Origin of the sequence: Runella salmonicolor (genome assembly GCF_024158025.1) — a bacterium.
Classification (GTDB): Bacteria; Bacteroidota; Bacteroidia; order Cytophagales; family Spirosomataceae; genus Runella; species Runella salmonicolor.
Window position 1 is genome coordinate 1 of the sequence record NZ_JAMZEL010000013.1, and the last position, 57,671, is coordinate 57,671.

Annotated in this window: 55 protein-coding genes (1 of these 55 running past the window's edge); 29 read left to right on the forward strand and 26 right to left on the reverse strand. The window is 44.9% G+C overall.

Annotated elements, in window-relative coordinates; translation table 11 throughout:
* Positions 1-641 precede the first annotated feature (641 nt).
* Positions 642-1,751 carry an LpxL/LpxP family acyltransferase gene (locus NCI00_RS23445; RefSeq protein ID WP_253531840.1) on the reverse strand — a complete coding sequence of 370 codons (1,110 nt, stop codon included), beginning with the start codon at positions 1,749-1,751 and terminating at the stop codon, positions 642-644.
* 10 nt (positions 1,752-1,761) lie between these two features.
* Positions 1,762-1,938 (reverse strand): hypothetical protein, encoded by a 177-nt coding sequence (locus NCI00_RS23450; RefSeq protein ID WP_158549974.1) that lies wholly within the window; start codon positions 1,936-1,938, stop codon positions 1,762-1,764.
* A gap of 544 nt (positions 1,939-2,482) precedes the next feature.
* Here NCI00_RS23450 and NCI00_RS23455 point away from each other — a divergent pair.
* Positions 2,483-3,190, forward strand: a complete 708-nt coding sequence (locus NCI00_RS23455) for a LytTR family DNA-binding domain-containing protein (protein ID WP_253531842.1) — start codon at positions 2,483-2,485, stop codon at positions 3,188-3,190.
* An 11-nt stretch (positions 3,191-3,201) separates the two neighbouring features.
* Here the strand turns inward: NCI00_RS23455 and NCI00_RS23460 are convergent, their stop codons facing one another.
* Together NCI00_RS23460 and NCI00_RS23465 are read right to left on the reverse strand one after the other, a co-directional pair.
* Positions 3,202-3,867: a response regulator transcription factor gene (locus tag NCI00_RS23460; protein WP_158549976.1), complete on the reverse strand. Its 666-nt coding sequence runs from the start codon at positions 3,865-3,867 to the stop codon at positions 3,202-3,204.
* A gap of 208 nt (positions 3,868-4,075) precedes the next feature.
* Positions 4,076-4,495 (reverse strand): nucleoside-diphosphate kinase, encoded by a 420-nt coding sequence (locus NCI00_RS23465; RefSeq protein ID WP_114070388.1) that lies wholly within the window; start codon positions 4,493-4,495, stop codon positions 4,076-4,078.
* Positions 4,496-4,688: 193 nt separating this feature from the next.
* Here NCI00_RS23465 and NCI00_RS23470 point away from each other — a divergent pair, with 193 nt between their 5' ends.
* From NCI00_RS23470 to folB, 7 genes are all read left to right on the forward strand, one after another.
* Entirely contained in the window at positions 4,689-5,717 is a 1,029-nt protein-coding gene (locus NCI00_RS23470) for a DHH family phosphoesterase (protein ID WP_253531844.1), read from the forward strand.
* Positions 5,718-5,814: 97 nt separating this feature from the next.
* Positions 5,815-6,696 (forward strand): FKBP-type peptidyl-prolyl cis-trans isomerase, encoded by an 882-nt coding sequence (locus NCI00_RS23475; protein ID WP_253531846.1) that lies wholly within the window; start codon positions 5,815-5,817, stop codon positions 6,694-6,696.
* 117 nt (positions 6,697-6,813) lie between these two features.
* Positions 6,814-7,749: an FKBP-type peptidyl-prolyl cis-trans isomerase gene (locus NCI00_RS23480; protein WP_253531848.1), complete on the forward strand. Its 936-nt coding sequence runs from the start codon at positions 6,814-6,816 to the stop codon at positions 7,747-7,749.
* Between the two features lie 49 nt (positions 7,750-7,798).
* Positions 7,799-8,380: an RdgB/HAM1 family non-canonical purine NTP pyrophosphatase gene (gene rdgB, locus NCI00_RS23485; RefSeq protein ID WP_253531850.1), complete on the forward strand. Its 582-nt coding sequence runs from the start codon at positions 7,799-7,801 to the stop codon at positions 8,378-8,380.
* A 193-nt stretch (positions 8,381-8,573) separates the two neighbouring features.
* Positions 8,574-10,040, forward strand: coding sequence for a M61 family metallopeptidase (locus tag NCI00_RS23490; protein WP_253531852.1), 1,467 nt, complete (start codon positions 8,574-8,576; stop codon positions 10,038-10,040).
* Between the two features lie 75 nt (positions 10,041-10,115).
* Positions 10,116-10,970 carry a DivIVA domain-containing protein gene (locus tag NCI00_RS23495; protein WP_253531854.1) on the forward strand — a complete coding sequence of 285 codons (855 nt, stop codon included), beginning with the start codon at positions 10,116-10,118 and terminating at the stop codon, positions 10,968-10,970.
* 56 nt (positions 10,971-11,026) lie between these two features.
* On the forward strand, positions 11,027-11,377 hold the full coding sequence (gene folB / locus NCI00_RS23500) for a dihydroneopterin aldolase (RefSeq protein WP_114460069.1): 351 nt from the start codon (positions 11,027-11,029) through the stop codon (positions 11,375-11,377).
* 26 nt (positions 11,378-11,403) lie between these two features.
* Here the strand turns inward: folB and moaC are convergent, their stop codons facing one another.
* Positions 11,404-11,877 carry a cyclic pyranopterin monophosphate synthase MoaC gene (gene moaC, locus NCI00_RS23505; protein WP_253531856.1) on the reverse strand — a complete coding sequence of 158 codons (474 nt, stop codon included), beginning with the start codon at positions 11,875-11,877 and terminating at the stop codon, positions 11,404-11,406.
* Between the two features lie 157 nt (positions 11,878-12,034).
* Between moaC and NCI00_RS23510 the strand changes: the two genes are divergently transcribed.
* The 8 genes from NCI00_RS23510 to NCI00_RS23545 all read left to right on the forward strand — a co-directional run bounded on the left by NCI00_RS23510 (position 12,035) and on the right by NCI00_RS23545 (position 20,569).
* The gene (locus NCI00_RS23510; RefSeq protein ID WP_253531858.1) at positions 12,035-12,913 is read left to right on the forward strand and encodes an EboA domain-containing protein; all 879 of its coding nucleotides are present in this window, start codon (positions 12,035-12,037) and stop codon (positions 12,911-12,913) included.
* A complete protein-coding gene (locus NCI00_RS23515; RefSeq protein WP_253531860.1) occupies positions 12,897-13,916 on the forward strand; it encodes a TatD family hydrolase in 1,020 nt (339 codons plus the stop codon). Before NCI00_RS23510 ends, NCI00_RS23515 begins: the two co-directional genes overlap by 17 nt.
* A 1-nt stretch (position 13,917) precedes the next feature.
* Positions 13,918-14,787: a UbiA-like protein EboC gene (gene eboC, locus NCI00_RS23520; protein ID WP_253531862.1), complete on the forward strand. Its 870-nt coding sequence runs from the start codon at positions 13,918-13,920 to the stop codon at positions 14,785-14,787.
* A gap of 14 nt (positions 14,788-14,801) precedes the next feature.
* Entirely contained in the window at positions 14,802-15,968 is a 1,167-nt protein-coding gene (locus NCI00_RS23525; RefSeq protein WP_253531864.1) for a 3-dehydroquinate synthase, read from the forward strand.
* A gap of 188 nt (positions 15,969-16,156) precedes the next feature.
* A complete protein-coding gene (eboE, locus tag NCI00_RS23530; RefSeq protein WP_253531866.1) occupies positions 16,157-17,350 on the forward strand; it encodes a metabolite traffic protein EboE in 1,194 nt (397 codons plus the stop codon).
* A 19-nt stretch (positions 17,351-17,369) separates the two neighbouring features.
* Positions 17,370-18,737: an alkaline phosphatase family protein gene (locus tag NCI00_RS23535; protein ID WP_253531869.1), complete on the forward strand. Its 1,368-nt coding sequence runs from the start codon at positions 17,370-17,372 to the stop codon at positions 18,735-18,737.
* 33 nt (positions 18,738-18,770) lie between these two features.
* Positions 18,771-19,292, forward strand: coding sequence for a Riean_0653 family protein (locus NCI00_RS23540; RefSeq protein WP_253531870.1), 522 nt, complete (start codon positions 18,771-18,773; stop codon positions 19,290-19,292).
* Between the two features lie 140 nt (positions 19,293-19,432).
* Positions 19,433-20,569, forward strand: coding sequence for an aspartate aminotransferase family protein (locus NCI00_RS23545; RefSeq protein ID WP_253532028.1), 1,137 nt, complete (start codon positions 19,433-19,435; stop codon positions 20,567-20,569).
* Between the two features lie 70 nt (positions 20,570-20,639).
* Here the strand turns inward: NCI00_RS23545 and NCI00_RS23550 are convergent, their stop codons facing one another.
* The gene (locus tag NCI00_RS23550; RefSeq protein ID WP_253531871.1) at positions 20,640-21,986 is read right to left on the reverse strand and encodes an NAD(P)/FAD-dependent oxidoreductase; all 1,347 of its coding nucleotides are present in this window, start codon (positions 21,984-21,986) and stop codon (positions 20,640-20,642) included.
* 47 nt (positions 21,987-22,033) lie between these two features.
* Positions 22,034-22,633, reverse strand: coding sequence for a hypothetical protein (locus NCI00_RS23555; protein ID WP_253531872.1), 600 nt, complete (start codon positions 22,631-22,633; stop codon positions 22,034-22,036).
* A gap of 150 nt (positions 22,634-22,783) precedes the next feature.
* Between NCI00_RS23555 and NCI00_RS23560 the strand changes: the two genes are divergently transcribed.
* The 3 genes from NCI00_RS23560 to NCI00_RS23570 all read left to right on the forward strand — a co-directional run bounded on the left by NCI00_RS23560 (position 22,784) and on the right by NCI00_RS23570 (position 27,554).
* Positions 22,784-25,135, forward strand: a complete 2,352-nt coding sequence (locus tag NCI00_RS23560; protein ID WP_253531873.1) for a TonB-dependent receptor — start codon at positions 22,784-22,786, stop codon at positions 25,133-25,135.
* Between the two features lie 66 nt (positions 25,136-25,201).
* Positions 25,202-26,251, forward strand: coding sequence for a DUF4249 domain-containing protein (locus NCI00_RS23565; protein WP_253531874.1), 1,050 nt, complete (start codon positions 25,202-25,204; stop codon positions 26,249-26,251).
* Positions 26,252-26,264: 13 nt separating this feature from the next.
* Positions 26,265-27,554 carry a Kelch repeat-containing protein gene (locus tag NCI00_RS23570; RefSeq protein WP_253531875.1) on the forward strand — a complete coding sequence of 430 codons (1,290 nt, stop codon included), beginning with the start codon at positions 26,265-26,267 and terminating at the stop codon, positions 27,552-27,554.
* A gap of 16 nt (positions 27,555-27,570) precedes the next feature.
* On the opposite strand, the gene NCI00_RS23575 is transcribed toward NCI00_RS23570, so the two are convergent.
* The 3 genes from NCI00_RS23575 to NCI00_RS23585 form a co-directional block, all read right to left on the reverse strand.
* A complete protein-coding gene (locus tag NCI00_RS23575; RefSeq protein ID WP_253531876.1) occupies positions 27,571-29,013 on the reverse strand; it encodes a BamA/TamA family outer membrane protein in 1,443 nt (480 codons plus the stop codon).
* A complete protein-coding gene (locus NCI00_RS23580; RefSeq protein WP_253531877.1) occupies positions 29,014-29,385 on the reverse strand; it encodes a type II toxin-antitoxin system VapC family toxin in 372 nt (123 codons plus the stop codon).
* Positions 29,386-29,578: 193 nt separating this feature from the next.
* Positions 29,579-30,376: a M15 family metallopeptidase gene (locus tag NCI00_RS23585; RefSeq protein ID WP_253531879.1), complete on the reverse strand. Its 798-nt coding sequence runs from the start codon at positions 30,374-30,376 to the stop codon at positions 29,579-29,581.
* 107 nt (positions 30,377-30,483) lie between these two features.
* Between NCI00_RS23585 and NCI00_RS23590 the strand changes: the two genes are divergently transcribed.
* Positions 30,484-31,950, forward strand: a complete 1,467-nt coding sequence (locus NCI00_RS23590) for a Gfo/Idh/MocA family protein (protein WP_253531880.1) — start codon at positions 30,484-30,486, stop codon at positions 31,948-31,950.
* 79 nt (positions 31,951-32,029) lie between these two features.
* On the opposite strand, the gene NCI00_RS23595 is transcribed toward NCI00_RS23590, so the two are convergent.
* The 8 genes from NCI00_RS23595 to NCI00_RS23630 all read right to left on the reverse strand — a co-directional run bounded on the left by NCI00_RS23595 (position 32,030) and on the right by NCI00_RS23630 (position 38,065).
* A complete protein-coding gene (locus NCI00_RS23595; RefSeq protein WP_253531881.1) occupies positions 32,030-33,094 on the reverse strand; it encodes a DUF4097 family beta strand repeat-containing protein in 1,065 nt (354 codons plus the stop codon).
* A gap of 72 nt (positions 33,095-33,166) precedes the next feature.
* Positions 33,167-34,075, reverse strand: coding sequence for a HEAT repeat domain-containing protein (locus NCI00_RS23600; protein ID WP_253531882.1), 909 nt, complete (start codon positions 34,073-34,075; stop codon positions 33,167-33,169).
* A gap of 69 nt (positions 34,076-34,144) precedes the next feature.
* Complete coding sequence (locus NCI00_RS23605) at positions 34,145-34,663, reverse strand: RNA polymerase sigma factor (protein WP_253531883.1); 519 nt, start codon at positions 34,661-34,663, stop codon at positions 34,145-34,147.
* Between the two features lie 253 nt (positions 34,664-34,916).
* Positions 34,917-35,180, reverse strand: a complete 264-nt coding sequence (locus NCI00_RS23610; protein ID WP_253531884.1) for a Txe/YoeB family addiction module toxin — start codon at positions 35,178-35,180, stop codon at positions 34,917-34,919.
* On the reverse strand, positions 35,177-35,386 hold the full coding sequence (locus NCI00_RS23615) for a hypothetical protein (RefSeq protein WP_253531885.1): 210 nt from the start codon (positions 35,384-35,386) through the stop codon (positions 35,177-35,179). The genes NCI00_RS23610 and NCI00_RS23615 overlap by 4 nt, the downstream gene beginning before the upstream one ends.
* Before the next feature lie 37 nt (positions 35,387-35,423).
* A complete protein-coding gene (locus NCI00_RS23620) occupies positions 35,424-36,374 on the reverse strand; it encodes an N-acetylornithine carbamoyltransferase (RefSeq protein WP_253531886.1) in 951 nt (316 codons plus the stop codon).
* 167 nt (positions 36,375-36,541) lie between these two features.
* On the reverse strand, positions 36,542-37,123 hold the full coding sequence (locus NCI00_RS23625; RefSeq protein WP_253531887.1) for a glutathione peroxidase: 582 nt from the start codon (positions 37,121-37,123) through the stop codon (positions 36,542-36,544).
* A 90-nt stretch (positions 37,124-37,213) separates the two neighbouring features.
* Positions 37,214-38,065: an EamA family transporter gene (locus NCI00_RS23630; protein ID WP_253531888.1), complete on the reverse strand. Its 852-nt coding sequence runs from the start codon at positions 38,063-38,065 to the stop codon at positions 37,214-37,216.
* 107 nt (positions 38,066-38,172) lie between these two features.
* Here NCI00_RS23630 and NCI00_RS23635 point away from each other — a divergent pair, with 107 nt between their 5' ends.
* Together NCI00_RS23635 and NCI00_RS23640 are read left to right on the forward strand one after the other, a co-directional pair.
* A complete protein-coding gene (locus NCI00_RS23635; RefSeq protein ID WP_310586790.1) occupies positions 38,173-39,513 on the forward strand; it encodes a M16 family metallopeptidase in 1,341 nt (446 codons plus the stop codon).
* A 57-nt stretch (positions 39,514-39,570) separates the two neighbouring features.
* Positions 39,571-40,422: an FKBP-type peptidyl-prolyl cis-trans isomerase gene (locus NCI00_RS23640; RefSeq protein ID WP_253531889.1), complete on the forward strand. Its 852-nt coding sequence runs from the start codon at positions 39,571-39,573 to the stop codon at positions 40,420-40,422.
* 61 nt (positions 40,423-40,483) lie between these two features.
* Here NCI00_RS23640 and lhgD read toward each other — a convergent pair whose 3' ends face one another.
* Positions 40,484-41,680: an L-2-hydroxyglutarate dehydrogenase gene (gene lhgD / locus NCI00_RS23645; RefSeq protein ID WP_253532032.1), complete on the reverse strand. Its 1,197-nt coding sequence runs from the start codon at positions 41,678-41,680 to the stop codon at positions 40,484-40,486.
* Between the two features lie 65 nt (positions 41,681-41,745).
* Between lhgD and NCI00_RS23650 the strand changes: the two genes are divergently transcribed.
* Complete coding sequence (locus NCI00_RS23650) at positions 41,746-42,300, forward strand: acyltransferase (RefSeq protein WP_253531890.1); 555 nt, start codon at positions 41,746-41,748, stop codon at positions 42,298-42,300.
* Between the two features lie 38 nt (positions 42,301-42,338).
* On the opposite strand, the gene lepB is transcribed toward NCI00_RS23650, so the two are convergent.
* The 3 genes from lepB to NCI00_RS23665 form a co-directional block, all read right to left on the reverse strand.
* The gene (lepB, locus tag NCI00_RS23655; RefSeq protein WP_253531891.1) at positions 42,339-43,502 is read right to left on the reverse strand and encodes a signal peptidase I; all 1,164 of its coding nucleotides are present in this window, start codon (positions 43,500-43,502) and stop codon (positions 42,339-42,341) included.
* 73 nt (positions 43,503-43,575) lie between these two features.
* On the reverse strand, positions 43,576-44,919 hold the full coding sequence (locus NCI00_RS23660; RefSeq protein ID WP_253531892.1) for an ABC transporter permease: 1,344 nt from the start codon (positions 44,917-44,919) through the stop codon (positions 43,576-43,578).
* 108 nt (positions 44,920-45,027) lie between these two features.
* Positions 45,028-45,963: an ABC transporter ATP-binding protein gene (locus tag NCI00_RS23665; protein WP_253531894.1), complete on the reverse strand. Its 936-nt coding sequence runs from the start codon at positions 45,961-45,963 to the stop codon at positions 45,028-45,030.
* A 764-nt stretch (positions 45,964-46,727) separates the two neighbouring features.
* Between NCI00_RS23665 and NCI00_RS23670 the strand changes: the two genes are divergently transcribed.
* Both NCI00_RS23670 and NCI00_RS23675 read left to right on the forward strand, forming a co-directional pair.
* The gene (locus tag NCI00_RS23670) at positions 46,728-47,327 is read left to right on the forward strand and encodes an FMN-dependent NADH-azoreductase (protein WP_253531895.1); all 600 of its coding nucleotides are present in this window, start codon (positions 46,728-46,730) and stop codon (positions 47,325-47,327) included.
* Between the two features lie 206 nt (positions 47,328-47,533).
* Complete coding sequence (locus tag NCI00_RS23675; protein WP_253531896.1) at positions 47,534-48,403, forward strand: SdiA-regulated domain-containing protein; 870 nt, start codon at positions 47,534-47,536, stop codon at positions 48,401-48,403.
* 96 nt (positions 48,404-48,499) lie between these two features.
* Here NCI00_RS23675 and NCI00_RS23680 read toward each other — a convergent pair whose 3' ends face one another.
* A complete protein-coding gene (locus NCI00_RS23680) occupies positions 48,500-50,605 on the reverse strand; it encodes a S9 family peptidase (protein WP_374758856.1) in 2,106 nt (701 codons plus the stop codon).
* A gap of 415 nt (positions 50,606-51,020) precedes the next feature.
* On the opposite strand from NCI00_RS23680, the gene NCI00_RS23685 reads away from it, so the two are divergent.
* The 4 genes from NCI00_RS23685 to NCI00_RS23700 all read left to right on the forward strand — a co-directional run bounded on the left by NCI00_RS23685 (position 51,021) and on the right by NCI00_RS23700 (position 54,747).
* A complete protein-coding gene (locus NCI00_RS23685; RefSeq protein WP_253531898.1) occupies positions 51,021-52,415 on the forward strand; it encodes an aldehyde dehydrogenase family protein in 1,395 nt (464 codons plus the stop codon).
* 130 nt (positions 52,416-52,545) lie between these two features.
* Complete coding sequence (locus tag NCI00_RS23690) at positions 52,546-53,268, forward strand: glutamine amidotransferase-related protein (protein ID WP_253531899.1); 723 nt, start codon at positions 52,546-52,548, stop codon at positions 53,266-53,268.
* Between the two features lie 19 nt (positions 53,269-53,287).
* Complete coding sequence (locus NCI00_RS23695) at positions 53,288-53,878, forward strand: hypothetical protein (protein WP_253531900.1); 591 nt, start codon at positions 53,288-53,290, stop codon at positions 53,876-53,878.
* A 92-nt stretch (positions 53,879-53,970) separates the two neighbouring features.
* On the forward strand, positions 53,971-54,747 hold the full coding sequence (locus NCI00_RS23700; RefSeq protein ID WP_166558797.1) for a 3-keto-disaccharide hydrolase: 777 nt from the start codon (positions 53,971-53,973) through the stop codon (positions 54,745-54,747).
* Between the two features lie 155 nt (positions 54,748-54,902).
* Here the strand turns inward: NCI00_RS23700 and NCI00_RS23705 are convergent, their stop codons facing one another.
* The 3 genes in view from NCI00_RS23705 to NCI00_RS23715 are tightly spaced (at most 24 nt apart) and all read right to left on the reverse strand, a layout consistent with a single transcriptional unit that may run on beyond the window.
* Positions 54,903-55,997 (reverse strand): hypothetical protein, encoded by a 1,095-nt coding sequence (locus tag NCI00_RS23705; RefSeq protein ID WP_253531902.1) that lies wholly within the window; start codon positions 55,995-55,997, stop codon positions 54,903-54,905.
* A gap of 18 nt (positions 55,998-56,015) precedes the next feature.
* Complete coding sequence (locus NCI00_RS23710; RefSeq protein ID WP_253531904.1) at positions 56,016-56,810, reverse strand: GLPGLI family protein; 795 nt, start codon at positions 56,808-56,810, stop codon at positions 56,016-56,018.
* A 24-nt stretch (positions 56,811-56,834) separates the two neighbouring features.
* On the reverse strand, positions 56,835-57,671 hold the final stretch of the coding sequence (locus NCI00_RS23715; protein WP_253531906.1) for a TonB-dependent receptor domain-containing protein. The gene runs 2,028 nt beyond the window's last position; the window shows 837 of its 2,865 coding nt (coding positions 2,029-2,865); its start codon lies off the right edge, out of view; the stop codon is at positions 56,835-56,837.

The following is a 57,671-nucleotide window of genomic DNA, read 5'->3' on the forward strand; positions in this document are numbered from 1 at the left end:
GATACGATAAAATCAGGTAAGAGGTACTCTAATAAAGGCAGAAAACTTTCCAAAACAGATAGGGTTGATTAAAACACAAACCTAAAAAAATCCAACGCTCTCCACAACTTTTGGTTTTGATCCGTTGATTAAAATACAAACCTAAAAAAATCCAACGCTCTCCACAACTTTTGGTTTTGATCCGGGATACGTTGAAATTGTCGGTGTCTAAGATTTAGAAATAAAACGATAAAAATGGGTATACCCCTAAACGACATGACCCCGTCTCAAGGAGACGGGGTCAATGCTACACACTTTACCCTACTTTGAAAATTATTTTGAAGCTATCGAATAGCTCGCTTATTGCTTTTCCATAACATTGAGTACAGCCAATATGAATTACTCTTTGAAGAGTTTTTTTCGACTGCTTTTTCGACCACTAAATTACTGTGAATTTGAATACAGACGGCGTTATTTTGGCTCAAAAAACCGTGAAACCTAACTATTGGCCGGTGAAATGACTATAAAAGCCGGTGAAATGACTGTATTGATGGGTGAATTTGTAGGCTTGTTTTTGCTTTTTAGACATAAATTTTGACAACAAAATAAAAAATCCTCGGTTGGACGAGGATTTTTAGAGTTCTTAAAACTGAAATTTTGGATTAAATAAGGATTCCCTGTCGAACCAACTCTTTGAAAATAAATTTCCCGAGCGCTTGTTTAGGGTTAACAAAAGGCGGCTTCAAAAGATAATTTTTTAGACCGTCAGAAATTTCGTACGTTGAATAAAGTATTTTGTCAAACAATACTGGAGCGTCTTGTAGCTCAAAAATACTATACCTACTAAAGTTGAATTCGTAATGAACTCTTTTGTATGCCGAATTTGGCGGTGACTGTAATGAATCTTCCCGGTTGATTAGTGCGTTGTGGATGTAGTTCCATCCTTCCCATTGTTCAGGATAGGAGGCTACATATTTGGCAAAAAAATCGAAAAGATATTGCAATGTTTTGGTTGAAAACTCTTCCCTCGAAGTTCCTGGCTCGGCTTTTATGGCCTCGCCCGCATAAAGCATATTAGTGCGGTCGGGCTTACGGTACGAAACCACAGGGACGAGTGGCACGCCAGTGATATAACTAAGATAGGTCATCCCTTTGCGTGCGTTAATTTTTTGACTTAAAAAGTCTACTGGGTCAAGTTTTTCATCTCCTGTACCAGTGTTGCCATCTAAGTATACTAATAGTGATCTGCCAGATTTAAGCTCGCGGACCAACTTCAATAAAATTTGAGGGTCTTCTGCATTTAACACACTTACCTCACTGTTGGTATCATACTTCTCCTTCATGCGAGCGGTATAGCTCATCATGGATTCGATTTGTTTACTATAAACATCCTGCCTGACGATGGTAGAGAAGTTGTGCCCCATCCTGATAAGCAGGTTTGCAATGATTCTGTAAGAGCCTAAGTGAAACGTACAGAAAATCTGAGGCGTTTTGTTGGATTTAAGCGATTTTATATTGCCTTTGACATCGCAGAAATCACCAATTTGCAGTAAATTGCGTTCGAAACTTTCAAAGGCTAAATTTGTCAGTAAACTTTTGAAAAGTTCGGCATGTTCTGATGGGGGGATTTCTGGGAGAAAGTTGGTAAGGTTGGCCGAAAAAATAGCAAACCTTACCGTATAACCTTCCTCTTCGTGTAAATTCACTCGGTTGAGCGCGTCTTCACAGTCAAGAAGTGCACGTTTATAATTGGCTAAATCCGAGGTTCTCATGCGATTATAATTAAAGAGCTAATGATTGTTCTGCCTGCTTCTCAAGTGAGATACCGTAGCAAGAGGCCATTGGATCTTTATCACCGAAATTCAGGAGGCGGCTTGATTCGTTTTTAGCATAGAATTTGCCTTCTTTGATGAATGAATTCAAAGCTTTTTTTGGTTGGATGCTGAATGACTTTTTCATAATTGTTGTGTTTTGAATTAAGTGAAATAATGATTTTAAAATATTGATTTACAATTCCTTGCGTTAAAAGATTTTGCTATATTTATCGTTCTAATCTTTCGACAATGCAAAGGTAGAGTACATCTAAGTTGCAGCCTATCCGTACTAATTGCTATATTTGTAGTGCTTTATAGTCATTATTGACTATTTTGTGTACTTTTGAAGTAGTCAAAGTGTGAAAGTTGAAGTTGTTATCAGGTAGTGTAGAGCGTTTTTTGTTATTATGAGTTCACTAACTCTGACTCGGTCTCTTTATAGGAGCCCACAAAATGGGTTGATTTTCTTGCTGGTGATAGTCCTCTTCTTTGAAATCATAGGATGGGCTATTTCACCCGCCAATAAGCTATACACTTACAGCTCGTACCAAACGCTCTTCTCTTACTTAAAGAATCTGTTTCTGGGTTTACTTGCACCTGAATTTTGCACGCTCTACATAATGGTGTTTTTAATTGATGTCTTCCACCGTTTTCTTGGAATTCGGAAGATTAACATCAATTTCTCATCCATGATTAAATATGAGGCGGCATTTCTGCCTTTGTTCTTTATTTCTTTCTTCTTATTCTTCCCGATTACTTTACACGTTCGCTTTTTACTCAGAGAGTTTCCAAACTATTCCTTACATCGCTACATTGAGTTGTACGTTTTTCAAGGGTTTACCTTGCAAACCTACCTTATGTATCTGCCGTTTGTTGTGTTGTTAGGGTACATCTTAGTAAATGCCGCATTGGTAAAAGATTTTTTAGACAGTGGTGATTCTTCTCAGGTAAAAATCACTCCGATTATCCCCACTACTACCGTTTTTGTACCAATAGAACCCTCAACCACTTCGTTACAACCAGTGGGAGTTGAAAAAAAAGAAATGTACCCGCGAGTCATTGAAGCCAAGACGGGTACGGGAGATGTTTATCTGAAACTAGAGGAATGCTATTACTTTGAGACAGATGAGGAGCGGTATTATGTCGTACATCCAAAGGGACGTTTTCGAGTCATGAAACCCTTATCTGTTTTAGAAGAAGAATTAGATCCACTACATTTCTTCCGGGTTCACCGTAGCTACATCATTAATCTAGACCATCTTGACAGCTATATTTATTGGGAAAAAGGTAAATATATCGTTTATATCAAAACTGCTGCTGAGATTAAAGAGATGATGATGTCTCGCCAACGTTTTCCTGCTTTCAAAGATGCCCTTGCTGCCAACCGGAGCAGGTAACGCCCTTTTATTTACAACGTATTTATGTGAGATTTGATTTGTAAACCAAATTTCAGCAGTTGCCGGTTACTAGAAAGTCCGAGCTTGTGGATTAAGTTCTGTTTGTGATTGGCTAATGTTCGGTAGCTAATACAAAGTGAATCAGAGATTTCATAACCCGTTAATCCTTCTGTTACTAAATAAAGAATCTGCTTCTCTCGATTAGTTAATGTTTTCAGTTTCTGCTGCGTATCGCTGTCAATTTCGTTAAGGCCTTGCTTTTTGATTAAGTCTTTGAATCCGTCGCTGTAGTATTTTGATTGCGTCTGAATGTAAATGAGGCATTTGTAGAGCTCCTCCAAACGGTCTTCCGAATACAAATATCCCTGAAAATTGGCGTCCAATGCTTTGGTCAATTCTTTTGAATTTGAATTGTTGAAGTAAAGAACCAGTTTGGGAGGGCTTGATGACTCCGAAAGTTCCTTCAACAGATGATTGGTTTCTTTGCCAATTAAATTTGCTTCAACAATAACGCACTTGGGCTTCTTGGTGTGGATTTTTTGGATTAGGTCATCGAGTTCATTGGCACGTCCAACTACATCAAATCCTTCTCGCTCCAGAAGTTTGCTTAATACCTCGCAGGAAAATGGTTCCTCTTTTGCTACCAATACAGAGGAGTCCAGTTTGCGAATTCTCATTTCATTATTTTTCATAGTCGTTTTTTGAGGATAGTTCAAGCGGTTTGCTATGAAGATACATTAAGGTATACCCAAAACGCAAGTTTTTTCCGTGAATCCTACCTTTTTATCCGTGAAATCACTATGAAAATTATGTTTCACGGATTTTACAGTAAAAAAGCCTCATTTATTGTGAGGCTTTTTGGGATATAATTTGACTTAAAAAACATTAAAACTGTTCTGTTTTTGAGAAGTAAAAGCTACCTTCTAGGGCGGCATTTTCGTCGGAGTCAGAGCCGTGAACGGCGTTGGCTTCGATAGACTTTGCAAACAATTTTCGGATGGTTCCTTCTGCTGCCTGCGCCGGATTGGTTGCGCCAATCAAGGTGCGAAAGTCAGCGACTGCGTTTTCCTTCTCCAAGATGGCCGCATAAATCGGGCCCGACGACATATAGTTGCAAAGGTCGTTGTAAAAAGGCCGCTCGGCGTGCACAGCATAAAACTCACCCGCCCGCTCTTTGGTCAACAACGTCTTTTTCAATGCTACAATTCGGAATCCTGCTTCTTCAATTAATTTGAGAATCGCTCCTGAGTTACCATCCGCTACGGCGTCTGGTTTAATCATCGTAAATGTTCGGTTAGTCGTCATTTGTTGGTTCATTTGTAGTTAAAAACAATTTTTGAGCAGCGGATAATCACTGCTTCATACCAGAACGCTACTGGTCAGGTACATGCCATTAGGACAAAATAACGTAGCTGTCTTTCTAAAATAACGCCTCAAAATTAGGAAGTCTATACGGCTTTCGGAAACATTTCAACGAAAGTTACTAACTTTGCAGGCTATGCAACAGTGGAACGCCTTTTACGAGCTTATTAATTCGGATTCAAAACGTTTTGTGATTCTTACCCATCAAAACCCCGACGCAGATGCGATTGGGTCCTCGTTGGGGTGGAAATTGTACCTTCAGAAAAAAGGACATACCGCTACGGTTATTGTTCCTAATGAATGCCCATCAAATTTGCGTTGGATGCCCGACTATGCCGAGGTGATTACATTTGATCAGAATGCACAGACGGTTGCTCAATCCAAAAAACTTCTCCAAGAAGCAGATGTCATCTGTTGTTTAGATTTTAATGCATTACATCGAATCAAAGGCTTGGGGAGTTTGGCGCAAAGCTCAGAAGCAACTAAAATACTGATTGACCATCATTTGGAGCCAGAATCGTTTGCTGATTTTGAATTTTCAGACACAACCAAGGCCGCGACTGCTCAGTATATTTGGGAAATTATTAAACAAATGGGTGATGCTGAATTGGTAGATAAACCCATGGCAGAATGCCTATACGCTGGCATTATGACCGATACGGGTTCTTTCAGGCACGGTAACACTACCCCCGAAGTACACTTAGCGGTGGCCGATTTGATGAGGACGGGCTTGAATACAAACTATGTTCACCGGGCTATTTTCGATAATAATTCATTGGGGAGAACCCGACTACTGGGGTACGTATTGTCGGAAAAACTTACTTGGCTACCCGAATATCGCACCGTTTACATGACTCTTTCGCTGGAGGAACTCAAACGGTTTAATTCCGAAATTGGAGATACGGAGGGAATTGTCAATTTTGGCCTCTCGCTCGAAAACGTTGTCATGTCTGTATTGCTCATTGAGCGCCGGGATGAAATAAAACTGTCGTTTCGTTCGGTACAAGATTTTTCAGTGCGCGAACTTGCCAACAAATACTTTTCAGGAGGAGGGCATAAGAACGCATCGGGCGGACGTACAAATACGAGTTTACCCGAAACGGTAAATTTACTTTTATCTATCTTGCCCGAATACCAAACCCAACTTTTAAACGTTGAGAAATAGTTTGGTTGTCAATACCTTACCTAAATTAAACATTAAATATCAATAAAATCAATCACAAATAACGCATAACAATTAACTGTGCAAGAGCACTCATTTCATGAAATTTAAATCAATACTTTCTTTGTTTGCGGCGGGAGCCTTGCTTGCTGCGTGTAACAATCGCGTCAGTGTAAGCGATACAGGCTTAAAATACCAAATTCATGACCAAAAAGGTGATGGCCGCAAACCCAAAATCGGTGATATATTAACAGTACAATTGGTACTGAAAAACAGCCGTGACTCGGTGTTGCGTGATACCTATAAAGAAGGCCGCCCTCTCCAGGTGATGCTCCAAACGCCTCCGTTCAAAGGCTCATTTGAAGAAGGATTGGCGATGCTTGCCAAAGGCGATAGCGCTTCCTTTTTTGTAAGTGCAGACTCGCTCTTTACGCGTATGATGCAGCCTCTGCCTCCAGGCATTGCTAAAGGAACAGACATCCAGTTTACGGTAAAAGTCCTTGAAGTGCAAAACGAGCAGGAATTCCAAAAAGGACAAGCCGCCGCTCGCGAAGGACAGATAAAAGTCGATGCTAAAATCATTGATGCTTACGTAGCCAAAAATTCTTTGAAAACCGTTGAAACGCCATCAGGGTTAAACTACGTAATCGTTAAAGAAGGGGATGGAGTTAAGCCTGTGGCGGGCAATATGGTATCGGTTCATTACGTTGGAAAATTGTTGGATGGTAAAGAGTTTGATAGTTCTTACAAAAATCCACAAAGCGGTGGCAAGCCTGTTGATTTTCCAATTGGTCAGGGAATGGTTATTCCAGGCTGGGAAGAAGGAATCATGAACATGAAAAAAGGCGGTAAAAGCACCTTTATTATTCCATCGAGCTTAGCTTATGGTGAGGCGGGTTCTCCGGGTACTATTCCGCCAAACTCAGTATTGGTATTTGACGTTGAACTTGTGGATGTTAAAAATGCGCCCAAGCAGCAATAAATAGTTGTTAGTGAACAGTGATTAGTGAGTCGTTTTTTGAATGGCAGCACCCACAAACCACCTCTCACTAATCACTTTTACATAATCACTTAATTACAAATTATCTAATAAACCAGAATGAGGGGGACGTTAATTTTAGGGTTAGCAGTAAGCTTAGCTGTTACGATTGTAGCTTGCGAGCAAACCGAAGAAGCCTTTCAAGACCGTAAAACACGCGATAATAAAGCGGAAATACGGAGCTATCTGCTCGCTAACAACATACAGGCCGATAGCCTTCGTAATGGATTGTATTTCAGTATCCTGAATAAAAATCCGAATGCCCAAAAACCGCAGATAGGCGATGAGATTACGTTTCGTTATATTGCCCGGCGCCTAGACGGCACTATCGTCGATAGCAGCCAAGTAGGGATAAACGATGTGTATATTCGCTCGTTTAATTCCAATGATATTACGGCGGCGGGGTATGCAATGACTTACCGCTTTAATGCAGTACCTTCGTTTGAAGAACTTTTAGCAGCACCACAGGAAAAAATCAGGGAGGGCGATAAAGTCTCGCTGTTTGTTCCGTGGTCGTTGAGAGGAACAGGTGATGTGTCGCTGTTGGCACCTTTATATATTCCAATTCGATACGATTTGGATATTCTTAAAGTGAGAACCGAAGAAGAACAAATTGAAGATTTTGTGGCGCTGAACAAAATTCAGGGTTTGGAAAAAAATCCAACGAATGGCCTTCGATTTGTAAAAACCAAAGCATATCCCGATTCCGCATTGATTGCAGTTAATACCACCGTGAGTGTGACTTATACGGGAAAATTGATTCGGAATGGAGTACAATTTGATGCTGGAACAATCGACGTAAGTGTGGTAGACCCCACAGGTAATGCCTCTGGAGGAGTAGTAAAAGGCTTTAATGATGGAGTGGCAAAGCTCCGATTTGGTGAAAAAGCAATTGTCATTTTTCCATCGGCACTTGGCTATTCGGTACAGGGCAGTGCTGGAAAAATTCCGGCATATTCGCCGCTTTATTTTGAAATAGAAGCCAAACGAAAATAATTAGTTTACTAAAAGCGGCGTTAGCGTCGCTTTTTTTATGTTCAATTTTATGCAACTCTGTTTTGCCACCAACAATGCCCACAAGTTGGCAGAAATTAAGGCGCTTTTAGGGAAAACCTTTGCGCTCAAAACATTGAAAGAAATTGGTTGTGAGGAAGAACTTCCCGAAACCACCGATACCATTGAAGGTAATTCCCGTCAAAAGGCCGAATACGTTTGGGAACATTTTGGTGTCGATTGTTTTGCCGATGATTCAGGACTCGAAATTACCGCCCTCAACGGTGCGCCGGGCGTACATTCGGCCTATTATGGTGGTTCAAGGGATTTTCAGGGCAACATAGCGCGGGTATTGGAAGAACTGAAATCGGAGTCTGACCGAAGCGCACGGTTCAAGACCGTAATTACGTTGGTTGTTCAGGGCAAGGTTTATCAATTTGAAGGGATTATCACTGGTCAGTTGCTGAAAGAACAACGCGGAAGCCAAGGATTTGGGTATGACCCTATTTTTGTTCCAGATGGCTACGAACGAACGTTTGCTGAAATGTCAATTGAGGAGAAAGGCAAAATCAGCCATCGTTCTCGGGCTTTTGCTCAGTTAGTCGATTTCTTACAGACTTATTCTGGAGAGTAAAGTATAAGCAGTAAAGGTATTTTGTATTTTTTTTCCAGTTCTGTTGCATCAAGCTAGGCTATTTTGCGTGTGCGTTCGGATTCATAAACATTCTTTCTGTAAAATCGCGGCTATTGGTTACGTCTTTTTAGTATTTTTACTTTTCCTAAAATTATACCTCTAACAGCGCCTGTCGCTTTTTGCCACTCCACGTATGCATTATCGCCTCTACTCCGACAACCCCGAAAGCCGTTATATTGAAGTAGAGTGTCGTATCAAAACTGAGGAAACCCACACCCTTGAGGTTCAGCTGCCCGCTTGGCGCCCAGGAAGGTATGAGTTGCAGAATTTTGCCAAGAATATTCAAAGATTTGGGGTTTTTGATAGAGCTGGAAATCCGCTTTTGTTCAAAAAAATTACCAAAGACCGCTGGCAGATTCAAACCCAGGGAGAAACGGATATTGTAATACAGTATAACTATTACAGCGCCGTTCTAAACGCTGGAAGCAGCTATGTAAGCGAAGAATTTTGGTACGTCAATCCCGTTAATCTGTGCCTTTATACCGACCAAAATCTTCACGAATCCTGTACGTTGGAGTTGGTTATTCCCGATAATTTTGTGGTGGCCTGTGGTCTAAAGCAGATTTCAGAATCTACCCAAATTGGAAAAAAAACGCTGCTGGCGAAGGATTATTATGAGTTGGTGGATAGTCCTTTACTGGCCTCGCCCACCATTCAAAGTAGGTCTTATAAAATCAATACGACCACTTTTTATGTTTGGATGCAGGGAAATATCAAGCCCGATTGGCACCGAATCTTGATTGATTTTGAAAAATTTACCGCCGCCCAAGTCAGCACCATGGGCGATTTCCCTGAATCTGAATACCACTTTTTAAACCTGATTCTTTCCACGCCCTTTTATCACGGTGTAGAGCATCGGCATTCGACCATGATTGTCTTAGGCCCTGATGATGAGGGAGAAGGATTATATACCGACTTGCTAGGGGTAAGCTCACATGAGCTGTTTCATGCTTGGAACATTATCAGGATACGGCCCCAGGAACTCTTGCCGTACGATTTTACGAAAGAAAATTACTTCACCACCTGTTTTGTGGCCGAAGGGGTGACCACCTACTACGGAGATTTGTTTTTGCGACGTTCGGGCGTTTTTGATGATGTGGCCTATTACCGTGAACTTCAAGTATATATGAAGCGACATTTTGAAAACAACCGTGATGCGCAGCAATCCTTGGCGGAGTCGTCGTGGGATTTGTGGTTGGATGGATACGAAAAAGGAATTCCTAAGCGCAAAGTGTCGGTATATCATAAAGGCGCTTTGGTGGCGTTAATATTGGACATTTCGATTCGCAAAAATCATCAGCACAAAAAATCTTTAGATGATGTAATGCGGGTGATGTGGCAACGTTTTGGCATACCATTTGTAGGATACTCGTTTGAGGATTATCAATCTGTGGTGGAAGAAGTCGCAGGGGAGTCTCTGGATTGGTATTGGAAAGATTGTATTTTGAGTAATATCCCTCTTGAAAATCACCTTAATCATGCGCTTTCGTGGGTAGGTCTCCAAATGGTTACGTTTAGTGACGGAACGGTACATTTACAGGAATTAGAGAACGAAAGGGCTATTTTACAAAGAAATAAATGGTTAAATAGCGATATTTAGCCAAAATATGAGCATATTAGTTTGTTTTTTATATATTTATCACTTATTCATTGGGATATAAAATCAAGTACACAAATGAAAATAACGCCGATTGAGATTCGCCAGCATACGTTTCAAAGAGTCTTACGTGGATATGACATGGAGGAGGTTGGGGCGTTCTTAACGTCCCTTTCTAATGAGTGGGAGCGCGTATTGAACGAAAATAAGCTGCTGAAAATGCAATTGGAGATTGCGGAAAAAGACTTGAATAAACTCCGCGAAGTAGAATTGACGATGTTTCGGATGCTCAAAACGGCAGAAGATACCAGTGCCCAAATGACCGAACAGGCCAAAGTAGCCGCCGAACAGTACATTGAAGATGCGCGTCAAAAAGGGGAAGAACTGGTAAACGACGCCCGCAAAAAGGCGAATATGCTGATTGTTGATGCCGAAAATCAATCCAAATACGTGCGCGAAGAAATCCTTGGGGAGTTTAAAAACCACGAGCGGGATTTCAAAGCCATGGAAAAATACCGCGATAATCTGATTGTTCAATTAAAAGCCCTTGCCAACAATACCGTCGATAGTATCGAACGTTTTGAAAAGAAATTTTCGCAAGTTACCGTTCAGGAAAAATTTGAGGATTTACGAATTCAGGTAAGCGATTCTCTTAAAGTTGGTGAAGAAGGCCAAAAAGCACGATTGGAATTGGAGAAAACGGTAGAAGAGGTTGTGGAAGGGGAAACACAAGAGGCCAAAGAAGGCGTGGATGAAGTAGAAAATGAAACAACGGCCGAAGCTACGGACGAAATAACTGACGCGGCCGAAGTAGCGGCAGCGGAAGAAACCAAGGAAGAAGAAGCCCCAGAAGAACCGTCAGAAGCCGAAATACAAGCCGAAAAAGATGAAAAAACCAAGGAAGAAGGGTCGTTTTTTGACCAGATTGGGTAATTAAATACAGAAAAAAACGGGTTACGTTTTTCTAACCTTTAACTTTTAACCATACTTTGGGGACAGTTTCGCTCGAAGGAATCGAATTCTTCGCTTATCATGGCACTTCGGAAGAAGAGCAAAAAATAGGAAATAAATTTTCAATAGACGTAACCATCACGACCGACTTTAGTGAAGCAGCCCGTTATGACCGCCTGAAAGGTACCGTAAATTATGAGGTTATATACCGGGTTGTGGCGCAGGTAATGCAAAAATCCAGTCGACTTTTGGAGCATATCGCCTACAATATTATTGATGAAATACGAAAGGCGTACCCGTCGGTAGAAACGATAGAAGTTAGCGTTTCGAAGTTTAACCCTCCCGTGGGAGGAGTCTGTGCCCGGTCACGGATTACGCTGAAAGGATAAAAGGTAGAGGCGCAAAAGTTGCGCCTCTACGTCAAAAAGAAATCTTTTTTACCACCCGTCTTAGCAACAAGACGGGTTTCTTTTATGATAATGTGTTGGCTCATGGCTTTGCACATGTCATAAATAGTCAGCGCCGCTACGCTTGCACCCGTAAGGGCTTCCATTTCAATGCCTGTCTTGCCCGTTACGCTTGCGGTACAGACAATCTCTACTTCACGCGCCTCGTTTACCGTAATATCCACTTGGCAATTTTCTAATCCCAACGGGTGGCATAGTGGTATGAGCTCGCCCGTGCGCTTGGCGGCCATCACGCCCGCAATGACCGCCGTTTGAAAAACAGGGCCTTTTTTTGTGTGAATCTCGTCGTTTTGGAGCAAATCCATGATTTCGTCGCCCAGCACCACTATGCTACGGGCTTTTGCAACGCGTTTGGTGACGGCTTTTTCCGATACATCCACCATACTTGGATTTCCTTCGGAATTTAAATGAGTAAGAGACATTCGTTCGTTTGTTTTAAATACAAAATACGTAAAGAATACGTTAACAGTGACTATTACTTTATCGTTATCTAATTTTAATCATTTTATGATTGCCCACCGTTTACTACCATTGTACCTTTGTAACGAAAGTTAAAAGTAAAGTAACGCAAAAATCAGTATGTTAACTCAGATAAACAGTCTTCTTTGGGAACTCCTCAGCGCGCAGCTTACGACCTCAGAAGCCGATTGGCTATCAGCGAAGGGAGAAGCTGAACCGTTGGAATTGATGACGGCTTTTGTGGCGGCGCCCCGTTTTTTGGCCAAACGCACGGTGAAGCCAACGGTGCAGCAAACCATAGAGTTAAACGAGATTCTACCTGGATTTTCGGTGGAAGATTGGGGCATTGTACGGCTGAGCCGTGTGTGGTTGTTGAGTTGTTTGGAAGCTGCCGATAAAGAAGAATATTGTCGCCACATAGAAACCCTTTTTGATACCGCCGAAATGAACGAGCTAGTAGCGCTTTACTCGGCGCTTCCAGTGTTGAATTACCCCGAAAAATGGCTTTTCAGGGCCACTGACGCTGTACGTTCCAATATGGGAGTAGTGTTTGATGCCATTGCTCTACGAAATCCGTATCCGACAAAACACTTTACAGAACTGGCTTGGAATCAGCTCGTACTCAAAACCATCTTCAACGATAAACCTATTCATTTTATCGTAGGGTTGGACGAACGAGCCAACAAAAATTTGGCCCTCACGCTTTCTGATTTTGCCCACGAACGCTGGGCGGCGGGCAGGATGGTGGCTCCGCAAGTGTGGCGATTGGTGAGTAAATTTTTGAACGAAGAACTTCTCTCCGATATGGAGCATCTCTTTAAGTCACCTTCCATCCACGACCAGCAGGCGGCGGCCCTTAGTTGTCATCATTCAGATTATGAACCCGCAAAGCAATTGCTTGCCAACTACCCTGATTTGGAAAAAAATGTCCACCATAACCAATTGACTTGGACCCACCTTGAATTTATTGATCTTAATACTTATGTGCCTAACCGATAAAGAATTAACGCAGAATCCGTCCCATTTTGAGGAGACGGATGAGATTGTCACCCATCGCGATATGGGCTGGGATGATTACCGGGAATTGATTCGTGGAATGCGCTTTTTTGACCCGCATATTCACATGGTTTCTCGGACCACCGATGACTACGAAGCCATGCGTGATGCGGGCATCGTGGGACTGATTGAGCCCGCTTTTTGGGTAGGTCAACCCCGTACTGGACTTTCTACCTTTAAGGACTATTACAGCAGTTTGGTGGGCTGGGAGCGTTTTAGGTCGTCGCAGTTTGGGATTAAGCATTATTGCACCATCGGTCTCAATTCGCGCGAAGCCAACAACGAACCGCTGGCTGAGCAAGTGATGGAGATTTTGCCACTGTATTTATATAAAGAAGGCGTTGTGGGCGTGGGAGAAATTGGTTTTGACGACCAAACCGCCGCCGAAGAAAAATACTACCGTCTTCAGTTGGAGTTGGCAAAAAAAGCAAAGCTGCCTGTACAAATCCATACCCCGCACCGCGACAAGAAAAAAGGAACGGAGCGAAGCATGGCCATTGCCCTCGAACACGGCCTTGACCCGTCGTGGGTGATTGTGGACCACAACAACGAAGAGACTGTAAAGAGCGTATTAGACCAAGGCTTTTGGGCGGCGTTTACCATTTACCCTTTTACCAAAATGGGCAACGAACGCATGGTAAAAGTAGTGGAACATTATGGACCGAATCAAATCATGGTTAATTCGGCCGCTGATTGGGGGATTTCTGACCCGCTGGCGATTCCTAAAACCGCCGCTTTGATGAAAATGCGCGGCATTCCAGATGAAACCATTCGACTCGTGACCTACCAAAATGCCATTGATGCCTTTGCCAAAAGTGGTCAAATTGACGTCAGTGATTTTGAAAATGGCCTCAATGTAGACCAAAGTGAGAAGTTTAACGGAAACACCATTTTACGCGGCGGCCAGCAACCCCGCGTTGCCAAAGATTCTTTAGTAATTCGATAACGTGAGCGTCATAAAACCATACCTGCAACTTACCCGTCCGGCCAATATTGTCACGGCCATTGCTGATATATTGGCGGGGATGGCCATTGCCCAATTTACGTTTGGAGCGAGTCCCGCGTATTGGTTGGTACTTTCTACGGTGGGCCTATACGGTGGTGGGGTGGTGATGAATGATGTATTTGACGCTCAACTGGATGCCATTGAGCGCCCAGAGCGCCCCATTCCGAGTGGAAGAGTGCCTATACGCTCGGCGGCTTTTATGGGTCTTGGGTTGCTGATTTTAGGGGTAGTTTCGGCGGCACTTTTCAGCATATTGAGCGGTATGATTGCCCTTATAGTGGCACTATTGGCCATTTTATACGACCGTTACGCCAAGCACAGCGCAGTCTTTGGGCCATTGACGATGGGATTTTGTCGGGGTGGAAATCTACTTTTGGGCATGAGTGCCGTTAGTCCATCGTTGCCTGAATGGGGTTGGTTAGCGTTGGTGCCAATTGCCTACATTGGCGCTATTACGCTCATAAGTCAGGACGAAGTTCATGGCGGCAAGCGCCGCTCGCTTTACATTGCAGCGTCGCTTTATACCACGGTTCATGCCATTCAGTTTTTGGTGGCGTTCAATGAAGGAAATGGAACAATGGCGTTGTTGCTCATTGTGTTGCACGCCCTGATGGTAGGGCGTCCTTTGTGGAATGCGTTCCAAAATCCGATTGGTCCCAACATTGGAAAAGCGGTAAAAGCAGGTGTACTTTCTCTTATTGTAATGAATGCGGCCTGGTGTATTGCCTTTGGGAACTGGCCCGTAGCACTTGGTGTTCTTTTATTACTTCCATTATCCATACTGTTAGCCCGTATATTTGCGGTAACCTAGCGAATTTTAAACTTATGCAGACCCTACAACAATCATTTCAGGTTCCTTATACCTATTCCATTTTTTTTACCAAAGGACTGTTTGACCCACAAAACAATACGATAAGGAGCTTTTTTAATTCCTTTGGTGAGGCTGGTTTTCAACGTAAAGCGCTTTTTGTGATTGACGGTGGCTTTTTGGCGCACTATCCAACGCTTGAAAAAGAGATTGTTGCTTATTTCGCTACGTTGGGAGATGCCGTGAAATTGGTGCCTGACCTCATCGTGCTGCCCGGTGGAGAAGCTGCCAAAAATGACCCTGCCTTGTTTGATAAGATTGTGGAAGCCATTGACGAACACGGCATTGACCGTCATTCGTTTGTTGTTGGCGTGGGCGGAGGTGCTATTTTGGATTTAGTGGGCTACGCCGCTGCTGTATCGCACCGTGGGGTGAAGCACATTCGTATTCCAACCACCGTTCTTTCGCAAAACGACTCGGGCGTTGGGGTTAAAAATGGGATTAATTACCAAGGAAAGAAAAACTTTTTGGGGACGTTTGCACCGCCCGTAGCGGTTTTTAATGACCTTTCTTTCTTGCAAAGCCTCGACGACCGTGATTGGCGCTCGGGTATTGCCGAAGCTATAAAAGTGGCTTTAATCAAAGATAAAGCCTTTTTTGAGTGGATTGAGGCCAATGCCGAAGCCCTTGCGCTCCGTAATGAAGAGGTGATGGCTTACCAGATTCACCGTTGTGCTGAAATGCACGTTGAGCATATTCGCAGCGGCGACCCCTTTGAGTTTGGCTCTTCGCGCCCGTTGGATTTTGGGCACTGGGCGGCGCACAAATTAGAGTACCTTACGGATTTTCAGATTCGCCACGGCGAAGCAGTTGCCATTGGCATTGCCTTAGACTGTGTGTATTCGGTCAAAGTGGGGAGATTGAGCCACGACGAATTGCAACGAATTTTGACCGTTATTCAAAAACTTGGTTTTGATTTATACCACCCCAAACTCGCCGAAAATGATAAAATCAACCTACGTAATGGCCTGCGGGAGTTTAGGGAACATTTGGGCGGCCGTCTGACTATCATGCTGCTCGACCAAATTGGCAAAGGTGTGGAAGTCCACGAAATGGACGCCGACCTCATTGCCGAAGCCGTAGATTATTTGGAAGGGCATTATTCGAGTTTGTTGATGAGTTAAAGGCTCCATTAACAATGACGATTTTTGAAATCATTATTGAAAAACCGACACATACTTTTATTGCTAAATAATTACTTTGTCACCTTGTAAGGGCCTTGAGGCGCTAATGGGGTGACAAAGTAATTTTTGACCGACAATCACTTTATTGATGATAGCGGTATTCCAAACCATTTTCTACATCAACCAATATGCAAACCCCCCACGGACACCTCACTTATTGCAGCAATATTCACCCTGGCGAACGTTGGGATGAGCATTTTAAGACTTTACAGGACAATCTCCCGTTTATAAAAAATCAACTTTCGTCCAATGCACCTTTTGCTTTAGGTTTGCGTCTGGCCAATGATGCGTCTATTGAACTCTCCAAGCCTGAGCGACTGGCAGAATTCAAAGCATGGTTGGCCGCTAATGATATTTACGTGTTTACAATGAACGGGTTTCCCTACGGAGGCTTCCATGCTACGCGGGTAAAAGACGATGTACATACGCCCGATTGGACGACCACCGACCGCACCGAATACACCAAACGCCTCTTCAGGATTTTAGCACAACTGCTGCCCGACGGCATGGAAGGGGGTGTTTCTACCTCCCCGCTGTCGTACCGCTATTGGTGGCAGGGTGAAGAAGAGACCCAACAAGCCATCAAAATTGCCACCGAAAATATTCTTCAAGTGGCCGAAACTTTGATTGAGCTTCGTCGTACTACTGGTAAAGTAATGCACCTCGACATTGAGCCTGAGCCTGATGGAATCTTAGAAAACGGTCAGGAATTTATCGACTGGTACGCCGATTATTTTTTACCAAAGGGCATCGCCCATTTACAGGAAACCCACGGTTTTTCGCCCGAAGACGCCAAAGAAGCGCTCCTGACACATATTCAGCTGTGCTACGACGTCTGCCATTTTGCGGTGAGCTATGAAGAGCCACAAACCATTGTCAATCAATTAAATGAGTTGGGTGTCCGCGTCGGAAAAATCCAAATCAGTTCGGCTATTAAAATTGATTTACGAGAAAATAGGGAGGAAAAATTAAAAGCGATTCAGTCGTTTGACGAGCCAGTGTACTTGCATCAGGTGGTTGCAAAAGACATGGATGGCACTTTTCAGAAATACCGCGATTTACCAGAAGCTTTAGCGGCAGATACCGACCAACAAACAGAGTGGCGTATTCACTTTCACGTACCGCTATTTATTGAATCGTATGGCTTACTTGATTCTACCCAAGGTGACATCGTAAACACCCTCAACGTACAAAAAGCCACGCCTTTTACGCAGCATTTGGAAGTAGAAACCTACACTTGGGGTGTATTGCCCGCCGATATGCAAAAGCCAATCGGTGAGTCGATTGTGCGGGAGTTGGAATGGGTGCGTGGGCAATTGTAGTTTATTATATTTTAACAACATGCAAAAAACCGTCGTCATTGATATTGTAGGGTTGAGTGCCAACCTGTTGGGAGAACATACTCCTTTTTTGAGTAAATACGTTAAGGGTCGTCATATTACGCCCATTAAACCCGTTTTACCCGCCGTTACGACCACGTCTCAGAGTTGCTATGTAACGGGAAAATGGCCTTCAGAACACGGTATTGTGGCCAACGGCTGGTACGACCGCGATGACGCCGAAGTGAAGTTTTGGAAGCAGTCCAATAAACTCGTGAAAGCCGACAAGATTTGGGACGTGGCCAAAAAGCAAGACCCGTCGTTTACTTGCTCCAAAATGTTTTGGTGGTACAACATGTATTCTACCGCCGACTATTCGGTTACGCCTCGCCCCCAATACCACGCCGATGGTGTGAAAGCCCCTGATTGCTACGCCTATCCCGCGAGTCTGCGCGATGAATTGCAGAAGGATTTAGGACAATTTCCGTTGTTTAACTTTTGGGGCCCCAACGCCAACATCAAATCAACAAAGTGGATTGCCGATGCTTCGATGTGGGTAGACAACAAACACAACCCTACGCTTACGCTCATCTATCTGCCGCATTTAGATTATTGTTTACAAAAATTCGGCCCTGATTTCTCCAAAATCAGCAAAGAATTAAATGAAATAGACCAAATTGTGGAGGAGTTGGTGCGGTTTTACGAAGCCAAAAACACCAAAATTATCTTACTTTCGGAATATGGCATCAACGCCGTTAATCGGCCCGTTCACATCAATCGGATTTTGCGCGAAGAAGGCTTGATTGCGGTTCGTACCGAACGTTGGTACGAACTCTTGGACGCGGGTGCTTCCAAAGCCTTTGCCACCGCCGACCATCAGATTGCGCACATTTACCTCAACGACCCGTCGGTAAAAGCGCAAGTGAAAAAGCGGCTGGAACAGACGTCGGGCATCGAAATGGTGTTGGACGAGGCAGGCAAAAAGGCCCATCACCTCGACCACGAACGTTCGGGCGATTTGGTTGCGGTAGCCGCTCCTGACAGTTGGTTTACGTACTATTACTGGTTAGACGACACCAAAGCCCCCGATTATGCGCATTTGGTTGATATTCACCGCAAGCCAGGCTATGACCCCGTCGAGATGTTTATGGACCCAAAAAATCCATTTATTAAACTGCGGGCAGGTTACAAATTGGGTCGTAAGTTGCTTGGATTTAGATATTTAATGGATGTTATTCCCTTGGATGCTACCTTGGTCAAAGGCTCGCACGGGGGCATCAGCGCACCCAAAGAATTTTACCCGATTTGCGTCACTGACCAACCATTACCCAAAAAAGAATTGGAAGCGGTGGAAGTGTATGATGTGATTTGGGAGCATTTGGTTTCCTAAAAAGAAGTGCATCAACTTTTATCCGCTACCTCTATGAAGCATTTCCTCAAATCTCTGCTACTGATTGTAGGGGGATTGTTTATCGTCAATGGATGTAAGCCTAAAGAAGACCTACTGCCTGCACCCACTACAGAAGGGCTCAATACATTTGGTTGTAAAATCAACGGCAAGGTTTGGATAGCCAACGGCATTCGTAATGACCAAGGCCCCGCTGCCAAGGCCATAGAAGTAGAATTCAGAGAATTGAGTACTACTACTTTCTATTTGTTCATTCACACTAATGCAAGCACCAAAGACCGCGTTCAACTATCCCTCCCTAAAGGTATGGTGGGAACCAATCTATTGGAATATCGATACGACGAGCCTTTTGCCATTTATTATGATGACAGTTTTAGGCTTTTTACATCAAAATCAGGAAAAGTAGTCATCACTCGATTGGATAAGGTCAATCAGATTGTGTCAGGAACGTTTGAATTTGAAGGGGAATACATTGTTACCAAAGAAAAAGTGAAGATTACCGAAGGGCGGTTCGACATCAATATGAATAAGCTGTAATCAAGTCTTTTCTTAAATGGTAAATTACATCCCTAAGGCTCTTAGCGGGTCAAGGATTAAGCCCCGACAAATCAAATCACCTAATCCACCGCATTCTCCTCCAGATTAGGTATCTTTGCGAAATTTTTTTTCGTTTTAGTATCATGAATCTGTTTAACGTTTATCCGATTTACGACATCGAACCCGTCCGGGCGCAAGGCTCCTGGCTCTGGGACAGCAAAGGCGAGAAGTATCTCGACCTTTACGGCGGCCACGCCGTGATTTCTGTGGGTCATTGCCACCCGCATTACGTCGAAAAAATGACGGAACAGTTGCGACGAATTAACTTTTACTCCAACTCCGTCAGGATACCGTTACAGGATGAACTCGCCCAAAAACTCGGAGAATTGTCGGGCTGCCCAGATTATACACTCTTTTTGTGTAATTCAGGGGCCGAAGCCAACGAAAATGCGCTCAAATTAGCCTCGTTTTATAATGGTGGCAAAAAAGTAGTGGCATTTACAAAAGCATTCCACGGACGTACGGCGGGTGCGGTAGCCATTACCGACAACCCTTCTATTGTGGCGCCCGTAAACTACAACGCGCACGTTACATTTTTACCATTCAACGACGCGGAGGCCGTTCGTCAACACGATATGACGGATGTCTGTGCGGTGATTGTGGAAGGTATTCAAGGAGTGGGTGGGATTCAGGTGGCGTCGGAAGAATTCCTGCGCGCCATTCGTGAAAAATGCGATGAGACCAACACCACGTTTATCCTAGATAGTGTACAGTGCGGCTACGGACGTTCGGGTAAATTTTTCTCCAATCAGCATTACCCAAATCTCCAAGCCGACCTTTATACGACGGCCAAAGGCATGGGCAATGGCTTCCCGATTGCAGGCGTGTTGATTTCACCCAAGTTTCAGGCCAAATACGGAATGCTCGGCACAACGTTTGGCGGCAACCACCTCGCGTGTGCAGCAGGAATTGCGGTATTGGACATTATGAAGGATGAAAATCTGATGAACAATGCCACGGAAGTTGGAGAATATTTAATGAAAAGCCTGACCGAAATCGGTGGATACAAAGAACTACGCGGTCGTGGGTTGATGATTGGAATTGAATATGACTTTCCAGTAGAAGATTTACGGAATAAGTTACTCTTTGATTATAAGCTGTTTACGGGCGTTGCTGGCAAAAGTACCATCCGTTTGCTGCCTTCTCTGGCCGTAACAAAAGCAGAAGTAGATTTATTTTTAGAAGCATTGAGTAAAGAAGTACGCGTAATGGCGTAGGCCTTTGCTAGAATGATACGCAGTGCAGGATTCCTCAATCCTGCACTTTTTTTGTGCAGTTGCGGAGTGGCTATACTGAAAGCGATGGCAGCTCATACTTTTCAAAAAACTCAGGGTCGAAGTTGGCCTGTTGGAAGTTTTTGAGAACGTATTCAATCGTTTTCTTTTCTTTAATCCAAGCCTCACACACGGCATGGCGGAGTCGGGTGCCTAAGGCGTTGAAACCCGTGACAACCTCGCTTTCAGTGTGATAGTTGATGCGTATTGCTACTTCTTTGTCGGGATGTTGCCAATAAAAAGTGTTGATTCCTTCGGGTAATTTCGACGGTACATCCCCGTAGCTTTGGTATTCAAGGTCAAAAAATTTGGCTGAGTTGAAAAATACGCCCGGCTGGTAAGCGGTGCGTGTGCCACAAATCGTTTGCGCAACGGTTTCGCCCATGATGCGCCCCGTATACCAGATTTGTTCAATCGGTTTTCGGCCTTCCATCGGTGTTTGGTGCTCCACGCAATCGCCGATGGCGTACACGTCGGGTAGATTTGTTTCGAGGTATTCGTTGACCACAATCCCCCGGTTAATTTTCAGCGGAGAAGACCCCGAAGCAAGGAATGAAACATTGGGAGTCACCCCAATCGTGAGCCCTACCAATTGACATTCAATGGTTTCTCCTTTATTGGTTTCTATTCCTTCAACCCGTTTTTGTCCTTTGATTTCCTTGATTTCGGTATTGAAACGCAAGTCAAGGCCGTGTTTTTGCAAATGTTGCGTCACCAGTGCCGACTCTTCGTCGGGCAGAACGCCGTTCCAATAGCTTTTTTCGCGTACCAATAGCGTGACGGGAATGTGGCGCGTGTGCAGCATCTCGGCCAACTCCACCCCAATCAATCCGCCGCCTGCAATCACCGCTTTTTGGAGATTGGGCGTATTTTTTTCCAGTAATTCTAAGTCCTGATAACTATACAATCCCTGAACACCTTCCAAGTTGCGGCCTTTCCAATCGCCCATTTTTGGCACCGAACCCGTGGCTAAAATGAGTTTATCGTAGGTCAGTTCAGCAGAAATGATGACTTGCTGAGGCGTTTGTTTGGGTGCAACTTTTGTCAGCCGTTCCCACAGTGAGGGTTTGTAGTTGACCTGGTAACTATCGGGAGAAAGGTGGATTGATTTTTTGTCAAAATCAATAGTTTCAACGGTGCCGCGCACTAATTCAATGCGATTTTTAGCCCAAAACCAATCTTCGTAGGGTTTGAGGTGCTCGTATTTTTGGTGCCCCATGTACACGTACATCAACGCCGTACGGGAAAAAAAATGGTCGGTTTCTTTTGAAATAACCGTGATTCGGGCGTCGCTGTTTTTGCGAATATGCCGTGCTGCCGTAATTCCCGCAATACCGTTGCCGATGATGACGATGTGCATAAATGTAGAAGTTAAAATCCGCCGCTTTAGGGTATGAAAAGCAAAAATTACATCGGCATTGTTTTCATCCCTTTTGTTCCGATGCTCAATCTTAATCCAAAATCTTTTCCTTTACTCACATCTTCCAATTTTACCATTCTGCCGCCTTTGTCTTTCCAGAAAGCGACTTTACTTTGTTTTTTATCAATGACATATTTACCAGATAAATAAGTCTCAAACTGCGTCCAAAGCCCCTTAACAGAAGCGGCATCGTTGAGGTACACATCGACGCGAATACCATTGAGCAATTGATTTTTATCGAGATAATACATCACATCAATCGCCTCAAAATTTTCGGTTTCGTACGTGAATCCGACGTGGTCGGTGCTGTCTTCAAACAATTCAAATGACTCCAACTCCTTGATTTTACTGATAGGGTCGCCAAACTTCACCCCACGAAAATCGCCTCCTGGTTTTCCCAAAACCGTTTGGAGCAACTCAGACTGACTGGTATTGGGAACATTCGTTGTTGGGCCAGATAAAGAATCTACGGCTGGTTTTTCGGCCTCGCCTGCCTGCTGATTCTTCGTGTCGCATGAGCATATCCAGATAGCGCTGATGGCTACCAAAAATGTAAAACAAATTTGTTTTGTAAAATTTACTTTCATTGGTTAGAGATATGATACTAGTGCGAAAGTAACATATTTACGGAGTTCGTCGCAATTAATGGTTTTTTTAAAAGCTAAAATGAAAAGTTTTTTATAAAATATTCTATTTTTGAAGGAGAAGAACGCCCCCATAAGCGATTCTCTTAACCTATGAAACACCATTTTACTGCTTTCTTTCTGATTGCTTCTTTGTTATGTGTCTACGAAGTGAAGGGTCAAATTCGATTATTCGGGCAAATAATTAACAAAACAACCCAGAGACCCATCAGTGGGGCATCCATCCAAATGCTTAATTCCAACGTCGGTACTACCTCCGACAGCAGTGGAAATTATACCCTTACGGTGCCTTCGACGGGCTTCAATCTACGGGCTACGGCCGTGGGGTATTATCCCAAAATGCGCTATTTTGAACCTAAAAAAGATACCCGTTATGTGTTTGAATTGGCCGAAGAATTTAAGCAGTTGGACGAAGTAACGGTCAAAACCAACCGAGAAGACGCTAATGTTTCAAGCATCGAAATGAGTACGCTGAAGCTGGATACCAAGAGCCTACGGCGTATCCCTGTCGTGTTTGGCGAAGCCGATATTATCAAGGCGCTTTTGCTTCAGCCGGGGGTATCAACGGTGGGTGAGGGGGCGGCGGGTTTCAACGTGCGGGGTGGGCGTACCGACCAAAATTTGGTGCTTTTGGACGAAATGCCGCTTTTTAGTACGTCACACTTGTTGGGGTTTTTTACAAACGTAAATCCTGATGTTGTGCAAGACGTTACGCTTTATAAAGCGGGGATTCCAGCCCAATACGGCGGGCGACTTTCGTCAATGATGAACATAAACCTCAAAAACGGTAATCCCAATAAAATCAATTATCAGGCAGGTGCAGGCAACGTCAGCGCACGATTGGTGGCCGAAGGGCCGTTGGGCAAAAAACTTACATTTATCCTTGGAGGACGCATTGCCTATCCCAATTGGATGATCAAAAGATTTCCTGATAATATCCGCAACAGCCGGGCTTTTTTCTACGACTTGAATGCTAAACTGCGCTACCAAATCGGTAAAAACCAGCAACTCACGCTGTCTACGTACTTGAATCACGATGATTTTAAATTTCCCGACGACACTGTGTATAGTTGGAATGCCAAGGCTGCGTCGTTGCAGTGGAATGCGCAATTAAACGACCGACTTTCTCTCAGTGCCGCCGCTGTTTATAGCGATTATGCCTTCCAGATGGAAGGCATCAAAGAATTTTATCGGTTTCGATTTCAGTCGGGAATTACGCACAAGGAGTTAAAAACGAACTTGATTTTTGCCCCGTCTGAAGCACATCGACTCGACGTGGGCGCAAGCATGATACGCTACGACGTTGCCCCGGGTTATCGCACTCGTGTTGATGATGAAAGCAACATCAATCCCAAGGCCATTGCCAACGAGCAAGCCTACGAGTACAGTGCTTACGTGAGTGAGGAGTGGAACGTGGCGCGTTGGCTTACCGTTCAGGCGGGGTTGCGCTACGCGGTCTTTGCGTTGGTAGGCCCCAAGACGGTGTATAATTACGAAGCGGGTGTACCGCGCGCACCCGAAACAGCTACCGAAAGTACGCAGTACAGTTCTGGTCAAAAAATTCAATCTTATGGCGGTTTTGAGCCACGTGTTTCGTTGCGAATCGGATTGAGTAAAATGCATTCTATCAAACTGAGCTACAACCGTACGCGTCAGTATTTGCACCTTATCACCAACACAACCGCTATTTCGCCCGCTGATTTTTGGAAATTGAGCGACAATTATTTACCACCTCAGGTAGCCGACCAGTATGCGGCGGGGTATTATCTCAACCTGAAAGACAATGTGTACGAGTTTTCGGTAGAAGGCTATTACAAAAACATCAGCTCATTGTTGGAAGCTAAAAATGGGGCCATTTTGTTACTTAATCCCCAACTCGAAACGGCGCTTATCACTGCCCGTGGGCTGGCTTATGGCATAGAATTGAGCGCAAAAAAGAACAAAGGCCAATTTACGGGACAGGTCAATTATACCTACGCCCGTACCTTTATCCAATCGCTCAGTACGTTTGCGTTGGAGCAGATTAATCAGGGCAATTGGTTTCCCGCCAATTATGACAAACCGCACATTCTCAACGTAGCCGCTAATCTCACGCTGGGGCGTGGTTGGTCGATGTCGTCCAATTTTACGTACAATACTGGCCGCCCTGCCATTTATCCCGACGGCAATTACAGTGTAGCGGGCTATCCGTTGATTAATTATTCGCGGCGTAATGCTGATCGAATTCCTGATTATCACCGCCTCGACTGGGCCATTACCAAGAATACCCGGCAGAATAAAGAACAATTGCGGTACAGTACGTGGGTGTTTTCGCTGTACAATGTTTACGGACGGGAGAATCCTTACTCGGTCTATTTTGCTCGGTTCAACCGCATAACGCGGGCCTATCAATTGGCGGTGTTTGGCAGCGTTGTCCCTGCGTTATCGTGGAACTACAATTTTTAGTGATTGCAGGCAATTAAAGCCTCCAGTTGGCTCCCAAAATCTCACTTTACAATTATATTCATTGGCATGAGAATCATCAGAAATAGATATAATAAATTCATTCTGGCAAGCGTACTTTCCGTTCTGTTCGTTTCGTGTATTCGAGAAATTGACCTTGCCTTGCGCGTCGAAAAACCCGTTTTGGTAGTAGATGGAATGATTACGAATGAAGCCCCTCCTTACAACGTCAAGCTCACCTACACGGGCGTATATGAAGCTTCCAATCGCATCAACGAAAATCAGGCCGTTAGCGGTGCTCGCGTTAGCATCACAGATGACCAAGGCCTGAAAACGCAATTGGAGCAGGTACTGGAAGAGCCCGGAAAGTACCAAACAAACGACCCGCAATACTGGGGTCGGGTGGGGCGTTCGTACACGCTTACGGTGGAGCTCCCCAACGGAGAAGTGTATGAATCAAGCCCTGAAAAATTAATGGCAGTGCCCGAAATTGATAAATTGTACAGTGAGTTTACCGAAAATGGTAGCGGTGACCAGCGCGTAGGATACAACGTATTTCTGGATGCTAAAGACCCCAAAGATGCCCCCAATTATTACCGTTGGCAGGCCATTGGCTACCGGATGCGTTTGGCGACGGGAGTGCTTAATCCTTTTTCGGGCGCCATGGAAAACAAACAGTGTTGGCAATCCTTTAAGAAGGAAACAATAGACATCGAAACCGACGTGGATTTTGACGGGAATACCATCCAGAAACGGCTGATGCTTTACAGTCCTGCGTATTCCAACGGGCAATACTTAATCGAAGTGACGCAGATGTCGCTGTCACGCGAGGTATACCAATTTTGGCGACGGATGAACGAACAATTGACCCGTACGGGCAGCATTTTCGACCCGCTGCCTAGTCCAGTTGAAGGCAACATTTCGCTCAAAACAAACCCCAACAAATTGGCGTTAGGGTATTTTGGTGCTTCGGCTGTTTCCAAAAAACGCCTCATTATTTTTGAAACCGACGAGGCCAAACGGCAACGCATTGAGGTATCATCCCAGCCTTTTGTTCCAACGGGAGGATGTACGAATCTTTTTCCAGGGACCACTCCTTTCAAACCAAGCGGTTGGTAAAAACACCTCCACTATGAAAACATTCTCGGTATTTTATTGGACAATTCTCGCGGGGCTGGCACTTGCGTGTGAGCCTGCGCTTATAAATGAAGAGACAGTCCCACTCGAAACCCTCAAACTGCGATCCGTTACGCCCGATTTTGCCAAAAATTCCGTTACCATTCAAGGCGAAATTTCGGTAAATACAGACGTTGAATTTGGGTTAGTGTACGGCACCACCGCGAAACCCACCGTGGGGGGGCAACAGGTGTCGCTGCAATCGAGTGGTACCACTTTGTCAGGAACCATCAGCAACTTGAAGGCTGGGCAGCGGTATTATTTTCGGTTGTATTCCAAAAAAGGTTCGGATGTGTTGTACAGCAATGAACGCAGCGTAGTTTTGAGTGCAGGTTGGCGGCAACTGGCGTCGCTCAAATTTGACGGCCAACCGCTACCTTACGGCTGGATGAGCGAGTCGTATGGAGGATTGGGTATTTCCGTTTTTACCCGCACGAATCTAGCTTCCGAAAGCACTGGGCAACAGTGGAATTATTTTGGAAGTGGCGAATGGCAGGCCAATCGAAGCGGGACAACGTCGTTGCCGGCGCGTTATAACCCCATTTATTTGCCTTATTCTGACCAAACAACGTATTTCTTTGGCGGTGGCTATTATTATTCGCCCGAACCAAGCCCCACCTACACGTACCAAAAGTTTTTTGATGATTACCGCGACGGCGCGGCTCTCGACTATCCCGGCGACGATGTGCCCACGGTACAATTTGCCATTGGTGCCAATCTCCCCGATTTGTATGTGCTTGAAGTGGGCAATCAATACCGACTCTGGAAGTACCAAAATCGTACAACTCCAACGGGCTGGGATTTGGTCTCTGGTGCCGAATTTCCCCAAAAAAACCTAAAAAAGTTGTTGGCCTTTACGGTGGGAGAAAAAGGTTTTATTCTTTCTGAAGAGGACGGAAGCCTGTGGGCATTTGACCCGAATAAGAATCAATGGACTATCCGGAAAAATACACCCTTCAAAGGCCGTCAGCGAGGCTCGGCGATTTCGATGACCAAAGGCGGGGTGTATGGATTGGGTATCGACGTCAAAACGGGTGAAGGCTACCGCGATTTGTGGCTCTACGACGACAAAGCGGACACTTGGAGCTATCTGACCGACTATCCAGGCGAAGGAAGTGCCAACGTAACAGTGGTAGGGCGTAACAACCGCATTGGGTTTATGATGGGTTATCGCGCCACCACCACCGCTATCGGCACCGCTGAATTCAGCGTAGCGAAAGATGCGTGGGTGTATGAGGTGAAGTGAGAAGTTCAGATAAGAGTTAAAACTCCCGTCCAAACGAAAAATAAGGCCGTGCTTCTCCGAGGTGATTGATGGAGTAATTGAGGTGCCCCACAAAATTGTACCAAGATACGAAGTCGATGCCGATACCTCCACCTGCCAAAAGGCGATTGGCCAATTTGCTGTTGTTGAGCTCTGGGTATTGGTTATGAGAATATCCGAAATCGGCGTAAATATTGGGATAAATGGCAAGCGGGAAGGTATTAAACTGACGAAATTTGATGAGTTTGCTCAGGTTAAACGTTCGGTTAAGCAATTGATACCGAAGATTGGTTTTTGCGTACCCAAAATGCTGACCATCAACTACATATAACTCATATCCGCGCACCAAATCACCCCCGTAACCTAAGCCACGAATCTGCAAAAAGGGTTGCTTGCCTGGCGTTGAAAATTTAACTTTGGTCTGGTAACTGAAAAAAAGCTTTTTGGCCAAAGGAACGTACTGCCCGAAGCTAAGCGTAGCTTCAGATAAACGGACGTCATCTTTGGGTAAAATGCCCGATTGACTGACATTAAAACCGTAATAAAATCCTTTCAGGGCGTATTGCCCACGGTCGCGGCGGTCATAAAAGTGCGAATAGGAAAGTTGAAGGTAATTTTGACGTTTGATACCGTTGAGGAAATAATTCGGGTTGAGGCGCGCGATGGTGTCGGTGACGGAAGTAATGGAATATTGGGCGCTAAACGAGTGATGGCCGTAAAATTTGGGCCGGTGCGTAATGGTCAGGTAAGGTACAATTCGCTCGCGGGTGCGACTTTCGCTGCCCAAAAACATCAATTTGTCGTTGTTGGTACGGTAAGCCAAGGTGCGATTTGTAATCCGTAATATACCGATGGTCAAGCCCATTCGTTGTTTTTTGTCGAGATAAGGCGTTGAGTAGTAAATATCTAAACGGGGAATAAAACCAAATTCCGCTCGCAGTCGTAGGCGGTCGTTATTGCCAGTCAGGTTTTGGTGGAGGGCATAAACGCCGTAAATCGTTCGGCTAAAATCCCGGTCGCGTTCGTACCACCATTCATTAAAGTTGCGGTCGGCCAATTGAAACACCGGAAACGCCAGCATGTACCATTGTTCTTTCACAATGACGTCAAGGTCAATCTCTTTTAGATTCCCGATACGCTTGCCGTCGGCGGTAATGTACACGAGTTGAGTGGTATCAACTACGGGTTTTTGTTTTAATTCGACCGTTACAAATAAGTTGGTATTCAGGATTTTACGGCGGTCATATTCGAGCAATGAATCCAGTTTTTGTCGGGTTAGCGTATCGGCAGCGCGCACGTCCATCTCACGCCGAATGATACGTTCACGTGTGCGAAAATTGCCCGTGAAAGTCACTTGACGCACTATAATTTTTTCAGTAGTATCCGCAGAAATACCCGAAATGGTTAACCAAAAAGCGTGAAATAGGTTGAGAAGAAGCATCTATGGTTTCTCTAAATAAAGAAAGTTTAATTCTTTGATTATAGAGAACCCCTTATCCGAACTGATAAAAGGAAGCCCTACTTCTATTGCAGTAGCTGCAATAATGGCATCAGGCAACTTAATTTTGTACCTCTGACGAATCCAAATACAACGGTCTTTAATATTTGTATTCATGTCAATAATAAAACACTCGTCAAGAAGTTTTCGAAGCAGTGTTTTTTCGGGTTTTGAAAGACTGAATTTCCCCAAAAGTTCTATTTCTGTAATGTATGAAATAGCAAAATGATAGTCCAGAAAAGGTTCAACTATACCATTACCCTCATGTACATAAATCAAAAAGTTAGTATCTGCCAAAAAATCAATCCCATTCATTTCTGATTTTCTTTTGGTAATCTAACCCGTCGATTTGTCTTTTTAACGCTCCAAAATGCTTTCTTAAACCTTTGGAGGGCCCTGCTGTTTTTATCTTCCTTATGATTTCTTCAATCTTTTTGTCGGAAGTATTATTTTTGATTACCACTGTCATAGTACTAAGGCTTTTTACAAAAATAACAGGAATTTTAGTTTACTCAATAAACCCATATTTAACTTTGGCTTTCTCTCTCGACATGGCATTGTAGTGCCACCATTCGGTCTGAATAGACGTGTAGCCCGCTTTTATCATCACGCGTCGGAGCAATTTACGATTTTCTAATTGTTGCTTGGTGAGCTTGCCCGATTTCAGCATGGCGGTTTCGCGGCGTGGCTCGGCCAGTTCTCCAAAAAAATCAAAAATGGTGCCCATGTCCAGCGGTTGGCCTTTTTCATCGGCAATGGTCAGGTCGACGGCGCAGCCAAAATTATGAATTGAGCCGCGCGCGGGGTCGGCCACAAAATCTTCGCGACGGTTGTAAGGTAAGTGGCTCATGCGCGCCCAAAAAATCTTGGTTACACTTCGCGGGCGGGCCCCGTCGTAGACTAAGAGTGTATAATTGGGCTTTTCTTGTTTCAGAAATTTATTGGCTTTTACCAGTTTTTCGGCGGCCATGGGTTGCAGATATGCCCGCTCCAAATCGCCATAAACATCTTCTTTGATAAAATTATCGGTGGTAGAGTACTTCAATTCTACTTTGAGGGTAGGGTCCAATTTCTGAACATCCACCAAGCCACGGTCAATGAATTTTCGTTCAAAGGCACTTATTTTCGTTTGACCATAACCAGTCACGCCCAGCGTCATAAGGACCCCAGCGACAATTGTTTTAGGTATCATATACTTCTTTATCACTACGCTCAACGAATCTTTAACGCCAAACAATAGCCCAACCGTGTTATAATGGCGTATTTCTTTTGTTGTAGCTTTTTTCGGAAAGTCAAAAATAAGCATTGTTTATTCATATTTTTTAAAAAACCATTTCATACAACGGTAGCTACTCCGCTGAGCCTGCTTTTGTATTCGTCTGTTCGTAGTTTAAAACAAACCTTTAACAAGAGATGAAATTCAAACCAAAAGACATGACGGTATCGCGCCGGGACTTTGTTCAGAAAAGTGCGATGGCCGTGGGTAGTTTTTTTATTGTTCCTCGCCACGTATTAGGGAAGGGCTTTACGGCTCCTTCTGACAAATTGAATTTGGCCGCCATTGGTGCGGGAGGAAAAGGAACCAGTGATATTTTTAATGCGTCCAACAACGGCGTTAATAACGTAACGGCTCTTTGTGATGTAGACTACAAGCAAGCCGCCAAGTCCATCGAGCGTTTTCCAAACGCTGCAAAATACAAAGATTGGCGGGTAATGTTTGAAAAGGAAGGGAAAAACATTGACGCGGTCACTATTTCAACTCCCGACCACAACCACGCGGTCATTGCAATGGCGGCGATGCAACTGGGCAAACATGTCTATGTACAAAAGCCCCTCACGCACAATATATACGAAGCACGTATGCTTACCGAAGCCGCGCGCAAGTACAAGGTAGTGACGCAGATGGGAAACCAAGGCGCCTCAAATCCCGCACAACGCCAAATGGTAGAGTGGTTTGATAAAGGCATGATTGGGCCAGTTCATACCGTTCAGATTTGGACTAACCGCCCTGTTTGGCCGCAAGGTATTCCTACTCCCACGGGTAAGCCCGATATGCCTGAAGGTATTGCTTGGGATCAGTGGATTGGCCCCGCACAGATGGTAGATTATCACCCTGGCTACCACCCGTTCAAATGGCGCGGCTGGTGGAACTTTGGAACTGGTGCTTTGGGCGACATCGGCTGCCATACCATCGACACTCCTTTCCGGGTGTTGGGACTGAACTACCCTACCGAGGTAGAGTGCAGCGTGGGCGCGGTCTTTATCAAAGATTGGCAACCAGAGTGGATTCCAGAAGGATGTCCGCCGTCGTCGTCGGTTGAGATTAAGTTCCCAGCTACGGCCAAGAACAAAACCGAAATGAAAATGATTTGGATGGACGGCGGTTTGCGGCCTTTCCACCCCGATTGGATTCCAGCAAGTGAGCCCCTCAGCACAGATGGCAACGGAGCAAACGGGGTATTAATGATAGGAACGAAGGGTATCATTGCTTGCGATATGTACGGCAATAACCCTAAGATTTATATGAAAAACGGGGATAAAATCGTAATGGCGAAAGACAGCAAATATGCTGCGCCAGTCAATATGCCTGAGTATGGCCATCAAATCCACTGGACAGAAGCTTGTAAAGCAGGATTCGGCAGCGACAAGCACAAAGGCTTAACATCGTCGTTTGATTACTCAGGACCTTTGACCGAAACGGTGTTGATGGGTAACTTGGCCATCCGTAGCTACATGCTCCGCAAGCCGCAAGGCAACGGCTTTGATTATTACGGCCGCAAGAAACTCTTGTGGAACGGTACGGACATGAAGATTACTAACTTCGAAGACGCCAACCAATTTGTGTCACGTCCTTACCGCGACGGCTGGAAATTAGTCTAAACGATTGGGTGATAAACCAGAAGAGCCGCAAAATGTTTGCGGCTCTTTTTTTGTAATTATCCTTAAATGCTGCAATGATTTATTTCTTTTTGCGCAGATATACATTGCCGTGGGTAGTGCGAATGGAAATTTTGGTTTGTGGGTCATTGAGGACGTATTTGGGGGCGTTACGGTCGCTGTCCCAGAATTTATACTGCCCATCCGAAAATGAATAGTAGGTGGCGTTTTGGCCAGCTATAACGACATTTTCATCAGCGCCGTACGTTCTGATTCCGACCACATTGGGAGCCGAAGCATTACCGCGAATGGTTGCGGCTCCGCTGGTCGTTCCTTGTATTGGTTGACCAACGATTACTGTAGGTTCTCCGTTTGATTTCCACGCGTTAGCGGCCATTTGTCGGTCCATTTGGGCTTTTTTTGCGATTTCACGCACATTCTCGGCCGTTTTCTTCTCTTCTTCTAAGGTTTTAGGATCAGGGGTGTAAGGTTTTAAATCCAAGTCAGTAAACATGTTGCCCTCGGAAGAACTGACGCTGAACAGTACCTTTGCTTTGTCCGAAACCGTCACGTCGATATTATCACCATAACTGACAATAGAAGAAGGCTTTTCGGGCATTTTCTCGTCGTAAACCACTTTAATTTTGCCCTGGCTGGAGTTGGCTACAATCGGGCCGGTAACGTCAGTAAGCGTGATATCTTCGTAATTGGTGTTGACCTCAATGCTCCCTTCCATGCCTGAGATAGACATCCCCAATTCGTTGCAAGAGCAAGAGTTGCGCTTTTTCACCACCAATGATAATTCTTGCGGAATTTTAATTTTATAAGTGGCTTTCCCTTTCATTACTACGTTGATTTTAAGCACATCACCGTTGGCATTGGCCGTCAAACCAAGGTTTGTATTGTCTACTCCTCCCGCCGACAACGGGCGAAGGCCGTCGGCTTCTTTGGGTACATCGGGTACATTTTGGGCTTCGATGATGATTTCGTCGCCCTTATATCCTTCAATGTCAAGTTGTTTGGCGTCGATGTCCATAATTACCCGTTTATTGGCTCCGCTAAACTTGGTCTTGAAGGTTTTGGGGTCTTGGGCAAAAGTGCTGCTGGCAATGACCAACGTACACACGAAAAGCATGAATTTTTGCATGGCTTTATCTGAAATTATTTAGTTTTAAATTGAGTGATTTTGAACCCGTAGAGGGCAATAGGTATGCGTATATTAATCAGTAATCATGGCCAGTTCTCCGATACCGCTTCCGGCCAAAAGCCGCACGGACCTGTCCACTTTTTCGTCTTTTTGGAGTTGTTCAAAGATGGGCAAACTTTCTTTTACGCGCATTCGCACCAGTGTTTCGATGAGCGTTGTTTGCTCGGTAGGTTCAGATGTTTGGGTAAGTTGATTGACCAATACTTTTTTGACTTCGTCGGTTTGTTTAAATCGCTCCAGTGTTTCGATGGTGGATAGGCGCACGTTCAAACTTTCATCTTCTCGCAGGGTTTTGATTAAGGCCTGAATAACGGCAGGCTTAGGGTTGTTGAGCGCCGCGGCATAATTAAGCCCCTTGAGTCGTTCCGAAGCCGATTGGTCTTTCAAAAGACTTAAAATCACCAATTCCTGCGTCATTTTCATCTCCCTTCTCAGCGTTGCAATTTGTTGGGAAATCGTTTCTTCTTTTGGCTTTTTCTTGGGTTGGTCGGTTAAATTGACCGCCTCTGTTACGGTTTCGGGTAATGATTGTTGGCGGTCAATGGATTTCGAGACGGGTGGCGTGGCGGTGATGGTCCGGTATTCAATTTGCGTAGGAGCAGTTTGACGGCCGAGCCAAAACGTAAACACTACACTCGCTACGGCAGCGGCATACTTCAGGTACGTGAGCCACGGCTGAGGCTTGAGCGCTACAATTGTAGTTTCAAGCATTTTTTCACCTTGCAGCGAACGATAGAACACGGCATCCATTTCGTCGTCGGTTTCGGCTTCGGCATTTTGGAGGTCCTGCCAAACGCGCTTCAACTCTTCTACCTCTTTCCGCAACACGGGGTCGGTAGTAAGCCGCTGCTCAAACACAATCCGTTCTGCCTCAGAAAGATGCCCCATCAGGTAGTCCGTTATGATTTGTTCGTTTAACATCGTCTTTTTACGTTTGGTAATCGTTGAAGAAGTTTTGAGAAATGGCCGATTTTATTTCTCTCTTCTTTGCTATTCACTGCTTACATTAAAATATAAATCCCGTAATTTCTGCATGGCCCTGAACACCCGCACTTTCACATTGGCGACCGATAGACCCAGCGTTTGACCGATTTCTTCGTAACTCATATTTTGAAACCGGCTCAGCAACAGCACTTCGCGGTATTGGTCGGGCAACTGGGCCAATGCGTTATGCAAATACTGGTGCTGTTCTTCCGTTTCGTCATACGACTCACCCATGTCCAGAACATCGGCAAGGTCGGAGTACGTCGGGTTTTGTTTGAGGTAATCAAAAAAAACATTGCGGGCAATCTCCAACACCCACGTACGAAACGAGGCGCCTTCACGATACGTATGCCGATAGCGCAACATGCGCAGAAATACCTGTTGGGTCAAATCCCGGGCATTTTCACGGTCGCTTTGTCGGTAAAGGAAGAAGTTCAGCAACGACTTTTTGTAGCGTTCGTACAAGATGGCCGCCTTGTCTAAATCTCCTTGGCTTACGGCATACATGGCCTGTTCGTCGGTCATGGGCTGTTTGGGTTTTCATAGAGAGATTACTGAACGAGAGGGGAAAGGTTACACTGGGGGAACAGAAAAATATTGAACCGAAGAATATAAAATGTAAAAGTGTTGGTATACAGAGGTTTATAGGTGTATCTTTTTTGAAATATAAATAAAAATACCCGTTCTCGAAAATAATACGAAAACGGGTAAATGAATGCTGTGAGAAGAAGTGAAAAGAAAAACTGCTTTTTTATTGAATCATCTGTAAATCAGAGAATTAGTTTTCATAGTGCCCCATACATGCGACCACTATAATTGTTTCATCGGTGACTTTATACACAATCCGATGTTCTTGGGTGAGTCTTCTCGACCAATACCCTTTATAATCATGTTTTAAAGCTTCGGGTTTTCCTTTACCTTCAAAAGGCGTGCGTGCAGTTTCAGTAAGTAAATCAACTAGTTTTTTCCAAAGCTTAGCGTCTTTTCGTTGCCATTCGCTGAATTCTTCCCAAGCTGAAGGCTCAAAGCGAATACTTCTCATCCAATCGTACTGGCTTGTTGCTGAATAGCTTCCCAATCGGGCGCAATTAGCTCTCCCTCGTTTTCGATGTGATGTATTCTGCGAAGCAATTCTTTCTTGGGAAATGTTTCTTTAGACACTTCGCTAATCGTAAAGTTGAGTGCCTTGGCAAGTTCTTTCAGTACTGCCAAATGTTTTTGATTCACATTCTCTAACACTACATTCATAATGTTGTTGCTTTTGGAATACAATATTAATTAAAATCTAACCCAATTCCTCCAAAATTCGCTTCAATACTGCTTGCGCTGACCATACACGGTTGCCAGCTTGTTCTATTACGATAGATTGTTCACTATCAAGGACTTCGTCGGTTACTTTCATGTTGCGTCTTACGGGCAAGCAGTGCATGAATTTACCGTTATTGGTCAATTCCATTTTTTGTTTTGTAATCATCCACGAAGCGTCTCTTGTAAGCACTTGGCCGTAGTTTTGGTACGAAGACCAGTTTTTGGCGTAAATAAAATCAGCGCCCGCAAAGGCTTCGTCCTGATTATAAATCACTTTGGCATTGCCCACGTAGTTGGGAGACAATTCGTAGCCTTCGGGGTGCGTTACTACGAATTCTACATCACGGCGGTTCATCCATTCACAAAACGAATTGGCGACGGCCTGCGGCAATGCTTTAAAATGCGGGGCCCAAGTCAAAACAACTTTAGGGCGGGCCGTGGTTTTGTATTCTTCGATGGTGATACAATCGGCCAACGATTGCAGGGGGTGCCGCGTGGCCGATTCCAAGTTGACGATGGGTACACCAGCGTATTTTTTAAACTGCGTCATGACCGTTTCGGCATAGTCTTTTTCGCGGTCTTGTAAGCCCGCAAATGCCCGCACGGCCAAAATATCGCAGTATTTTCCCATTACCGCCGCTGCTTCTTTGACGTGCTCGGCGTTGTTACCATCCATTACTACGCCTTCTTCCAATTCCAATCCCCAGCTGTCTTGACCAACATTGAGCGCCATGGTGTTCATGCCCAAGTTTTGGGCAGCGCGCTGAGTGCTTAGGCGCGTCCGAAGACTTTGGTTGAAAAACAATAAACCGATGGTTTTGTGTTTACCCAAGTGTTCAAACGCAAAAGGAGATTGTTTGTGCCGAAGGCCTTCCTGCACAAGGGCATCAATGTCGGTGACATCGTGAACGGAAATGAAATGTTGCATCGTTAAAAAATGAAGGTGGATTGCCTAAGCGGCAGTAGTATGCTGAAACAAAATTGCAAAATTGTTTCAATACCGACCTATTTTAAAACAATACCTATAAAAAGAGGGGAATTAAAAGTTAATATAACTTTCAATTCCCCTCTTTTGCAGAAATATGATTTTTGATATTAAATCCCTACGGCTTTTTTGAATTCGTCGTCGGTTGGTTTGATTTTAGAAGCAAAGAAGTGGGTCAGTTTTCCATTTTCGTCTACTACATACTTGCAGAAGTTCCACGATGGGGCTTTGTCGTTCCAGCCATTAAGCGATTTGGTCGACAACCAGCGGTACAACGGATGTTGGTTTTCGCCAGTTACGTCAATTTTAGAGAACATTTGGAACGTAACTCCGTAGTTTTTTTGACAAAAAGTGGCAATTTCTGAATTAGAGCCAGATTCTTGCGACCCGAAGTTGTTGGCAGGAAAACCCAGAACTACGATTTTGTCGCCGTATTGCTCATGGAATTTTTGCCAGTCAGCGTACTGAGGAGTGTATCCACAGGCAGAGGCTACGTTGAGCAACACGATTTTTTTGCCTTTGTATTTGCTCAGTGAGATGTCTTCGTTGCCCATCAGGGCTTTCATTTTGTAATCGTACACAGAGGCAGTCGGTTTAATGTTTTCGGTGTTGGAATTGATTTCTTTTTTATCGGCAAAAAGGCCCGTAATGATTGATAAAAGCATAACAAAAAGTAATTTAATGGTTGCCATCGGTTACATGGTTTTGGGTGAGTATTACAGTTTTATAACCAACCGTTAGGGAAGATTGTTCAGATAATGAAGGGATATCTTCTGTAAAAATCAAAATGCGCCCAATATCTCTTGGTACGAAATCAAAAAGATAGCCGCCACTGCCAGAACCAAACCCAATTTGTTGAGTGGCTGGAGGGTTTCTTTAAATAAAATCCACGCCAAAAAGGCCGACATCAGCATACTTAGTACATTATAAATGGGAAAAACAAAGGCCGCGCTATTGCCAAAATCGCTCAAAGCTCCCAAAAGAAAATAGAAAGACAAAAAGTTGGGAACCCCCAGAATTAATCCTCCGACAATGCTCCGTAGGCTTACTTTTTCGTTGGCTGTTAGTACCTTAAAAATCAAAAAAACGGTGCCTACCAAAATCGCTCCCGTGCAAGCCAGCGCGGTGAAAAGGGCCGATTGCTCAGGACGATAAAAAGTGGCGCTGACATAGTTGATGAGCGTGTTGTTGGTGCCGCTGCCCAAAAACAATAATACTGGCAGAAACAACACCCAACCCGTTTTGGTTGAATGATTGCTACCTTCTTTTTTGATGGTGCTAAACGCCAATGCCAACAGGGCCACCAACAAGCCCAGGTAATTCAGAAAAGTAAAGTCTTTGTTGTTGTTTTTAAAGACAAACAATCCAAACAAAACGGGAATGACCAGCGACATATTTCCCGCCAATGACGCGGCGGTTACCCCCACTTTGGTAGTGGTAAAACCAATAAGCACAAATACGATGACGAACATTGTACCGAGTGCCAGCGTTAGCAAAGTAGGGGTGGAGGTCCAATCAGCACTGAAATAATGGCGGCGGTCGGGCATCAACGCGAGCCCCATTGCTACGCAGGTGTAATAATTGAAAATGACCGCGTGGAGAGGATTGACTCGGTATTTTGTAAATGACCGCATAATCAAGTACAGAGAAACTGTAAAAACAACAGCAAGAATAAAGTTGATCATCGGAAGTAAAGTGAATAGTTGAGGGCGAGCGAGTTGGTATTAACGGTGCGATTTTAATGAAAACGTTTATCGAAACAAAAACAGTCCGTAATATTGCACTCTCAAAATCTGAACACCAAAGCAGTATGCAATTAGATAGAACACTGGCACCTGATTTTCGTACCATTGAAACGGTACAGTTTCCTACTCCCCAATCGGTGGTGCTGGACAATGGCCAACCGCTTTACGTCATCAATGTCGGCGAACAACCCGTGGTTCGTTTGGAGGTGTTGTTTGAAGCCGGAACATGGCATGAACAAGTCGAAGGAGCATCGTTTTTTGCGGTAAAGATGCTTTCTGAAGGAACCAAAAAACATACCTCGGCCCAAATAAGCGGACATTTTGACCAAATCGGTGCGTTTTTGGAATTGAGTCACACCCCCGACCGCGCCAATGTGATGGTGTACGGTCTGACCAAGCACTTAGAAACGATATTAGAAATGGTGTCGGAGATGTTGCACGAGGCGACGTTTCCCGAAAAAGAATTTAACGATATACGCAATATCACGCTCCAAAATCTGCGGGTTAACCTTGAAAAAAGCGCTTATGTAGCGACCAATACCTTCAAGGAGCGGCTTTTTGGTTCTGCGCACCCATACGGGAGAGTGCAGAAAGAAGAGCGAATCACGGCACTATTGACTTCTGATTTGGAAAATTTTTATCATCAACGCATCAAAGCCCGGCCGTTTCGCGTATTCTTATCGGGGCAGGTCGGCGAGGCAGAAATTGCGCTTGTGAATAAATTTTTAGGACAACATTCTGTTTCAGAGCCCCTTCTGCCCAATATAACGCCAGAGATTGCTCCTCAAACGGAGCCGTATTGGTTGGAAAAAGAGGATGCAGTTCAGTCATCGGTGCGGGTAGGACGTAGACTTTTTAAGCGTCAGCATCCTGATTTTTATCGGATGGTGGTGGCCAATGAGGTCTTTGGTGGCTATTTTGGTTCGCGGTTAATGAAAAATATTCGGGAAGAAAAAGGCTTTACATACGGAATTTCGGCGAGTGTTGTGCCGATGCGTCAGGAGGGATATTGGGTAATCGGGACCGACGTGAAGAAAGAATTTGCGCAGGCCACTTTGGATGAAATTCAAAAAGAAATTGGCATCATGCAAAATGAGCTTGTCCCTGCCGAAGAGCTTGAAGTGGTTAAAAATTACTTGGCAGGAGAGTTTGCAGGCTCGTTAAATACTCCTTTTGAAATCGCTGACCGTGTCCGGCTTATGGTGTTGGAAGGCTTGGATGTCGATTTTTATTCCAACTATATCCAACGTTTACGCGTCGTAACGGCAGAGGAAATCCAATCAATGGCGCAGCAATACTGGAAATGGGAAGAGTTGCAACGTGTTATTGTTGGGTAGTTTTTCTCAAAAATTAAACTGAATAACTAATAAATCGTGCAAAAGCACTTCAAACGAATGAAGCAATTAGTAGTGGCGGTTTTGGCCGCATTGAGTATGGTATCTTGCCAGAAAGTTCTGGAAAATGAGGCTGAAAAAAATTATGAATTGAACGAAAAGGAGATTCAAAGCTATATCAGCGCCAATAATCTTACGATGGAAAAAAGTGCTACGGGGCTTTATTACAAGTTTACGGCCACTAATCCTACGGGGCTGAAACCCAACGTCGGCGATCAGGTTTCGATTCACTATACCTTGTTTAAGTTGAATGGGGTTGGTGCCAAAATTGATAGTACCGAACGCCTAAAAAATAAGCCCTTTACGTACATTTACGGGGTAAATTCGCTCATCCCAGGCATGGACGAAGCCATCTCCATCATGCGCACCGGCGACCGGGCTTTGTTGCTAATGAATCACTTTTTGGCTTTTGGGGCGCAGTCCGACGATATTCTGCCTGCTTATTCAGCGCTAGGTGCCGATGTAGAACTGGTGAAAGTACGTAATGAAAGTCAGCAAATTGAAGACTACATAAAAGAGAAAAAACTGACCGTGACGGAAGTGACTTCTACGGGGTTACGTTTTATTCAGACCACCACCACCACCGACGCCAAAGTAGCTCCGGGCGATGTAGTTCGGGTAAAATATACGGGTAAGTTGTTGAATGATAAGCAATTTGATTCGGGTGAAATCCAGGTTCGCCTTGGCGGGGGCAGCGTGATAAAAGGTTTTGAGGAAGGAATCAGTAAGTTGCGTTATAACGAAAAGGCAACTTTAATTTTCCCTTCTTCACTCGGCTACGGCGTGCAGGGTTCTGGCAATGTTATCATGCCTTACTCACCGTTATTGTTTGAAATAGAAGTGTTGAAGTAAGACCGTAACCATGCTTTTTAATGATATGTGTAGAGCCGCAATTCATTGCGGCTCTACGTTTTTAAAACCTTTTCAGGGCCAATTCAGCTACGGTTAGACCGATAGATAGCGAGGAGGTAGCCGCTGGCGACGGGGCGTTGCATACATTGATGGCATTGGGGCGCTCAATAATGCTAAAGTCATCCAACAAGCCTCCGTTGCGGTCGCAGGCCTGAGCGCGGACACCCGCGCCACCGGGAATGAGGTCGGATTCCTGAATTTCGGGGATAAGTTCTTGCAGGGCTTTGGTAAACGCCGCTTTTGAAAACGAACGATACATTTCCCCCAGTCCTGTTTGCCAGTATTTGGCGGCTACTTTCTGGAATCCAGGCCAAGTCAGGGTTTTCCACAATTCGCGGGCGTGGATGTCCAGTTTTTTGTATCCTTCGCGTCGGAAAGCCAACACGGCATTGGGGCCTGCCTCTACGCCGCCGCCAATCATGCGCGTAAAATGCACCCCCAAAAAAGGAAAATTGGGGTCTGGAACGGGGTAAATTAAGTTTTTAACCAAGTATTGTTTTTCGGGTTTGATTTCGAAATATTCACCCCTGAACGGAATAATGCGTAAATCAATCGGCGTTTGTTGCGTAAATTGAGCCACCTTGTCGGAATACAGCCCGGCGCAGTTGATGACCAATTTGGTTTCGTAAAAATTTTGGGCCGTAATCACCATCGATAGGTGGTCGTTTTGGCGAATCTCAACCACGCGCTGACCAAAGTTGATTTGTCCGCCTAATTTCTGGAAGTTTTCGGCGTATTTTTCACAGACTACTTTATAGTTGATAATGCCCGTCTGCGGCACAAAAAAACCTTTGATTCCTTTTACGTGCGGCTCATATTCGCGCAAACCCGCTGCATCCAGCATTTTAAAGCCTGTCAGACCGTTTTGGGCGCCGCGCTCGTACAGCCCGTCCAAAATAGGCACTTGTTCGGGGCGAGTCGCGACCACGATTTTGCCACAAAGGTCGTAGGGAATACCTTCTTTTTCGGCAAAATCCAACAGCATTTTGTAGCCTTTGATGCAGTTGGTGGCTTTTAGGCTGCCGGGTTTATAATAGAGGCCCGAGTGAATCACCCCGCTATTGTGTCCTGTTTGGTGAACGGCCACTTCGTGTTCTTTTTCAATGACCAGTACCTTTAAGTGAGGACTTTTTTCCTTTATTTTTAAGGCGGTGGCAAGACCCACAATTCCTCCCCCTATGACGGTGATGTCGTATATTTTGTTCAAGGTCGTTTTGCGTTTTATATGGTGCAAAGTTAGGGTAAACTCCTTAATTTTGACACATGAAGAAAACCTTAATCGAGCTCTATACTGCTTTTTTTGCCTTCAAAGACTACGTGTTCAGGGAATGGATTATGTACATTCCGTTTTATGCCATACGACGATTTTTTATCAAACAAACCGTTAAGCGGTTGGGTAAAGGAGGATTTGTGATGATGAAAGCGGAGTTTCGAGACGGGAAAAATATCGAAATCGGTGATTATTGTTTCATCAACAAATACAGCCTTTTGGACGGGCGAGGTGGTAAACTTATTGTTGGCAACAACGTTGACATTGCCCAAGAAGTAAATATCTGGACGCTTTCCCACGACCCGCATGATGACTTTCACGGCGTAGTGGGAAAGGATGTTTTCATTGAGGATTATGTGTGGATTGCCTCCCGCGCTACCATCATGCCGGGCGTTCGTATTGGGCGTGGAGCCGTGGTGGCGGCGGGTAGTATCGTGACCAAAGATGTACCTCCGATGACCATTGTGGCGGGTAGCCCCGCCAAAATCGTAGGCCAACGCAAAAGCGAATTAAAGTATCAACTTGATTGGCAGCCTTGGTTTAAGTAAAGGCTTTTGCCCTTATCCTTGAGACAGTCTTGTGGATTTTACTCAATCCCTCTGAACAACCGATTCCAGCGAATTTTATTCAAAATGGACTTAGGATTCGGGTCGATGGACATCCACGTAAAGAGCGCTTTTCCTACTATATGGTCGGCAGGAACAAAACCCCAAAAGCGCGAATCAGCCGATTCGTAGCGGTTGTCGCCCATCATAAAATAATAATCTTGTTGGAAGGTATAACTCGTCAGTATCTTGCCGTCAATGCTAATTTTACCATCCTTTACCACTACGTTGTTTGGGTCATTGTGGTCGAAAAATTTAATGGCGTTGGCATATTTTGCTACGTTGGCGGAGTCCAACTGAATCGTCCATCCTTTCTTGGGCACTTGAATTGGTCCCCAAAACTCCTGATTTTGAGGAATGGCCTTTGGAAAAATACCCGCCTCGGCGGTGTTGGAAGCATACTGACTGATGTGCGTAACACTGCGAACGAACGAATGTTTTTTCAGATTGTCAACAATTTGGGGTGTTGTTCGGATCTGATATACAAATGTATTGGGCTTGGCAGAGTCGGCAGGATAATTTCCGTAATCCTGAATGTCTTCATTTTCAAAAAAACGGTCGTCCAACAAATCGCCAGATTCCAAACGGTAATAAAATACTGCCGTCGGCGGCACGGCGGCGGGTTGGCCGTTGATGTATACGACGGCCTTTTTTATTTCAACTACATCGCCACTGACGGCCACGCATCGCTTGATGAAGTTGTTGCGTAAGTCAACAGGAAAGTGTTTGTAGCCTCCGTCGCCGCGCGCCACGTCTTCAAAAGGCTCATCGGGGTCGCCTGGATAGTTGAAGACCACTACGTCGTTGCGTTTTACGTCGGTAAAGCCTGGCAAACGGAACACTGGAAGCTGAATCAAGGTCGAAAAAGAGGGGATTTTTGTGCCCCAAATGGTTTGATGCGTCAGCGGAATCTGTAAAGGCGTAGCTGGTGTGCGGGCGCCGTAATGGAGGTTGCTTACAAAAATAAAATCGCCAATCAGAATCGTTTTCTCCATCGACGACGACGGAATAACGTAGGGCGTAAAGAGCAACCAACGAATGAACGTGGCCGCCACAACTGCAAAAACAATAGAATCAACCCACTCTCTAAAGGCCGACTTTTTTGGATTTTTTGATTTGCTTTCGGCTGTTTTTACTTCCATCATGGCGGTAAGCGTTTTTATTATATTCTTTGGGCAGACGCCAGCGGCGGCCGCTGTGGGCCTGCCCCTACTGTGTTTATCCTTTATAAAAAATCCATTTTGACAACTCCTTGTAATTCACCTTTTTACCGTACATCAAAATGCCAATCCGATAAATACGCGCTGCGAGCCACGTGGTGCCCACAAATCCCATCACGAGTAAAACCATCGAAAGGGCGATTTCCCACGCGGGTACGCCAAAAGGAATCCGAGCCATCATCACCACGGGTGAGGTGAAAGGAATCATTGACGTCCAAAATGCGAGCGAACCGTCGGGTTGATTGATGGACAACTGCGCAAAAAAGATGGAGGCAATGATAGGAAGCATGATAGGAAAAGTAAACTGCCCAGCTTCCTGTTGGTTTTCGACCGAGGCACCAATGGCGGCGTAGAGAGAACTGTACAACAAGTACCCGCCCAAAAAGTAAAAAATGAAGCAAATGAATATTTGCGCCAGCGGCAATGACTGTGCCGATTCCATAAACGTATTTACGGTATTGAGCGTGTTGCTTTGCGACTTTTCCAATTCTTTTTTCAATTCAGGGTCGGCTTGTTCGGCCTGCTTATTGAGCACCTCTTGGGTTGCCGTAAAACGATTGAAGCCAAACAGCGTTTGGGTCGCGGTTGTTACCCCAAAGGTAAGAATGCCCCAAAGTAAAAACTGCGTCAGGCCTACGGCGGCTACGCCTAAAATCTTGCCCATCATCAAATGAAAAGGCTTGACCGAAGAAATAATGACTTCAATGATACGGTTCGATTTTTCTTCCATCACCCCTTGCATCACTCCTGCTCCGTAAATAAGGATAAAAATGTAGAGCAAAAAAGCTGCCGCGTAGCCCGCCACGTACGCGGCAATGGTGCTACTTGACTGCGTTTTTCCTTCGTCGTTGAGGCTAAAAGTCTGAGCGTCAACGTTCATGTTGGCTTCTTCGATGACCTGTTGGGTAATGCCTGCTTTGGAAAGTTTGATGTTGCGAAGCTCCTGCTGAACGATTTTTTCAATGCGGTTCTGTTGCATAGGGCCGATGTTTTTGGCGGCATAGATTTGCACGCCCTTCGGCCGGTCCATGATATCGGCGGGGATAAATACCAGAAGGTTTTGCTCTTTGTCTTTTAGTTGTTTTTGGGCCGTAGCAATCGGCCCACTGATAAATTCAAACGTAGTGTTGGCATCGCTTTTAAACTTGTTTTTAAACAAGCCGCTTTCGTCAATGACCTGAATGGTTTTGCGTTCATTGTTGAACGAACCCACGGCGGCCCAGATGATGATGCCGTAAAAAGCAGCAATCAGCAGCGGTGTCAAAAGGGTCATTACGATGAATGACTTTTTGCGTACGCGTACCAAGTATTCGCGTTTGAGGACAAGGAATATATTTCTCATAGCTTCGAGGAGGAGTTATAAAATATCATTGGAGTTTTTGAGGCAGTATAAGCACAAAAACGGGAATGGGGTTCATCAATAAAATCGTTGCTTAGGCGGGCTGGCAGCCTATTGTAGGCTGTTTATTTCCTCGGGTATTTCGCCACCAACGGCTTTGATGAAAATATCGTTGAAAGAAGGAATGTTTTCGTGAAAAGAGACCAGCTCTACCTGACTGATGAGGTTGCCCACCAAGGAGTTGACGGAGGCGTTGCCTATCAACCGAATGTTTGCTTTGTTAACTTGTTCGTCGTCGATTTTGTGGGAGATAATCTCAAAATCAGCGGGCAGTGATTCCAACGTTCCGTGATAACGCACCGAGTAGCTGTGCTCCTTGAATTGATCTTTTACCTCTTTTTTGCTCCCCTTTAAAATCACCTGCGATTTATGAATCAGGGCAATGTGGTCACAAAGTTCTTCTACCGATTCCATGCGGTGCGTTGAGAAAATGATGGTTGTCCCTTTGTCGCGTAGTTCGAGGATTTCGTCTTTAATAAGGTTGGCGTTAATCGGGTCAAATCCCGAAAATGGTTCATCCAAAATAATCAGTTTAGGTTCGTGCATGACGGTGGCCACAAACTGAATTTTTTGCTGCATTCCCTTAGAAAGGTCTTCGATGCTTTTGGTCCACCACGTTTTGATGTCGAATTTCTTAAACCAGATTTTTAATTTTTCCATGGCCTCTCGTTCCGACAGTCCTTTGAGCTGGGCTAGATAAAGAAGCTGCTCTCCCACCTTCATTTTTTTGTACAATCCACGTTCTTCGGGCAAATAACCGATGTGTTGGATATGTTCGGGGCGTAGGCGCTCCCCGTCGAGCAAAACGTAGCCTTCGTCGGGCGCAGTGATTTGGGTGATAATCCGAATAAGTGAGGTTTTTCCCGCGCCGTTGGGACCAAGTAATCCAAAAATACTGCCTTTGGGAACATTTAAGCTTACCCCATCAAGGGCGCGATGCGAAGCGTACTGTTTTACGACCTCGTGAACTTCGAGAATGTTGGGCATATAGTTAAGAGTTAAGAAGAAAAGGCTGTGTAAAAGAGCATGAAAGAATGCCTCTCGCTTTATAAAGAGTTCGAAAATTAAGGCCATGCACTTGCTATTATCAAGTGAATGCGGATAGTTGGGGGATTTAGAAGGATAAGCGGTAAAACCAAATGCGCTTTCGGTCGATTTGGCACTTAATCATTTTTGAAAAAAGCGTTTGGCCGCAAGGATATTGACTAATACTAATCACATCAGTAAATAGCCAAACTCTGTGGAGTGCGCTAAAACGTTTTTTAATCTTTAGCATAGAGGTTTATGTAAAAAAATATAGCCCTAAAAAAATATACTTATTTGGCATTTATTTCTTTTTTAAAATATTTTTCTCCTTTAATTTTTACTTAAAAAGCTATTTGTTGTATTATTTATTTACTATAAATATGTCAATTAATTAGTTAAATCCTTATATTGCCATAAAACAATTACAGTCACACCAATAATCGATAAAATGCCCACAGTGCCTGTATATAAATTCTTCTTTTTGGGCCCTGTCTAGCTTGCTAAGCTAGCGAATGGATAGACGGATAGAGTTTATCATAATCAGGTCTGTATTGTAGATAATCGTGCTTTTTTACGGAATCAATTGCCTTTTTTATTTTTCTTTCTACCACTCTAAATCTTTACCCTAATGAAAAACACACACAATTGTGGGCCTTAGCCCGGGCGCTGTTCATCTTTTTAGTACTTCTTAACTTATCGTTTTACCAAGTGAAAAGCTGTTAAAAATGAAAAGAATATTAAACATTGTCTCAAGCCCGGGAAAAGAGAATTCTTTTAGCGTCAGATTGTCAAATGCTGTAGTGTCCAAATTACAGGCCGCTTATCCCGGCAGTACGGTTCAAACCCGGAATTTAGCCCTAAATCCGTTTCCGCATCTGGAAGAATCGCACATTACCTCTTTTTTTACGCCCGAAGAGTACCGAACCGAAGCCCAAAATACGGCACTTCGCCATTCAGACCAAGCGATTAAAGAAGTAATGGACGCCGATATTATTGTAATAGGAGTACCTATGTACAACTTCGGTATTCCGTCCAACCTAAAGGCGTGGATTGACCATATTGTTAGACAAGGCCAAACGTTTACCTTCACCGAGAAAGGCCCCGAAGGATTGCTAAAAAACAAAAAAGTGTACTTGGCGATTGCGACAGGCGGTATTTACTCAGAAGGCCCGATGAAAACCTACGATTTTACCGAGTCTTACTTGAGAACTATCTTGGCTTTCATTGGAATTACCGACGTTTCGGTTTTTCGTGCCGAAGGAATGGCGATTCCAGGAATGCAGGAAACTGCACTGCAAAAAGGAATAGAGAGTATCACTGCTTAATCCTAAAATCCATTTTGCTCAAAAAACAAGCAACCTAATTTTAGGAGCCTTATAAACCTTCCTCTGCTTGATGGCGGTGCCGATTGTCATAAATCGGTACCGCCTTTTTAACTTCTAATACAACACCGTAAGCAGAATAACGGGTAATAACTACGGTCAATGGTTTGTTTTTAGTAGTTTGCATCTGATAACCAAAAAAATAGACCATGAATATTGTGATGAGAGTGCTTGCTTTCCTGCTTTTATTGAAAGGCATCCTGTCCTGCAACCCAAGTGCAGAAGAAAAAAAGGAAGAAGCAAAGTCGATGACCACGTTTGTCTATGACCTGACTCAGCCGGCTGAAACCTACGTTTTGCCCAAAGAGCTGAAAGAGATTTCGGGGGTGGCTTTTTACGCAGAAAACCAACTTTTGTGCGTGCAAGACGAAGACGGTGAAGTGTTTGTGTATGATTTGGCACAACAGAAAATTACGGAAAGTCATCGTTTCGGCCCCCGTGGCGATTATGAGGGAATTGAGAAAATTGGCGACGAAATCTATGTATTGCGAAGCGACGGAGCACTATTTAATTTTAAACTTGGTAACAAAGAAACACGCGAAATTGAAACTGGCCTGCCCGGAAAAAATGACGTCGAAGGCTTGACCTATGATTTTGGTACCAAACGCCTGTGGTTGGCGGTCAAAGAAGCTTCTAAGAAAGCCGCAAAAGATGATGATAAGGTCATTTTTTCTTTTGACCTGAAGAGTCGAAGGGTGTTTACAGAGCGTGAATTGAAAGCCAAGCAATTTGACCAAGTAGGATTGAAAGGCAAGAACTGGAAGGATTTTAAACCCTCTGACATTGCTTCTCATCCCAAAACTGGAGAACTATATTTGCTCAGTTCGGCGGGGCATCGATTGGTTATTTTCTCGGCGGGAGGGGTGCCCTTAAAAAATATTGACCTTGACCCCAAACTATTTCGGCAGCCCGAAGGAATCTGCTTTACCCCCGAAGGAACCCTTTATATATCAAGTGAAGGCGATGGTAAAGATGGGTATATTCTAAAGTTTGATCCATTGAAGGAGGCGGATAATTGAGCGGAATAAGTGCTAGCAAAGATATGTATCAAACCCCCGACGCGAAGAAATGATATTTCGACGTCGGGGGTTTGATTGTTTTAAAAAGAGGGATAATTATAACTTCTTTTGAAAAAATGCGGCAATGGCTTTGTTGACTTTTACCTGATTGGCGTGCATCATAAAATGGTGGGTATCATCTACAATCACCATCGTTTCGATGGGTACTTTTGTTTCTTCTAAGCGGCGTACCAAGTCGGTACTTTGACTAAAACGCACGTTGCGGTCATCGTCGCCGTGGATGAAAAGTACGGGAGAAGTCCACGTATTTACATACGCAATCGGGGACGATTTCCAGGCTACCTCCAAGGCGCGGGTGGCATCGGGAGCGCGTTCGTATTGGTCGGGCATCAGAATATTGCGGGTGCGCTCGATAGTGCGGTCGTGTACGCCGTGGACGTCGACACCTACGGCAAACAGCTTAGAGTCGCGTCCTAAGGCCATCGCCGTTAGAAATCCGCCGTACGAGCCTCCGTATATCCCGATGCGTTTGGGGTCAATTTGCGGTTGTTTGGCGAGCCATTCACCAGCGGCTTTGATGTCGATATATTCGGAAGCACCGTTGGCACCGCCATTTTTCGCATTGTGAAACTCGTATCCGTAACCAATCCCCAATCGGTAATTGACCGATAAGACTGCGTAACCGAGGCTTGCCAAATACTGATTCATGGCGTAAGCATTGGCGTAATAATCACCATAATTCCACCCCAATAACATCTGCCGAGGTGGCCCACCGTGAACATAAACAATGGCGGGCTTTTTGGCGGGTCCTCCTGCTTTTTCAAAGAGTTGGCAATGAACCGTTACGCCGTCGGGTGTTTTGAAGACCACTTGTTTTGGCGTCACCAAATCTGTACTTGGGTAGGTTGTAGGCAAACGGTCGGTAGCGAGGAGTTTCATTTCTCCGCCGTTGGCGGGCATTACGGAAGGGAGAGGAGGGCGTTGAGCGGTAGCACTGATAAATGCCATTGTTTTTCCGTCGCCCGTCAAAACAGGGAACCATTCTAGGCCCGTTCCAGGCGTCATTATCTGCATATCTGCGCGGTCAACGGATACTTTAACGACGTGACGCCGGTCAATGTCCAAGGCGTCAGTACCCGCATTGGCGGCAAAAACGAGCGATTTTCCACCGGTGCTGAGTTGAATATGTTCACACATAAAATTGCCGGGTGTAAGCAAAAGCGGCGCACCACCTTGCTCAGTTAATGAATATAAATGTGGCCATCCGTCTTGGTAAGAAAGAAAAACGATGCGATTGGCCGCCCAGTGCAAATTGGGCCCTCCATGGGTGTTGGGCACTGAGCCATTCAATCGTTTAGGCGCAGTCCAAAGGGTTTTTGCTTCTCCTGTACTTACATCGGCCGTCATGATTGACCACGGGATATGCTTCCTGACGAGGATAGAGTCGGGCTTGCCGCCTAGTCCGTTGGTACGAATAAAGGCCAATTTCTTTCCATCAGGCGACCAACGCGGGGAATTGTCACGTTTGTATTGCGGGTCTATCCAAACGATAGGGGTTTGGGCGTCGGTATAAACACCGATAAAACTGTGGTCAACGCGATTGGATTGAAATGCCAGCCGACTGCCATCGGGCGACCAAACTGGCGTGCCGTTTGTGCCACGGGCCGAAAAGAGCATCGTTGCCGCCGCCGAGCCATCAAGAGGAACGGTGTATATTTGCCCTCCTTTGGAGAAAGCTACTCTATCGCTTTTGGGCGAAATAACGGGGCCTTCGCCTTCGCCCAGGAGCTTGGGCTCGCCACCAGTAAATGGTATTGCCCACATTTGCACTTTGGGAGGGGTAGGACTAAAGGTAGGATTGACGGGGAGCTCATCGCCCCAATTGGAGCCATGGTCGCCGCCGCGTACATAGAGCACCCATTTTCCATCATCAGATAATGCTACACTACTGAGTTCCTGACCATCGTCCTGTAAATAGTTGGTGAGCCTTCGCGCGTTGAAGTCGGGCCCTTCTGCTACATAAATATTACGTTTTCCCTCTTCGTTGAATGCCCAGGCAATGCGTGAACCCGTGGCTGAGGCGGTCAATTCGTTGGGAAAAGGATAGGATTTGACGGCCTCCATTGAAAAACCGTTTTGTGCTCGGGATACAGTGCTGAAAAGACAGTGTAAGAGTGTGAAGAGTAGTAGCGTAGGTTTCATGAAGTGAGGGGTAGATGAAACCCAAACTTACTAAAAATCAATCTCATTGAGGAGCTTATTTAGGTCTTTATCTGAAATATTGCCATGGTGCGCTTGGTCGTAATACCATAGAGGTAATCACACAAGCGCTGGCGCTTTTTCGTCTCATTGCTTTTTATCGCTAGGCATATTTTGTGACAATCTTACTCAAATAGCTATTTCTCGCGCCAGTGAGCGATACATTTCAAAAGGAGCTGAATGATTTTTTCAAAGGCCGTAGGATGAGAGTCCTAAAAATGCTCATCAGACTTGGCATTTTTAGGATAGCCTAATCTTTTCTTGCGGCGGTAGTATTAAAAGAAGAGCTTCGTGCTTCTGAAAACTAAAATATTTTAAAAATTAGCCGTAATTTTCGGCCCTACTTTTTACCGAACAAATGAAAACATTTCAAGTCATTTCTCCCGTTGATGGCTCCGTGTATGTGGAGCGCGAATATAGTACTGCCACTCAGATTGAAAGCATCTTGGCAAATGCCAAATCGGCTCAAAAAATGTGGAAAAACGTTCCGCTACGCGAACGAATTACCATTTGCGAAAGAGCCTTAGATTATTTTTTAACCCATGCCGATGCCATAGGCGAAGAGCTAACATGGCAAATGGGACGCCCGATTGGGTACACTCCCAACGAAATCCGTCGTGGTTTTCAGGAGCGTGCACGCTATATGATACAAGCCGCCATTGGTGCCTTGTCGGATGTGCCGGTTTCAGAAAAAGAAGGTTTTCAGCGTTTTATCCGTCGCGAAGCCCTCGGAACGGTGTTTGTGGTGGCTCCTTGGAATTATCCCTACTTAACGTCGGTCAATGTAGTTATTCCTGCATTATTGGCGGGCAATACCGTGATACTCAAACACGCGCAGCAAACGCCCCTTTGTGCTGAGCGCTACGCGGCGGCGTTTAAAGCGGCTGGTTTGCCCGAAGGTGTTTTTCAATATCTCCACACCACCCACGATTACGTGGCCCGAATGATTGCCGACCCTCGCGTAGACTTTGTGGCCTTCACGGGTTCTGTTTCGGGTGGTCATGCGGTGCAGCGGGCGGCCGCGGAGCGTTTTATTGCCACTGGTTTGGAGCTGGGTGGCAAAGACCCCGCCTACGTACGCGCAGATGCTCCTCTGGCTTTTGCCGTGGAAAATTTGGTCGATGGGGCGCTCTTCAATTCAGGGCAATCTTGCTGCGGTATTGAGCGTATTTATGTTCACGAAAAAGTCTATGATGAATTTGTGCAGGGTGCGGTAGCCCTTGTTAATCAGTATGTTTTGGGCAATCCGTTGGAAGCGGGCGTACATCTTGGGCCGATGGTGCGTACCTCAGCGGCTGAGTTTGTACGCGGTCAAATACGCGAAGCCGTCAGTCAGGGAGCAGATGCATTGATTGACCCGTCGGGTTTTCCATTGAATCAAGTAGGAACGCCCTATTTGGCACCGCAATTGTTGGTCAATGTCAATCATTCTATGCGCATCATGAACGAAGAGACCTTTGGGCCAGCCGTCGGAATCATGAAAGTAAGCAGCGACGACGAAGCCATTCGACTCATGAACGACAGTGACTACGGCCTCACGGCGTCGGTTTGGACGAGTGATGCCGATGCTGCGTTGCACATTGGAAACCAAATTGAAACGGGAACGTGGTTTATGAACCGCTGCGATTACCTGGACCCCGAACTTGCCTGGACGGGCGTGAAAGACTCTGGTCGTGGCTGTACTTTATCGGCGTTGGGCTATGAAGCCTTGACCAGACCGAAATCGTTTCATTTGAGAGTGGATGGGTTTTGAGCTTTTGGAAAAAGCTCAGTATAAACGGATATTAAAAACAAAAAAACTGCTTTGTTCTGCTGAAAGTGTCTATTGTAAATGCAAACCCACTTTTTAGATGCTTTCAGCAGGATAAATAAACGCATAATCTGTGACAAAAATAAAAATTGGCCTGTTAGAATGTGACCATGTGCGGGATGAATTTCGGCACATTGCGGGCGACTACCGCGACATGTTTCCCGTGTTGTTTATGCCTTTGGCTCCCGAATGGGAATTTGTATTTTATGACGTAGCCAACGGCCATTTTCCAGCGTCCGTTGACGAATGTGACGTTTATCTCTGTACGGGCTCTAAATCTTCGGTCTATGACGACGAGCCATGGATTCGTGACTTGAAAGCGTTTTTTCGTCAAATGTATGCCCAACAAAAAATCTTTTTAGGGGTATGTTTCGGACATCAGATGTTGGCCGAAGCCTTGGGCGGAAAAGTGCAAAAATCGGCGGTGGGTTGGTGCGTAGGAATTCACGAATTTAAGATGTTAGACGGAGAAAGAACCCCTTGGATGAACCCGTCCAAGGAAAACCTGAATCTGCTGATGATGTGTCAGGACCAAGTGCACCAATTGCCACCTGATAGTACGATATTAGCCTCGGCAGATGATTGCCCCGTAGCCATGTTTCGCGTAGGAGAGCGGATGCTGGGCGTGCAGGCGCATCCAGAGTTTCCGCTTCTGTACGAAGAGGCCCTCATGCGCTCGCGGGTGGAGCGAATAGGAGCCGAAAAAACGGCCAGAGGACTCGAAAGTTTAACCTTACCTTTGCACAGTACTTTGATGGCGCAGTGGATGGTGTCGTTTGTAAAGTCTGTTTTGTGATGTCTTTTCAATGATTCAAATGATGATTGCCCAATTTCAGGTAAGTGAGCTAGCTGAGTTTCTTAAATATGGTATTTCGGGATTAAGTGCCATTGCTTTTATCTTGTCGTTTTACCTGCTGAGCCGCGAGAGCAGCCGGGCTAAGCCACGGGCCGAGATGCTGCGCTCTATTAGAATGTTCATGGGTTTGACGCTCGTCTTGGGGTTGGTTTCGGGCGTAGCCGCCATTCTGAACCCCAAAGACCCTGCCCCCGAAGTTGCCAAGAAGCCCGTCAAAAAAGCATCTTTGGTAAGCAAAATAGTAAAACCTCGCACCGTTTGGAACATTGAGCTATTTTACGAAGCAGGGGCTAAACCGCTCGCCCAGCAACTCATTGACGAACTGCAAGCCTATAAAGATTATAGCGTCAAAATGACGGCATTGACGGTTTCCCGAAAAAAAGAACTCAAAATTAGTCGGAGTCAGATAAGGTACGAACTCGTTGAAAAAGAGGCGGCTAATCAGCTTCAAAAGCGTTTGGATAAGATTCTCCCGCAGGATGTCAACCTAGACCTCAAGCAAATCACCTCGACCTCTCCCAATTATTTAAGCATCTTTGTGTGCGATTAATGGTTTTGGTACGTTAAAAAACGCGCTTGAGATTCTTTCATACTGTAGGAAGTATTTTTTGTAATTAAATTTTCAATAATCATAAAACAACGATGAAGAAAACGTTCATAACCCTTTCTTTACTGGCTTGTGCCGCAGCTGGATTTGCTCAAACCCCTGGTGGTACCCCTCCAGCGGTTTCTCCTATGCCCATGAAGCCCGAAATGACCGAAATCTGGGAACCCGAAGTAGGGGTCGTAACGCCGGGTAAAAATGCAGGAGACCCACCCTCCGACGCTATAGTACTTTTTAACGGAAAAGACCTTTCGCAGTGGGTCTCTGCCAAAGATGGTGGTCCTGCTCCCTGGAAAATTGTAAATAATGACTATTTGGAAGTAGTTCCTAAAAGTGGCGATATCAAAACCAAAATGAAGTTTGGTGATTGCCAGCTTCATCTCGAATTCAGCGCGCCAGATGTAGTAGAAGGCGTGAGCCAAGGTCGTGGAAACAGTGGTGTGTTTTTTCAGGATCGTTATGAACTCCAAATTTTGGATTCGTACCAAAACCGTACCTATCGCAACGGACAAGCTGGAAGTATTTACAAAGACCACGCGCCGCTCGTGAACCCTATGCGCGGGCCGCTTGAGTGGAACGTTTATGATGTGGTATATACCGCACCTCGTTTCAAAGCAGATGGCCGTATTGATGCACCTGCACGCATCACCGTTTTTCTGAATGGGGTACTGGTTCAAAATAACGCAACCATTAATGGATTAACGCTTTACATTGGTTTACACCACTATCCTGAAGCACACGGCGACGACGTGATTCACCTTCAAGATCACAATAATAAAACGCAGTTTCGTAATATTTGGGTAAGAAAACTGTAATTCTAGATTTACTAAGACAAACAAAGAGGGGCGAATATTCGCCCCTCTTTGTTTGTCTTAGTAAATGTAAAACGAACTCTACTTTAAACTTTTACATTTTTTTTGGGGCCCGCAACGGCTGACCTTGCCCGTGCGGTTTATTATTTTTCGGTTCTTTACAACCCTGTTATCTCCTTCAGTTTCTCAAAAAAGCCTCGTTTGCGTGGGGAGCTTATTTGCCAATTGACGGGCACCGATTGATAGCCTTCGTCGAAACCTTCGTCTTTCATTCGATAATCAAAAAATCCCCAAGAAGCATAGGCGCTCGTAGCGGCTACGAAGTTGTTTAGGGGTTTATCAAAGTTGAAGTGGTCGTCTTCGTTGAATACAATCGGCATGGGGCGATAACCCGCAACAGCGCGCGTTTTGTTGACCATATCGACAATCTTGGCAGGGTCGCTGACGCCATTGCCGTGAAGCAATAAAAAATCAGCTTCGCGTACTACATTTTCCTTCGGAATAGCCCCGCCGCCGTAGCTCGTACTGACCAATAACCGTCGTCCTTTCACCTTTTTGCGCTTCACTCGTTGTATTAGTTCGTGTACGCGCTCAGGTTGAAGAATGGCGTGGTCGTAGCGGATATTGCACTCGTTGTTAATCTCAATCAATACATTTTGATAGCCTGCTTCCAAGAGCCAATCGGTGGCATTGTCGACTGCCCTGATTACGGCTGCTTCATCTTTCAGGCGTTCATCTTGGCCGAAGTAAAAGAAGCCTACAATGGCAATCATGCCCAACTCATCGGCACGGTCAAGGATTTTTTTGAGTCGATTCCAATAATGGGGATTCCAACTTCCATCCTCATTAAATGCCGAATTATGCCAAGGTTGGTCTTTAGAATACCCCTGCGGACTGCCTCCCTGAAGATTGAGCGTAAAGGCCAACAGCCCATGTTGTTTCCAAACGGGCATGGCGGCCAAAAACTCGTCGGTGTTGCGGTCGGCGTCCCACTGTTTGGTGTCAGGGTATGCCCACTGCGCGCGGGTGGTGGGATTGCGGTCATCAAATGTGGCCTGCACCATACGTGAGTTGGGCAGCAAGCCTTCTATCTTGTATCCATTCCAGACGCGCCCCTTAAAAGTAGGCTTTCCGTTGATATAAAACTTTTCTCCAACGATGGAGATTTTTGTGTTTCGTTTGGGAGGGTTGGCCGTAGCTGCCAGCCAAAATATACTGAACAATACAATCGCAAACCGTTGGAGAAAAGCCATATTTTTGGGTGTCAGATGTTAGTATCTGATTGACCAATAAGGGTTTCGTTGTGCTTTTATACTGTCAAAAATGTGTTTTTTGAGCATCTGGTCGTAGTCGTTGTTTTTGATTTTTTTACCCTTCATTTTGGGTAGAGCCAACTCTTTATCCACGTTTTTCAATTCTACTTTTTGGGCCGCTACAATCACATCGCCGTCGTTGATGTCTAGTTCTAAAATGAGTCCGGGTAAACCAAAATAGCGCTCAGGGCCTGCTGACACGGGAATGTCTTGCGCAAACCACGCCGTAATTTTATGGTTTTTGATGGGGTCGAAGGTTTCGGCTTTCATACAAACGTAGCCGGCAACATCCTTGATTTGATTTTGAATACGCCAATTGTAGGTCATCAACGAATCTTCGAGCAGGTAAGTTTTGCCCAACATTTCGTGATTTTCAATGAGTTTTTCTTGCTCAAAATTACGATGAATCAGGTAATCACTCTGCCGCCACGAATACCGCCCATCTTCGGTTTGGCCTTGGTCGCTAAAATACGTGTAAATGCTCTGCTTATCGTTGAACGTCAACTTCATTTTGGTCCCCGGGCCGTCCTCTTCATTGCCCCAAGTCAATTTCATGCGGTCTTTTTCTTCCTTACTCAAAAACGTGAGGCGCGAGTTAACTTTCGTCCAGTAATACTTATACTCGTAAGTCACCATGCCTTCGGTTTGTTGCGCTTTGGCCGAGATGGAAAAACCTAGACCTATGAGCGCCAGAATGGCAAATCCTGACTGGCGAAGCTGATAGCGAACAGTGGATAGTTTTATATTTTTCATTTTTTGGTTTCTTGTTTTTCGGTTTTAGAAAAATCCGCCTCTGCGTTTGATGTTGGTATTCATGCCGCGCATATTGTACGTAAAGCTCAACATTCCGTAGCGAGCCAAGGTCTGAATACGCTCCTGCGATACGTAGTTTTGGTTGGCAAACTGACTCACCCCCAAGTTGCGATTGAAGACATCATAGATAGAAAGTCTGATTTCGGCTTTCTTGGCTTTGCCCAGAATTTTATAGATAGAGGTGTTCAGAATCGGCACTTGCTGGTTAAAACCAAAACGCTCGTTTTTGTAAATTTGGTAATTGAGGTTGGAGTTGATGAAGAAATCTTTGGGCAAGCGGATGTTCATCGTACCACTATAGCTATGGTTGACAATCTGCTGATTTTGACCAGTGTTGATAGAATAACGCGTATTGCTGACGCTCCAGTTGGCGTTGGCAAAAATCGTAAAATTGTCGCTTGGGGTCAAATCAAGCCGCGTTCCAAACCGATAACTATCGGTGTTGGTTTGGTTCAGTACGCCGTTGATGGGCGTGAGGTTTTTGCTGAAGCCGGGGTTGAAGTTAATGTTCATCGACGCTTTGGTTTTCTTTATCGGAAATCCAAAGCCGATATAAGAACCAATGTTTTGGCCACCCGTGATGTTTACTGGTTTGGTCACCGTAATCAAGGTTGTAGGGTCAACTTGTTGGTTATAAACAACTTGGTTTACATTGTATGAATAATACATGTTAACGTTGACGTTCATAAAACTCGCGGGGTTGAACATGTTGTACCCAAAATTGATGTTATGATTTACCGTCGGTAACAAATCGGGATTTCCTTGACGGATAATCAGCGGGTTGCTGTTGTCAATGACGGG

Bases quoted from the DNA above. Each gene is read 5' to 3' on its own strand.
- NCI00_RS23445 (WP_253531840.1), bottom strand. From the start codon at position 1,751: ATGAGAACCTCGGATTTAGCCAATTATAAACGTGCACTTCTTGACTGT.
- NCI00_RS23450 (WP_158549974.1), bottom strand. From the start codon at position 1,938: ATGAAAAAGTCATTCAGCATCCAACCAAAAAAAGCTTTGAATTCATTC.
- NCI00_RS23455 (WP_253531842.1), top strand. From the start codon at position 2,483: ATGATTAAATATGAGGCGGCATTTCTGCCTTTGTTCTTTATTTCTTTC.
- NCI00_RS23460 (WP_158549976.1), bottom strand. From the start codon at position 3,867: ATGAGAATTCGCAAACTGGACTCCTCTGTATTGGTAGCAAAAGAGGAA.
- NCI00_RS23465 (WP_114070388.1), bottom strand. From the start codon at position 4,495: ATGACGACTAACCGAACATTTACGATGATTAAACCAGACGCCGTAGCG.
- NCI00_RS23470 (WP_253531844.1), top strand. From the start codon at position 4,689: ATGCAACAGTGGAACGCCTTTTACGAGCTTATTAATTCGGATTCAAAA.
- NCI00_RS23475 (WP_253531846.1), top strand. From the start codon at position 5,815: ATGAAATTTAAATCAATACTTTCTTTGTTTGCGGCGGGAGCCTTGCTT.
- NCI00_RS23480 (WP_253531848.1), top strand. From the start codon at position 6,814: ATGAGGGGGACGTTAATTTTAGGGTTAGCAGTAAGCTTAGCTGTTACG.
- rdgB (WP_253531850.1), top strand. From the start codon at position 7,799: ATGCAACTCTGTTTTGCCACCAACAATGCCCACAAGTTGGCAGAAATT.
- NCI00_RS23490 (WP_253531852.1), top strand. From the start codon at position 8,574: ATGCATTATCGCCTCTACTCCGACAACCCCGAAAGCCGTTATATTGAA.
- NCI00_RS23495 (WP_253531854.1), top strand. From the start codon at position 10,116: ATGAAAATAACGCCGATTGAGATTCGCCAGCATACGTTTCAAAGAGTC.
- moaC (WP_253531856.1), bottom strand. From the start codon at position 11,877: ATGTCTCTTACTCATTTAAATTCCGAAGGAAATCCAAGTATGGTGGAT.
- NCI00_RS23510 (WP_253531858.1), top strand. From the start codon at position 12,035: ATGTTAACTCAGATAAACAGTCTTCTTTGGGAACTCCTCAGCGCGCAG.
- NCI00_RS23515 (WP_253531860.1), top strand. From the start codon at position 12,897: ATGTGCCTAACCGATAAAGAATTAACGCAGAATCCGTCCCATTTTGAG.
- NCI00_RS23525 (WP_253531864.1), top strand. From the start codon at position 14,802: ATGCAGACCCTACAACAATCATTTCAGGTTCCTTATACCTATTCCATT.
- eboE (WP_253531866.1), top strand. From the start codon at position 16,157: ATGCAAACCCCCCACGGACACCTCACTTATTGCAGCAATATTCACCCT.
- NCI00_RS23535 (WP_253531869.1), top strand. From the start codon at position 17,370: ATGCAAAAAACCGTCGTCATTGATATTGTAGGGTTGAGTGCCAACCTG.
- NCI00_RS23540 (WP_253531870.1), top strand. From the start codon at position 18,771: ATGAAGCATTTCCTCAAATCTCTGCTACTGATTGTAGGGGGATTGTTT.
- NCI00_RS23550 (WP_253531871.1), bottom strand. From the start codon at position 21,986: ATGCACATCGTCATCATCGGCAACGGTATTGCGGGAATTACGGCAGCA.
- NCI00_RS23555 (WP_253531872.1), bottom strand. From the start codon at position 22,633: ATGAAAGTAAATTTTACAAAACAAATTTGTTTTACATTTTTGGTAGCC.
- NCI00_RS23560 (WP_253531873.1), top strand. From the start codon at position 22,784: ATGAAACACCATTTTACTGCTTTCTTTCTGATTGCTTCTTTGTTATGT.
- NCI00_RS23565 (WP_253531874.1), top strand. From the start codon at position 25,202: ATGAGAATCATCAGAAATAGATATAATAAATTCATTCTGGCAAGCGTA.
- NCI00_RS23570 (WP_253531875.1), top strand. From the start codon at position 26,265: ATGAAAACATTCTCGGTATTTTATTGGACAATTCTCGCGGGGCTGGCA.
- NCI00_RS23575 (WP_253531876.1), bottom strand. From the start codon at position 29,013: ATGCTTCTTCTCAACCTATTTCACGCTTTTTGGTTAACCATTTCGGGT.
- NCI00_RS23580 (WP_253531877.1), bottom strand. From the start codon at position 29,385: ATGAATGGGATTGATTTTTTGGCAGATACTAACTTTTTGATTTATGTA.
- NCI00_RS23585 (WP_253531879.1), bottom strand. From the start codon at position 30,376: ATGCTTATTTTTGACTTTCCGAAAAAAGCTACAACAAAAGAAATACGC.
- NCI00_RS23590 (WP_253531880.1), top strand. From the start codon at position 30,484: ATGAAATTCAAACCAAAAGACATGACGGTATCGCGCCGGGACTTTGTT.
- NCI00_RS23595 (WP_253531881.1), bottom strand. From the start codon at position 33,094: ATGCAAAAATTCATGCTTTTCGTGTGTACGTTGGTCATTGCCAGCAGC.
- NCI00_RS23600 (WP_253531882.1), bottom strand. From the start codon at position 34,075: ATGTTAAACGAACAAATCATAACGGACTACCTGATGGGGCATCTTTCT.
- NCI00_RS23605 (WP_253531883.1), bottom strand. From the start codon at position 34,663: ATGACCGACGAACAGGCCATGTATGCCGTAAGCCAAGGAGATTTAGAC.
- NCI00_RS23610 (WP_253531884.1), bottom strand. From the start codon at position 35,180: ATGAGAAGTATTCGCTTTGAGCCTTCAGCTTGGGAAGAATTCAGCGAA.
- NCI00_RS23615 (WP_253531885.1), bottom strand. From the start codon at position 35,386: ATGAATGTAGTGTTAGAGAATGTGAATCAAAAACATTTGGCAGTACTG.
- NCI00_RS23620 (WP_253531886.1), bottom strand. From the start codon at position 36,374: ATGCAACATTTCATTTCCGTTCACGATGTCACCGACATTGATGCCCTT.
- NCI00_RS23625 (WP_253531887.1), bottom strand. From the start codon at position 37,123: ATGGCAACCATTAAATTACTTTTTGTTATGCTTTTATCAATCATTACG.
- NCI00_RS23630 (WP_253531888.1), bottom strand. From the start codon at position 38,065: ATGCGGTCATTTACAAAATACCGAGTCAATCCTCTCCACGCGGTCATT.
- NCI00_RS23635 (WP_310586790.1), top strand. From the start codon at position 38,173: ATGAAAACGTTTATCGAAACAAAAACAGTCCGTAATATTGCACTCTCA.
- NCI00_RS23640 (WP_253531889.1), top strand. From the start codon at position 39,571: ATGAAGCAATTAGTAGTGGCGGTTTTGGCCGCATTGAGTATGGTATCT.
- NCI00_RS23650 (WP_253531890.1), top strand. From the start codon at position 41,746: ATGAAGAAAACCTTAATCGAGCTCTATACTGCTTTTTTTGCCTTCAAA.
- lepB (WP_253531891.1), bottom strand. From the start codon at position 43,502: ATGATGGAAGTAAAAACAGCCGAAAGCAAATCAAAAAATCCAAAAAAG.
- NCI00_RS23660 (WP_253531892.1), bottom strand. From the start codon at position 44,919: ATGAGAAATATATTCCTTGTCCTCAAACGCGAATACTTGGTACGCGTA.
- NCI00_RS23665 (WP_253531894.1), bottom strand. From the start codon at position 45,963: ATGCCCAACATTCTCGAAGTTCACGAGGTCGTAAAACAGTACGCTTCG.
- NCI00_RS23670 (WP_253531895.1), top strand. From the start codon at position 46,728: ATGAAAAGAATATTAAACATTGTCTCAAGCCCGGGAAAAGAGAATTCT.
- NCI00_RS23675 (WP_253531896.1), top strand. From the start codon at position 47,534: ATGAATATTGTGATGAGAGTGCTTGCTTTCCTGCTTTTATTGAAAGGC.
- NCI00_RS23680 (WP_374758856.1), bottom strand. From the start codon at position 50,605: ATGAAACCTACGCTACTACTCTTCACACTCTTACACTGTCTTTTCAGC.
- NCI00_RS23685 (WP_253531898.1), top strand. From the start codon at position 51,021: ATGAAAACATTTCAAGTCATTTCTCCCGTTGATGGCTCCGTGTATGTG.
- NCI00_RS23695 (WP_253531900.1), top strand. From the start codon at position 53,288: ATGATGATTGCCCAATTTCAGGTAAGTGAGCTAGCTGAGTTTCTTAAA.
- NCI00_RS23700 (WP_166558797.1), top strand. From the start codon at position 53,971: ATGAAGAAAACGTTCATAACCCTTTCTTTACTGGCTTGTGCCGCAGCT.
- NCI00_RS23705 (WP_253531902.1), bottom strand. From the start codon at position 55,997: ATGGCTTTTCTCCAACGGTTTGCGATTGTATTGTTCAGTATATTTTGG.
- NCI00_RS23710 (WP_253531904.1), bottom strand. From the start codon at position 56,810: ATGAAAAATATAAAACTATCCACTGTTCGCTATCAGCTTCGCCAGTCA.